Genomic DNA, 56,651 nt, shown 5'->3' on the forward strand with positions numbered 1-56,651 from the left:
GGTGAGCGCGGTCGAGCGCGGCCTCGAGCAGCTGCGGCGCGGGGACGACGTCGTTGAGCAGGCCGTACCGCAGAGCTTGGGTAGCCGGGATCCGGTCACCGTGGAGCATCAGCTCCATCGCCCAGACGTACGGGATCTGCCGCGTCAGCCTGGTGAGCGTGCCGCCGGCGGGCACGACGCCGACGCCGCTTTCGGGTAGCCCGAACTCGGCGGTGTCGGCACTGATGCGGATGTCGGTGGACAGCATGATCTCGAACCCGCCGCCGAGGCACAGGCCGTTGATGGCGGCGATCACCGGCTTGAACAGCGTGGTGTGCTTCTGGTGGGCGGCATCCCATGCCGAGATGTCGAAACGGCCTTCGGACAGGGCGGGGATGGACTCGGTGAGGTCGGCGCCGACGCAGAAGGCTCGGTCCCCGCTGCCGGTGAGGATCGCGACGGCGAGCGAGTCGTCGTCGCGAACCTCGGCGAAGGCCGCACCGAGTTCTTCGTACATCGCGAGTGTGAGTGCGTTGAGCTTGTCCGGACGGTTGAACCGGATGATCGCGACCGCGCCATCGCGCTCGAGGGCGATGCCGCTCATCAGATCACCCCCTTCTCGCGCAGCTCGGCGATGCGCTCGTCGTCGAGATCGGCGAGTGCCCGCAGGACCGTGTCGGCGTGCTCACCGATCTTCGGCGCGAGCCCACGCGGCTGGGTGGGCGTGCCGGCGAGCTTGATCGGCGAGCCGAACATGCGCAGCTGCCCGAACTCGGGGTACTCGACGTCGACGATCATGTCGCGCGCGACGATCTGCGGGTCCTCGACGACCTCACCGATGTTCTTGATCGCGCTCAACGGCACGGCGTCGCCGACGATCTCCTCCAACTCGGACTTAGTCTTGTCCGCGAACCACTTCTGCAGCAGCGTCCGGACCCGTCGTTCGTAGACCTCGGGTACGAATCGCTTGGTCATGGTGTCGATTTCGGGGTCGTCCGCAAGCTCGGGCTGTCCGAACAGGTGGCAGGACAAGCGCCAGAACTTGTCGGTATAGCCGCCGAAGAACACGAACCCGTCCTTGCACGGGTAGAGCTCGTAGGGCTTGACGAAGGGATGTTCGTTGCCCAGCGGTCCGGGGACCTTGCCGTCGACGGTGTAGGAAACGACAGCGTTCTCCGTGAGGCTGAGCACCGAGTCCTGTTGGGACACATCGACCAGCTGTCCCTCGCCTGCCTTTTCGGCGTGCCGCAGTGCGGCCAGGGTGCCGATGACGGCGTACAGCGTCGCGGACAGGTCGCCAATGATGGTGCCGACGCGGGCGGGGGGCCGGTCCTGGAATCCGTTCATCGACCACAGGCCGCCGGTGGCCTGCGCGTTGTTGTCGTAAGCGGGCCGGCGCCGGTACGGTCCGGTCTGGCCGTAGCCGGAGATCGCCGTGTACACCAGGCGCGGGTTCTCCCCGCGCAGCACGTCGTAGCCGACGCCGAGCTTGTCCATCGTGCCCGGCCGGAAGTTCTCGACCAGGACGTCGGCGCGCCGCGCCAGCTTCTTGAGCAGGTCCTTACCGTCCTCAGTGGATAGATCGATGGTGAGGCCGAACTTGTTCCGGTTGTACTGCGCGAAGAACGCGCTGAACTCCTCGTCCGGTCCGCCCGGCTCACCGGACGAGGAGGTCAGCTTCGGCGGGAAGTCCCGGGTGTAGTCCGGTTCCTTCGGGTTCTCGATCTTGATCACGGTCGCGCCGAGGTCGGCCAGCAGCATCGAGCAGAACGGGCCCGCCACCACCCGGGTGATGTCCAGGACCACGATGCCGCGCAGCGCGCCCCGAGACAGCCCGCCAGGCAGCATGCCCACGATCGTGTCGTCGTTGATGGTCATGTTCGTCCCTGTCCGTAGGTGACTAGTCAGCTCGTGGCCGCAGCCACCCGAACGCGGGCCTCCAGGAGGGTGCCGCACGAGGGACTGTAGAACTCGTCGATCAGCACGCGGCGGCCCTCGGTGCGCGGGCGGACGCGGACTCCGTACCCGGCCAGCCGCTCGGCGGCGACGTAGGTGACCTTCCGCGCCTCGCCGCGCCAGTCTTCGCCGGTGCCCAGGCGGGCGCCGCTGGCGGGCACGTACCAGCCGCCGGCGTCGCGGCGTGGCGCCGAAGACCCGGCCGGCGAGTTCGGCGGGACCTGCTGGGCGGGGGTGCTGCCGAGGCGTTCCTGGCGCATCTCGGTGCGGGCTCGCCGGGTGGCGGCCTCGTCGACGGTGCCATCGGTGACGATCACGCCGTAGGTGCGCTGCGCGGTCTCGCCGGTCACGTAGCCGTCGCGGACGTCCGCGGCGACGAGCTGCGGGGCGCGCAGCAGCGGGTCGCCGTAGCCGCCTCCGCCGGCGATCCACTGCACGAACACGTCTCCGGCGCGGACCATGACCGACTGCTGGTTGATCTCCAGCAACTCCCGGTCCGCCACGCTCAGCGTGTCCGGGGCGGGCACCAGGCCATCGGCGAGCAGCCGGGCGACATCGGTCTGGCGCCAGACCTCGTGGCCGCTGCCGCCGCCGGGCAAGCCGCCGCCGAAACCGTCGGCGACGACCTGGGCGTTCGGGGCGAACACCGTCTGCGTGACCTCCCCGGCGCCGTGCAGCGTCCACGCGAAGCGCAGGCCCAGCCCGCCGCGGTGGGCGCCGTGCCCGGCGCTTTCGGTGTTGAGCTGCTTCCACAGGTAGAGCACCGGGTACAGCATCTCGTTCATCTCGACGTCGGGCAGCATGTTGTTGACCTGCGTCATCATCCCCGCACAGTCGAGCCCGTCGCGGTCCGGCTGGGCGCCGGCCCCCATGCCACCGCCGTCCATGTTGAACAGCACGAAGTACTCGCCGTCATCGGTGGTGCCCGCGGAGATCCCGCCGGTCCACGAGTCGCCCCACACGCCCTGGGTCCGGTCGCGGATGGTGTCGTCGTCGCTGCGACGGCAGGCGTCGTTCATCAGCTTCGTGACGACGCGGCTGACCCGGGCGCCGGTGGTGAGGTGCCCGTTGCTGATCGGTGCCGGGGGCCGGGGATTCACGATCGACCCGGGTTCGGCGACGATGTCGAACGCGGTCATGACGCCTTCGTTGAACGGGACGTCCCAGGCGAGGATCGGCACGATGGCGGTCGCCACGCTGCCGACCAGCGCACCGTAGCTGCAGTTGACGAAACCGTCGGTCTGCTCGCTGGAGCCGGTGAAGTCGAAGGTGATCTGGTCGTCGCGTTTGGTCATGGTGCACGCGACGCGGTACAACTCGTCGACGTGTCCGTTGTGCTCGGTCCACTCCTCGGCGGTGTAGGTTCCGTCGGGGATGCGGGCAATCCGGTCGCGCACGACCTGCTCGGCCAGCTCGAACGACAGCCTCGTGTAGTCGCGGAACCGCTCGAGCCCGAACTCCTCGATCGTGCTCAGCAGACGCCGGATGCCGGTGTTGTTGCTCGCCACCAGGCTGCGCACGTCGTTCCAGAACAGCGCGGGCACGCGGACGTTGTTGAGCAGGATCCGGCGCACCCACTCCACGGGCTCGCCCCGCTCGAAGATCTTGACGCCGGGCGGCAGCCGCAGCGCCTCGGCGTAGCAGTCGTGGGCGCCAGGCGCGAACCCGCCAGGCGTCATGCCACCGACGTCGACCAGGTGCGCTTGCGACTGAGCCCAGCCGATCAGCTCGTCGCCGTGGAAGATCGGCGAGATCACGTTGGTGTCCGGCGGGTGGCTCGCGCCTGCGGTGTGCGGGTCGTTGCAGATGAACGCGTCGCCGGGCGCGAGCGGCTCGCCCTCGATCGCCTTGACCAGGTTCTGCACAGCGACGCTGCCAGAGCCGATGTGGAACTGGACGTAGTCCGAGTAGGCGTAGATGCGGCCGGTGGGGTCGAACAGCGCGGTGTTGAAGTCACCGGCCTCGGTGATCACCGGGGAGCCCGACGAGCGGATCATCGCGATGCCCATTTCCTCCACAATGGAGTCCAGGCGCATGCGGATCACTTCGAGGGTGACGGGGTCGAACCCGCCGGGCAGCGTGCGCGGGGTGCTGGTCATGGTCGTCTCCTTTGACGGGCGGGGGTCAGCGGTCGGCGAGGCGCAGCAGGAAGTCGCCGCTGTCGGTGAGTTCGACGGTGGCGCCAGTGGGCACGTAAACCGTGGTGTCGGGCTCCTCCAGCAGGCACGGACCGGTCGCTTGACCGAGCGCACCGAACCCGCGGTGCACGTCGATCTCGACGCGCTCGCCGGTGAGCGGCTCGATCACGTCGCGGCGAGTGAGCTCGTGGCGCTCCTCGCCGGTGCCCGCGACCTGCTCCACCGTCTGCACCTCGCTGCGGCCGATGGCCCGGACCCTCGAGTTGACCAGCAGGATCTCGGCCTCGGTCCAGGCCGTACCGGCGCCGAACTCTTCCTCGTAGTCGGCGATGAACTGGGCACGCAGCGCGTCCTTGTCCGCCTCGCCGAAGGTGCCCGCCGCCAAGCGGGTGGTGACCTCGAAGATCTGGCCCACGAACTTCATGTCCGCCTCGCGGTGCAGCTCGCGTCGGGCCTCAGGGATCCCCTCGGCCTCGAACCATGCTCGTGCGCGTTCCTCGAGGGCGGCGAACTCCTTGTCGAGCGCCGCCGCGGGCTGGTCCATCGTCCACGGGCTCGTCTGCACCGCGGAGAACACCGAGTCGGCGTGCATGAGGCCGTGCGCTGAGAACACCGCAGCGTCGCGCGGGATCACGACCTCGCGGACCCCTGCCTCGGCGGCGATGCTAGCGGCGAACAGCCCGCACGCGCCGCCGAAGCCGACGAGGGTGAACTCGCGCGGATCGTGGCCGCGGTTCACGGTGATCTTGCGCAGCGCGTTGGCCATCTGCGACGTCGCCAGCCGGTACATGCCTTCGGCCGCCGCGTCCTCGGTGATGCCCAGCGGCTCGGCCACGTGCTTGCGCAGGGCAGCCCGCGCCTGGTCCTCGTACAGCGGGACGGTGCCGCCGAGGTAGTAGTCCGGGTTGATCAGCCCGAGCACGAGCGCGGCGTCGGTGACTGCGGGCCGGGCGCCGCCTTTTCCGTAACATGCCGGGCCCGGCACGGAGCCCGCGCTGTGGGGGCCGACGCGCAGCAGGTTCCGTCCGTCCACCCAGGCGAGGCTGCCGCCGCCGGCGCCGATGGTCTCGATGTCCACGGCGGTCAGGCTGGTGGGCAGGCCGCCGATCTCGGCGCGGGGCAGCAGCCGGAACTCGTCGTCGATGATGGCGGCCGCGTCGAGGCTCGTGCCGCCCATGTCCGCGGTCAGCACCCGCCGGCGGCCGAGCTGCTTGGCCAGCAGCCGGGCGCCGGTGACGCCGCCGACCGGACCGGAGTTGAACATCGAGATCGGGGCCTTGCCGGTCTCCTCCACCGACAGGAAACCGCCGTGCACCTGCATGATCTGCACCCGAGCTCGCAGCCCCCTGCTCCACAGCTCATCGGCGAGGTGGTCGAAGTGCGACGCCACGATCGGCTTCACTGCGGCGTCCAGTGCGGTGGTGACCATGCGCTCGTACTCGCGGTAGACCGGCGTCAGCCTGCTGGAGAGCGTGTACGGGATGCCCGGGTGATGCTTGTCGAGGTACTCGCCGATCGCATTTTCGTGGGCGGCATTGCGGAACGACCACAGCAGGCAGACCGCGATGGCCTCGGCGCCGGTCGCCAGCACCGCGTCCACGGTCGTGGCGATCGTGTCCTCGGTGAGCGGGACGAGTACGTTGCCGTGCGCGTCGACCCGCTCGGCGACCTCGACGATGCGGCGACGCTCCACGATGTCTGGCGGCGGCGACATCTTGTGCGGGTCGCGCTCGTCTGTGCGGGCCGACCGGGCGATGCGCAGGGTGTCGCGGAAGCCCTGGGTGGTCAGCAGCCCTACGGCGGCGTACTTCTGCTCATCCACGGCGTTCGTGACGATGGTGTTGCCCAGGACGAATCGGTCGACCGCGGCGAAGAACTCGGCCTCGGTCATCCCTGCGCGCTCCCGCAACACGCCCAGCGCGCTGAGGATCCCTGTGGTCACATCCTTGGTCGAGAACGCCTTGCCACGTATCGCGTGCCCGTCGACGATCGCCACGGCGTCGGTGAACGTGCCACCGACGTCGATGCCCACGTGAAGCGTCATGGTCGCTGTCTCCTTTGACTGCGTCGGTGCGGATCGTTCCGGGCTGACGGATGGTATGCACGAAAGGTTCGTTTCAGGGAGACACCGTCTAACCCGCGGTGTGGACAGTACGAGCGCGAACCCGCCTAAACTATGTATCGTTGGCCCAGGATTCCCAGGACGCCCTGGGCGATCGGCACAGCGGATCGAGGTGAACCCGTGACGGAGACGCTCCCAGGCGACGTTATTGTCAGTCTGCTGCAAGCGGCCTCGGCTGAGCAGGAAGTCGATGTGGACAGCCTGCTCGCCGACGTGCCCCTGTCGGAACAGGACACCACGCGGATCCGCTACGAAATCCGCCGCCTGCGCGCCACCTCGGAGCGCTGGCGACGCCGCGGTCAGGAACTCGCGGCGCTGTTCTCCTCCGCGCGCGAGCTTGCCCAGCTTCGCGACGTCGATGAACTGCTCGGTCGGCTCGTCGAACGAGCGCACGACCTCGTCGGCACGGACGTCACCTACCTATCCGAGTTCGACGCGAAGAGCCGCGAACTCCGCGTGCGAACCACGCTCGGGACGGTCGCACCGTCGTTCCTCGGCTTGCGGGTGCCGCCCGGCGCGGGCCTGGCCAGCCAGGTGGTCGAAGGACGCCGTCCCTACTGGACGTCCAAGTACGCCGCGATGACCGAGGCCCCGCACGACTCCGCGATCGACGCCGCCGTGGCCGCGGAAGGCCTCGTGTCGCTGCTCGGCGTCCCGCTACTCGCCGGCGACGAGGTGATCGGGGTGCTGTTCGCCGCCAACCGCGTCGAGCACGCTTTCTCCCCTGAGGAGATCTCCCTGCTGTCAGCCTTTGCCGACCACGCCGCCATCGTCCTGCAGACCGCTCGCCTGCTCGCCCGTACCCAGGACTCGGCCGACGACGCCCGCCGCGCCTACGGCGAGCTCGCCCGCCACGTCGAAGCGATGGAACGGGCCAGCGACGTGCACAGCGACCTCACCAACCTCGTGCTCCAAGGCGGTCAAGCACCAGACGTCGCAACCGCGCTCGGTCGCGCCTTGCGCTGCGACGTCACGCTTCGCTCCCCCGAACACCTCGACGGCCCCGTCGCCGACGCGGTCGACCGCAGCCGCCGCAGTGGTCGGTGCACGCCCGCGAGCGACGGCACGCACGCCGTCGCAGTCCTCGCCGGGCCGACCCTTCTGGGCGCGCTGCTGCTAGAACAGGGCGAGGTCGAGTTCGGCCCCGTCGAATTGCGCACCGCCGAACGCGCCGCTCAGATCACCGCGCTGCTCAATCTCAAGCAGGACGCCATGTTCGAGGCCGAACAGCGCGTCCGCGACGACTTGCTGGCCGACATGCTCTCCGACGACCCCGACCGCCGCGCCAACATCGCCACCCGTGCCCACGCACGGGGCATCCGGCTCGACGAGCTGCGGTCAGTGGTCGTGATCTCGGTGCCGGCCGAACTGCGCCGCGAGGCCGTCCGCGCCCTGCGCCGGACCGGCGGCCCGGTCGGCGAACATGCCGACCGAGTCGTGGCCATCACCTCCTACCCCGACCCAGCCACCGCGAGCGCACTCATCCACACCGCGGTGCGCCGCGCCGTACGGGCACCCGTTCTGGCGGTCGGCGCAGGCATCGCCGACGCCACCGCCGACCTACACACCCAGGTCGACGCGGCCTCGGCGTGCGTGCGGATCCTGCCCGCACTCGGGCTGAACGACACCGCCGTCACCACCGACGAGTACCTCCCGTACACGGCCCTGTTCGGCCCAGGGGAAGCGCGCGTGACGACGTATGTGCGGCGCGTCATCGGGCCCGTGCTGGACTGGGACGCCAAACACGCGGGCAAGCTCCTGCCCACCCTCGCCGCCTACCTCGGCAACCGGATGAGCCCAGTCGCCACCGCCCGTGCACTCCACCTGCACAAGAACACCGTCCTCCAACGCCTGGAACGCACGACCGAGCTACTCGGCGAGGAATGGCAGGAGCCCGATCGGCTCTTCCGGATCACCGTCGCGGTCCGCCTCGCCACCCTAGCCAAAAGCCCATAGTCCTACCGCCATCAGTGGATGATCGGCCCATTCCCGGCCGATGCGCAGCGAACTAGCGTCCTCCTCCGTACCGCAGCCACACCGAGGTGGGAGGGGCGCCATGCCGCGCACCAGTCGTATCCAGGGTCTCAGGAACCTCTCCGTCGAGGCCCGGCGCAAGTTCGTCGCCGATGCCGCCGGCATCGACCCCGCGTCGATCGCCGCCTTCGACCCCGCGCACGGCCTCGGCACCGAGCTGGCGGACCACATGATCGAGAACGTGACCGGGATCCTCGGCATCCCGCTGGGTGTCGCGACGAACTTCGTGATCAACGGCGCCGACGTGTTGGTACCGATGGCGACCGAGGAAGCCTCCGTCGTCGCGGCGGCGAGCAACGCCGCCAAGATCGCGCGCGTGCGCGGCGGGTTCACCACGTCCTCGACCCCACCCGTCATGCAGGCCCAGGTTCAGATCGTCGGCGTCGCTGACCCCGAGGCCGGGCGAGTACGGCTACTCGAAGCCCGCGACGAGCTGATCGCGCTCGCCAACGACCAGGACCCCAAGCTCGTCGAGTTCGGGGGTGGCGTCCGGGACATCGCGGTCCGGCTGGTCCCCTCGCGCGCCGGCACCTACGTGGTCGCGCACCTTCGGGTCGACGTTCGCGACGCTATGGGCGCCAACGCGGTCAACACGATGGCTGAGGCCGTCGCCGCCCGGGCGGCCGAGATCGCGCGCGGGAGCAGCTTGCTGCGGATCCTCACCAACAAAGCCGATCTCCGGCTCTCCCGTGCCCGCGCGGTGTTCGACGCGGACGCGCTCGGCGGCCCCGAGGTCGTCGACAACATCATCCACGCCGCCGCCCTCGCCGAAGCCGACCCCTACCGGGCCGCCACCCACAACAAGGGGATCATGAACGGCATCACCGCCGTCGTGCTCGCCACCGGCAACGACACCCGCGCCGTCGAAGCCGGCGCCCACTCCCACGCCGTCTCGCCCGCCGGGCTCTACACCTCGTTGTCCCGGTTCGAAAAGGATGCCGACGGCAATGTCGCCGGCACCCTCGAGCTGCCCATGCCCGTCGGTCTCGTCGGTGGCGCCACCAAGGTCCACCCGGCCGCGCAGGCCGCGATCACCCTGCTCGGCGTCCGCACCGCCGCCGAACTCGCGGAGATCATCACGGCCGTCGGCCTCGCCCAGAACCTCGCCGCCGTCCGAGCGCTGGCCACCGAAGGGATCCAGCGTGGCCACATGTCCCTGCACGCCCGCAACATCGCATCAGCCGTCGGTGCGACCGCCGAGGAGGTCCCGGCCGTCGTCGCCCGGCTCATCGCGGACAAGAAGGTCCGGGCCGACCACGCCGCGCAGGTCCTCGCCGAGCTCCGGGCCGGACGATGACCGACTACGGGACCGAACGGCTCCCTGGCCTCCCCGAAGCCGTCACCATCTGCGAGGTCGGCCCCCGCGACGGGCTCCAGAACGAGTCCACGCCGGTGCCCGCCGACGTGAAGGTCGAGTTCATCGAACGTCTTGCCGATGCCGGGCACACCGTCATCGAGACGACGAGCATGGTCCATCCCAGGTGGGTGCCACAGCTCGCCGACGCCGAAGAGGTCCTCCGTCGCCTCGACCGCCGCCCCGCGGTCCGCTACCCCGTACTCGTGCCCAACCTGCGAGGCCTGCAACGGGCGCTCGACCTCGGCGTCACCGACATCGCCGTGTTCGCCTCGGCAACCGAAAGCTTCGCCAAGACCAACCTCAACCGCACGGTCGCCGAGTCGCTCGAGATGTTCGCCCCCGTCATCACTCAAGCCCGCGAAACCGGGCTGCAGGTGCGCGGCTACGTGTCCATGTGCTGGGGCGACCCTTGGGAAGGCGCGGTTCCTGCGCCACAAGTCGTCGACGTCGCGACCAAACTGATCTCCCTCGGCTGCACCGAACTAAGCCTCGGTGACACCATTGGCGTCGCCACCCCCGGCCGCGTCGTCGCGCTGCTCAACGCCCTCACCGCCGCCAGTGTCCCGATTGGCTCGATCGCCGTTCACTTCCACGACACTTACGGCCAGGGGCTCGCCAACGCCCTCGCCGCCCTTCAGCATGGAGTGACCACAGTGGACACTTCGGCAGGCGGCCTGGGCGGCTGCCCCTACGCCAACAGCGCCACCGGCAACCTCGCCACCGAAGACATCCTCTGGCAGCTCGAAGGTCTCGGCATCCGCACCGGCCTCAACCTCACCAAGCTGGTCGAAACGAGTAGCTGGCTGGCCGGTCACCTCGGCCGCGAAAGTCCCTCTTCGGTCGTGCGCGCGCTACGGAAAAGCTGAGACCAGCCGTCGCTCCGGCCTCGCGCATTCCGCTACCGCTACCGCCCAAGTCGGCCAACGAACGGGCAGACCAGCAAGGCATTCCGCCAGTTCTATATCTGACGTTGCCATTTTCATCTGGTGCCCGATATCGCCACCGAGATCGGCGAAGTCATCGGCGCGGCGTTCGATGGCGTACAGCGCCCTGGCGTTCCCGGACGCGACCGCATCACGACCACTGCGGAGGATTTGGGCCGCCGGGCAGGGCACCGAAGAGCCTGAAGCGGCCGCTTGACGGCATCGAAAACGCAGCCGAGAGGAGGTGAACGAAATGCAGCCACCAACCTATGACCGATCAACGTTTGAACCGCATCAGGTTTACCCACAGCGTAAACAGTGGGCAACCCGGCGAACGCCGCCGCGATGCGTGTCCGCCATCTCGTCCCGGAACCGGCCGTAGACGCGAGGTGCCGGAAACGCTCACGGGTTGTCGACCCGGACCAGCGGCAACCATTGCGAAACGTCCGAGCGGGAGCCGGACGCGGTGAGCTCGCCGCGTTCGAGGGCCTCGGCCCAGCCGAGGCGGCCGGTCGCCAGCAGCAGCCAGGTCCGGGGATTGGTCTCGACGACGTTGGGCGGGGTGCCACGGGTGTGCCGAGGGCCGGCGACGCACTGGACCGCCGCGAAGGGCGGCACCCGCACCTCGACGCTGTTGCCCGGAGCGACCTGCTCCAAGGTGCGCAGGCTCAACCGCACTGCGTCGGCGAGCTCGGCACGCGCGGGCTGCGGCGCTTCGCCGTCCAGCCAAGGCCGCACGGCTGCGACGGCCTCGCGCATCTCCCCGGGATCAACGGCACGGCGACTGGGCATGCCCGAAGCCTACGAACGCAACCCAACCCCCAACCCCCTACCCCAGTACCGGGGCAACGAGACTCGGCACCGGTACCTGGGCGTTCAGAGCCAGCCGAGCTTGACGGCTTGCATGCCCGCCTGGAAGCGGGTTTCCACTCCTAACCGGGAGATCAGCTCGCGGACCCTGCGGTGCGCGGTTCGGGCGCTGAAGCCCATCAACCGGCCGATCGTGTCGTCCGTGGCACCGGAGGCGAGCAGCGACAGGATCCACCGCTCCTCCTCGGTCGGCTGTAGCTCGATGCCCGCCAGGTCCTGGTCCGCGGTGAACGGCGCGGCGAAGCGCCACAGGTCCTCGAAGATCCTCGCGATCGCGGCCAGCATCGCCGAGCTGCGCACCACCACGGCGCTTTCAACCGAGGTCTCGCTCACGGTCAACGGCAGCAGCGCGATCTCGCTGTCGACCATGATCAACTTGGTCGGCGCCACGTGGATCACCCGCGCCTGCTCGCCCATCGCGACCAGCTTGGTGGTGATGTCCAGCTGCGGCGGTCGCGCCAGCGCGGACCGGTCGTAGAGCACCTGGTACTGGACACCTTCGGCGAGCTTGCGGGACTCCAACGAGTCCAGTGGCCCCGTCGTCACGTACGGCGGCTTCGCCACGCCCTGGACCAGCTGCGTCGCATTGCGCTGCAGCTCGTACGCGGCCCAACCGACTCGCCTCGCCCCATGCACGACCTGCAACACGCCGCCGTTGCCGAACTGCGCCCGGGCGGCGCGCGCCACCGACGCGACCTGCGCCTGCACGGCCCGCTCGGTCAGCGGCTCCGTCGCGGCGGTGTCCCTGGCCGGCTCGTCGACCACAGTCTGCGACTGCGTCAGCTCCTCGGTGTATCCGGGTAGCACGGCACACCCCCCTCCTCGACGTGCCCTGGCGGCACCGATTCGGCTGGCACCGCGATGGACACTGACACCCCCGTCGGTTGGCAACGTATCCACCGGGAACGACCGCTGGAACCGACTTTTGCACGATCCAGCGGATCGACCTTTTGATTTCCACCGTTCGGCGGCATCCCCGCTTCCCCCGAGTGCAGCAATCACAGCAAGCAAAACGGACCCTCCCCGCGATTCGGGGAGGGCCCGCGTGTCGCACTGCGCTATCGGATCAGAGGTCGCCGATCTGCAGCAGGTCGGCGATGGTGCCCTTCGGAGCGCTCTGGATCACGCCCTTGGCGGCCTGGCCCTGCAGCGCGGTGATCACATCCGCCGGCTTGGCGTCCGGGTTGGCCTGCAGGTACAGCGCACCGACGCCGGCCACGTGCGGGCTGGCCATCGAGGTGCCGCTCATCGTCTCGGTGCCGCCACCAGGGACCGTCGACACGATGTCCACGCCGGGGGCGTAGCCCTCGACCGTGGCGCCGAAGTTGGTGAACTCGGCCGAGGTGTCGGTGTTGTCCGACGCGGCGGTGGTGAACACGCCCGCCGCGCTGGCCGGGGAGACGTTCTCGGCGTCCTGGCTTTCATTACCGGCCGCCACCGCGAGGAAGACGCCGCTGTCGACCAGCTTGGTCGCGGCCTCGTCCAGCGCCGGGTCCTTCGGGCCGCCCAGCGACATGTTCGCCACCGAAGCGCCCTGGTGGTTCTCGGCCACCCACTCGATGCCCGAGACGACCTGCTCGGTCGTGCCGCTGCCCTGGTCGTTGAGGACCCGGACGCCGACCAGCTTCACGCCCTTGGCGACGCCGTAGGTGTCGCTGCCGATGGTGCCGGCGACGTGGGTGCCGTGGCCCTGCTTGTCCGTGCCGTCGCCACCGGTGGCGTCGAAGCCGATCTCGGCGCGCCCGCCGAAGTCGGGGTGGGACGGGTCGATGCCGGTGTCGATGATGTAGGCGGTGACGCCCTCACCGGCGCCCTTGGGGGCGTAGCTGTCGTCCAGCGGCAGGGCCGGCTGGTCGATCCGGTCCAGGCCCCACGAGCCAACCGCCTGCTTCTTCGAAGGCTCGACCGCGATGTGGTAGCTCTGCGAGACGTTCTCGACCTTGCCGCTGGCGCGGACCGCGTCGAGCTGCGCCGGGGTCAGCTTCGCCGAGAACCCGTTGAGCGCCTTGTCGTAGACGTTGCGGGCCTGCACGCCGAGCTCTTCGGCGACGCCCTGCGGCGCGATGCCTTCCTTCAGGTTGACGATGTAGACGTCCGAGTCCGCGTCCTGCACCGCCGCCTGCGGGTGCAGGGTAAGCGGCGCCAACTCGATGTGCGGCTGCGCGCCTGCCGGTGCCCCGGCGAACACGAGCGCCGCCGCAGCAACCCCTGCCCCGGTGCCGTAAAGCAGCTTCCTCATGCGTCCCCTCCTCCGTTCATTCGCTCGAGTGGGGCCGAGCGAAAGGTGGCTCACGCCGGAACGTAACCAGGGAAAACACACGTTCGGGTGCAGTTGGCGAAATGTCGCCACACAATCGGGCGGTGGGGTGAACGAATTCCCAGCTCTGGGTTTCTTATCGGGAATAAGCAGGCAAAACCGCGCCCGCCGGGGTTTCCCGACGGGCGTGGTGGTTCGTCCTGTTAATGCCGTTTTGCGCGTTTCAGGTCGCGGCTACCCACCGTCGCAATCGGAGCCGAACGGCTTCCACGTACTCGGGCGCGACCTCGGAAACCTCGTCGATCGACGCGGCGCCATCGGGGGCGACGCCGTAGGTCATCCCGTAGTACAGGTACAGCGCGCTCTCCTGCTCCAACGGGAGATCGCCCTGGAGCAGGCTGACCCGGGGGGCCTGCCGGACCGCGTCCTTTCCGACCGCGACGGTGAGCGTGTCGCCGTCGAAGGCCGCGCCCTCCAGCGGCACGAAGCTCTCATTCGTGCCGAACAGTCCAGTTTGGACGGTGATCCAGGCGGGCTGCTCCGTGTCGTCGTCGATGAACAGCTGGCCGACGATGCCGATCCGAGATCCTCCCGGATCGAAGACCTCGCACCCGAACATCCGCAACGCTTCCCGCTGGCCGATCATCGCCGCCTCCTCCCCCTGGCCCTTCTAGTCAGTCTGCCCCTGGACCCGTCCGACCGGCACCTCGGAACGGCTGGTTCGGGACCGTCCGTTAGCGCGTTACCCGGTGCTGGCACCCTCGGAAGCGCGCCCGGCATCCACGCCGGCGCCCAGATCAACAGGTACGGAGTTCCCGATGTCCCAGCCCGTCGACCGTCCCGCCCCGCCGATCAGCGCGGAAATGCGGGAGCACGCCAAGCAGAACCCCGACAGCTGGCTGTACATCGCCGACCCCGGCTACGCCGCCGACGGCGAGGAGGTGCCGCCGGAAGGCATCGTCGGCGCCTACCGCATCGACGCCGACGGCGAGATCGACGAGCGCTTCCAGTTCAACGACGCGTACCAGCCGTCCGAGCTCGCGGCGAACCAGCAGGAACCGACCAACGAGCTGGAGCACGTGCTGGCCCGGATCGCGGCCGGCGAGCTCCCGGAGTCCGAGCTGCCTGCGGCGGTGCTCGCCGCCGAGGTGCTGCTCTACGCGCCGAGCGCGGACGACCCGATGATCTACACCGCGGAGATGTCCGACGGCAGCCAGCTGGTCCCGGCCTGCACCTCGGCCTCCCGGGTTCCGGCGGACTGGCCGGGATTCCGCCGGGTGCCAGGGCGGGCGGTGCCGGAACTGCTCAACGGCCTCGACCTGGGCCTGAATCTGAACGACGCGATCCAAGCGGTCATCCCGCACGCAGTTCTCGCCCAAGCCGCAGCACAACACGGCTGATCGCGGATCCCAGTTTCAATTGAATCTGCGGGCACCGCGTGCTGCGGCACCTGGCGGTCCTCTTCGGCGGCATGACCCGCGACCGCAAGAGCCGCCGCAACGGCACCTGATCAAAGCCCACAAGCACTTTCCAACGTCATGGCCCCCACCCATTCACGACCCCTGATCTGCGGAAACCTCGTCCCAGGGAGGAGGTCTTCGAACGACTTCCGCACCGCAAGCGCCGAAGGCGTTAGCCCACCCTCGCAACCTGCACCGCCGCAGGTTCTCAGACGTCGCTTGGCGAGGACAGCCCCGATGCCGCGTATTGGTGCGCAAGTCGGGGATCCCGGAGCCAGGCGGCGTCTGCGGTTCCGCCACCCGCACCGCCAAGCAAGGCGAGCCTGGAACACCTCAATCCAGGTGTTCGGCGATGAAAGTTGTTATTTCTTCGGGTGATCCGGGGCGGGCGAAGAGGTAGCCCTGGCCGGTCTCGCAGCCGATGTCCGCCATCCGGCGGGCCTGCGCCTGGGTCTCCACGCCTTCTGCCGTGACGGTCAGGCCTAAGGCGTGCGCGAGGTCCACCAGCGTGCCGACGATGCGCGCGTCGACCGGGTCGGCCCGCTCCGCGTCCCGCAGGCCCTCCATGAACGAGCCCGCGATCTTGAGCTCGTGCACCGGGAGATGCCGCAGGTAGGCCAGGTTCGAGTACCCGGTGCCGAAGTCGTCGATGGCGATCCGCACGCCCATCCGGGACAGCGCGCGCAGGGCGTCCAGCGGCTCGTCGGCGGTGCCCATGATCGCGCTCTCGGTGAGCTCCAGCTGCAGCCGGGACGACCCCAGCCCGGTCTCGGCCAGGATCTCCGCGACGTCGGCCACCAGGTTCGGGTCCCGCGACTGCCGCACCGCCAGGTTGACGCTGACGAACGGCGCCGCCGCCCCGAAGTCGTCCTGCCACTGCTTCGCCTGCCGGCACGCCTCCCGCAGCACCCAGCGCCCGAGCGCCACGATCAGCCCGGTCTCCTCGGCCAGCCCGATGAACCGGTCCGGTCCCAACCGTCCCAGCTCCGGATGCGCCCAGCGGACCAGCGCCTCGACGCCGACCACTCTGAAGTCGCGCAACCCGATCAGCGGCTGGTAGTCCACGTAGAACTCTTCGCGCTCCAGCGCGGCGGGCATCTTCGCCGAGAGGTGGAACTGCGCGACCTCGGTGGCGTTGCGGTCCGGGTCGAACAGCGCCCACCGGCTCTTGCCCTCGGACTTCGCCCAGTACAGCGTCACGTCGGCGTCGCGCATCAGCTCGGCCGGGGTCTGCCCGGACACCGGACGCTCGACGATGCCGATGCTGGCCGACACGGAGAGCTCGTGGCCACCGATGCGGATCGGCTCGTCCAGCGCGTTCAGCACGGTGTCGGCGATCTCGACGGCCTGCTCGGTGCCGAGCGAGTTCTGGATCAGTATCACGAACTCGTCGCCGCCCATGCGCGCGACCAGCCGGTCGGCTCCGTGCACCACGGCGGCGAGCCGGTCGGCGACCGCCCGCAGCAGGTCGTCGCCGACGTGATGGCCGAGGCTGTCGTTGATGACCTTGAAGCCGTCGAGGTCCATGTAGCACAGCGCGACCCGCACGCCGGACTCGTGCGCGTGCAGCACCCCGGTGAGCCGTTCCAGGAAAAGCGCCCGGTTGGGCAGTCCGGTCAGCGGATCGTGCATCGCCTGGTGGCGCAGGCGTTCCTGCAGCATCCGCTGGTCGGTGACGTCTTCGATCAGCGCCACCTGGTACAGCGGCAGGCCGTCCTCGCCGCGGACCAGGGACACGATCAGCTCGGTCCACACGGTGGCACCGTCGGGGCGCTTGAACTGCTTCTCCGCCCGGAACTGGTCGCGTTCGCCGTGCACCAGCTCCTCGTACATCCGCCAGGTGCTGTCGAGGTCGTCCGGGTGCATCATGTCCTGCACCATCATCCGGCGGAGTTCCTCCGTGGTCCGCCCCATGATCCGCGTCAGCGAGTCGTTCACCTCGAGTATCCGGCCGTCCATGTCGCCGATGCCGATGCCGATCGCGGCCTCGGCGAAGATCGCGCGGAACCTGGCCTCGCTGGTGCGCAGCGCCTGCTCGACCGCGTCGCGCGCGTCCAGCACGGCCTGCCGGATCGCCTCCTGCTCGTCCAGGGTCCGCTTGCGGGCGGCCTGCAGGAAGCCGGAGCACAGCTCGCCCTGCAGCGCGGCCACACGCCTGCGCCAGCCGGGACTGCTGCCCAGCCGCAGGATGTCCAGGATCTCGTCGCCGATCAGGTCGACGGTGCGGGCCAGCGACTCCGCGCTGGTGAAGTGCACCGCGACCAGGTCCACTCCGACCGACCGCGCGGCGGACGGGTCGAACGGATCGTTGAGCAGCGCGTCGACCAGGCGGTCCGTGTAGCCGTACAGCCGACCTTCGACCTCGGCGCTGGTCATCGGCACGTAGCTGGTGCCCATCAGGGCCTGCGCCCAGACAGCCGCGAAGCGTCGTCGGTCGGCTCGGTTCACCTCGGCGACCACCTCGTGAGCGCTGGGCACCGGCGCTGTCCAGCCAGTCATGCCTGGGCGCCCTCCACTCGTCCTACTCGCCTGGGCCGTTCGTTCGGAGCATACGACCGGACCGGTCCGGCGGTCGAACATCATGTACGGCACCCGAGGTAGCTGTACACCTCGTTCGAGCAGGCCATCCGGGTGACCAAGCCCCGTTCTGCAGCTACCGTCCGCAACCAGTTGATCGCGCGCAGCGCCGCATTCCTAATACATCTGATGTTTTCGACGCACAGCCAGCCCAAGAGGTTGTGCGCGGCCCAGAACTATGCCCGGGAGGACCCGCGGTTCACACACGGTGTCCGGATTGAGCCATTCTGGTCAAAAACTAACACAGGAACTACATCCCGCGAAAACCCTTCGCCACACTTTCGGGGTACGACGCGCGGCCCCCAACGACGCACCGCAACTACACCCCCGAGAGGCATCGATGAACCTTCCGAGTGGACGTGGTCGCCGATTACACCTGATCTCCTTAATATCGGTTGTCTGCGCAGGCGTTCTTCTCCTGTGCTCGCCCGCGCAAGCCAGCACACCCTTTCCGGGAAGGGAAAGCGCGATGAGCACGCAGGTGACCGAAGAACCGCCGAGCGGAACCGAGACCAACGCCACGATGGGCTCGCAGATCCGCATACACGAGGGCGGCGGCGATGACCCGCTGCTGACCCCGGACATCGATCCGCTGGCCACAGTGGCCGGCATGGACGTCGCCAGCTACCAGGGCAACGTGAACTGGAAGTCCTGGTGGGATCAGGGCATGCGGTTCGCCTACGTCAAGGCGACCGAGGGCACGAGCTACAAGAACCCGTACTTCGCCCAGCAGTACAACGGTTCCTACAACGTGGGCATGATCCGCGGGGCGTACCACTTCGCGCTGCCGGACCGCTCCAGCGGCGCCGCGCAGGCCAACTACTTCGTGGACAACGGCGGCGGCTGGTCCAAGGACGGCAAGACCGTGCCGGGCGCGCTGGACATGGAGTACAACCCGTACGGCGCCACCTGCTACGGCAAGTCCAAGAGCGGGATGACCGCCTGGATCAAGGACTTCAGCGACACCTACCACTCGCGGACCGGGCGCTGGCCGGTCATCTACACCAGCACCAGTTGGTGGAACCATTGCGTGGGCGGGGACTTCAGCTCGACCAACCCCCTGTGGGTCGCCCGCTACGCGAGCAACGTCGGACAGCTGCCCTACAAATGGGGTATCTGGACGATCTGGCAGTACACGTCGTCGCCACTGGACAAGAACACGTTCAACGGCGCGTACGACCGCCTCCAAGCGCTGGCCAACGGCTGACGCGAGAACGGCGCGGTGCCGGGTCATCCGGCACCGCGCAGTGCCGTCCCCGCCGGACCGCCGCCGGACCCCGATCTCCTTCTCGCACCGCTTCGGCGATCGCTCCCCTAGTTCGGGACCTGCCGTTGCAGAATCCCTCGCATGGGTGACCGCAAGATCGGGTTGGTGGCGACGATCGCCGTCGCCGTCGTGGTGCTCGTCGGCGTCAGCGTCGCCTTGCTGGCCTTCGACCCGCGGACGAGCGGCGCCGACGCGCTGCGAACCGGTGGACTGGCCGCAGGCTCGGTCGTCGCGCTGTACGCGCTCTGGCTCAACGACCGGCGCCGACGCGTCGAGGAGAAGCGGCAGGAGCTCGAAACCCAGCGGCAGGAGCTGGATCGGCAGCGCTACGCGCTCGAACAGCAACGGCAGGCCCTGGAGGACCGGCGGACCGACCAGGACCGGGACCGCGCGGCCGACGAGCGCTTCGCCCGGGCGGTGGAGCTGCTCGGCAACGAAGCCGACCAGGTCCGGGTCGGTGCGCTGCACTCGCTGGCGGGGCTGGCCCGCAGTCACCCCGAGCACACGCAGACCGTGCTCGACGTGCTGTGCTCGTACCTGCGGCGCCCTTTCCGCCATCCGAAGTGGACGACCCCGGAGGAGCTGTCGCCCGACCCCGAGGAGTGGTCGGAAATCACCCCGGAGCTGGAGGGCGAGCGGCACGTCCGGCAGACCGCGCAGCGGCTGATCCGGGACCTGCTGCCGAACACCACCGACCCGGACCCCGTGATCTACGACCTGGATCTGACGCGCGCCTTGCTTGAGCGGTTCAATCTGAGCGATCGGGTGGTGGGTCGGGTCGCCGCCTACCGGTGCCGGTTCCGGCACACCACGAACCTCAACCGCGCCGTCTTTCACGGTTCGGTGCACTTCCGGGACAGCGTCTTCCTCGCCCGGATCAGAGCAGAGGACGTGCAGTTCAGGGGGAAGCTGGAGCTGCGCGGGATGCTCGCCCACGGCCCGTGCGGATTCGAACGCACCCGGTTCGACGGGGACGTGGACGTCAAGCACGTCGTCTGCCGGGACGGTGCGTACTTCGGCGGCGCGATATGCGGAGCCGCGCTGGATCTCCGCCACGCACGCTTCCTCGGGACCGCCGACCTCAACTTCGCCGATCCCGTCCCGATGCCGTTGCTGGACGACGTCGAGTTCGACGACAAGTCGCGATTGCCGTCAGCCTGGCCGGTTCCGGGAACCGCCACGCGCAATTGATCGCACCCCGGCAGAATCCCTCGAATGAGTGAGCGCAAGATCGGGTTGGTCGCGACTGTCAGCATCGCCGTCGTGGTGCTGGTCGGCGTCAGCATCGCGCTGCTGATTTTCGACTCGCGGACCACCGGCGCCGATGCATTGCGCACCGGCGGCCTCGCCGCGGGCTCCGTCGTCGCGCTTTACGCGCTCTGGCTCAACGACCGGCGCCGGCGCGTCGAAGAACAGCGCCAGGAGGTCGAACGGGCCCGGCACGAACTGGAGACCCGGCGCGCCGACCTCGACCGGGACCGGGTCGCCGACGAACGCTTCGCGCGAGCCGTGGAGCTGCTCGGGCACGAGGCGGATCAGGTCCGGGTCGGCGCGCTGCACGCCCTCGCCGGCCTCGCCCGCAGCAACCCCGGCTACATCCAGACCGTGCTGGACGTGCTGTGCTCGTACCTGCGGCGGCCGTTCCTGCATCCTCGTTACGGCAACGCCGAAGACAACGACTGGTCGCAGCGTGAAGCGCATCTCGCCGAGCGCAAGCTCGTTATCCGGCTCACGGCGCAACGCTTGATCGCCGACCTCTTACCGCGTGCGGATGACCAGGACGCACCGCAATACGACCTCGATCTCACTGGTGCCCTGCTGGAGTACTTCGACCTGAGCGACCGGAAGGTCGGCACGCTGATCCTGCGCTACGGACAACTGTTCAGCAGCAACAACTTCAGCCGCAGCGAGTTCCACGGCCCGGTGTGGTTCACCGGGACCTCCCTCGGGTCGGGCCGGATATCGGGCCGGTTCTACTGCGACGACGCGGTTTTCCACGACCGCGCCTGGTTCAGCGGCGTCAAGTTCCACGGTCGGGTAAGCGTGGAGCGAACCCGCTTCAAGGGCCCCGTGAAGTTCTCCGACAGCCGCTTCACCGACCGGACATCCCCCGCCTGGGCGGGTTCGGTCTTCGAAGGCCCGGCCGACTTCCGCACGGTCCACTTCGAGCACGACGTCGACCTCTCCGGCGCGACCTTCCACGGCGAAGTCCAGAACACCGGCATCACGACCAACGCGGACCGCGAAGCCACCCTCCCCGACGGCTGGAAAGCCGGACGCGCGTAACCCGAGAACGGTGGTCGGGGGTGCGGAGCGCCCGGCAACCATGAGGTTCGGCGAGCGGAGGGGGATGCACCGGACCAGGTCTCACGGTCAGATACGCAGGCGCGCAAGGGTCTCGGCGCTGAGATGATGCCGCCCGGTGGCCAGGACTTCCCGTTGTCGTTCGGCTTCGATCTTTCTGATCAGCTGCCACACACTGAGCGCGCCATCACCGGCCCCGGCGTGCTGCGCGCGCGGAGCGCGGACCAGCAGCATCCTCGCGATCAGCACGTTGACCAGGACCAGAGTGCCCACCTGAAGCCAGAACATGAGAGGTGCAACGATGGAATCTGGCGGACGTCCAGCTATAGCGGGCCAAACAACACCTGCGTCGAGGTGGGCTGGCGGAAGTCCACCCACTCTCAAGAACAGGGCACATGCGTCGAGGTCAGGCTCGGGGCCGACGCTGGTGGGATCCGCGACCCGAAAGACCGCGACGGCGAGCACTTAACCGTGCCGGGGCGGACCTGGCACCGGTTCATCGGCGCCGTCAAGTGCGGCGTCTTCGACTAGCCGATGCAGCGAACGGCCCGTTCGCCTCGATAGACGAGGTGAACGGGCCGTTCGCATCAGCTCAGGACAGCTCGGGATCAGCCGAACAGCGCTGGGAGGGTTCCTTCCCAGGCTTCACGGAGTTCCGCCAGGGGGATATCCGCGACGTCCTGGATGTCCAGGCTCTGGGAGCCCGCGTCCGCGACACCGACCTTGGCCCACGGGAGGCCCCGGGCCGTGCACATGTCCGTGAAGCGGAGCTCCTCGGTGCGCGGGACCGCCACCAGGATCCGGCCCGCCGACTCGGAGAACAGCCAGACGAACGGGTCCGCGCCCTCCGGCAGGACCACCCGCGCACCGCACTCGCCGACCAGCGCCGTCTCCACCAGCGCCTGCGCCAGGCCGCCCTCGGAGAGGTCATGCGCCGCCGAGATCATGCCGTCGCGGGAGCCCGCGACCACGATCTCCGCCAACAGCTTCTCGCGCGCCAAGTCGACCTTCGGCGGCACGCCGCCGAGGTGGTCGTGGGTGACGAGCGCCCACTCCGAGCCGCCGAACTCCTCGCGGGTCTCGCCGAGCAGCAGCAGCGTTTCGCCTTCCTCGCCACCGATTCCGGTGGGGATGCGGCGGGTCACGTCGTCGATCGTGCCCAGCACGCCGACCACCGGCGTCGGCAGGATCGGCTTCGCGCCGGTCTGGTTGTAGAAGCTGACGTTGCCACCGGTCACCGGGATTCCCAGCTCCTGGCAGGCGTCGGCAAGGCCGCGCACCGCCTGCTGGAACTGCCACATCACGCCCGGGTCCTCCGGCGAACCGAAGTTCAGGCAGTTGGTGACCGCCACCGGCGTCGCACCGGTGGTCGCCACGTTGCGGTAGGCCTCGGCCAGCGCCAGCTGCGCGCCCGCGTACGGGTCGAGCCGGGTGTAGCGGGCGTTGCAGTCGGTGGCGACCGCGATGCCGCGCCCGGTCTCCTCGTCGATGCGCAGCACGCCGCCGTCCGACGGCTGGGCCAGCACGGTGTTGCCGCGCACGTACCGGTCGTACTGGTCGGTGACCCACGCCCGGGAGCACAGGTTCGGCGACGCCACCATCCGCAGGATGGTCTCCCGCAGCTCGGCCGGAGTGGACGGGCGGGCCAGCGTGTTCGCGTTGTCCGCGACGACCAGGTCCTGCTCGGCGGGCCGCTCGACCGGGCGCTCGTACACCGGGCCCTGGTGCGCGACGGTGCGCGGCGGCACGTCCACCACGAGCTCGCCGTGCCAGTAGATCTCCAGGTTCTCGCCGTCGGTGACCTCGCCGATGACCGTCGCGGTGACGTCCCAGCGGCGGCAGACCGCCATGAAGGCGTCCACGTTGGCCGGCTCCACGACGGCACACATCCGCTCCTGCGACTCGCTGGAGAGGATCTCCGCGGGGTTCATCCCGGTCGCGCGCAGCGGGACCTGGTCCAGGTCCACCCGCATGCCGCCGTCACCGGCCGACGCCAGCTCCGAGGTGGCGCAGGACAGGCCCGCACCGCCGAGGTCCTGGATGCCCACGACCAGGCCCGCGTGGTACAGCTCCAGGCAGCACTCGATGAGTACCTTCTCGGCGAACGGGTCGCCGACCTGCACGCTGGGCAGCTTCTTGCGACCGGTGCCGCTCTCGTCGCCGTCAAACGTCTCCGACGCCAGCACCGACACGCCGCCGATGCCGTCCAGGCCGGTGCGCGCGCCGAACAGGATGATCTTGTTGCCCTTGCCGCTGGCGTGCGCGAGATGCAGGTCCTCGACCTTCATCACGCCGACGCACATGGCGTTGACCAGTGGGTTGCCCGCGTAGCACTCGTCGAAGACGACCTCGCCGCCGATGTTCGGCAGCCCCAGGCAGTTGCCATAGCCGCCGACCCCGGCGACCACGCCAGGCAGCACGCGCTTGGTGTCCGGGGCGTCGGCCGGGCCGAAGCGAAGCGGGTCGGCGACCGCGACCGGCCGGGCGCCCATAGCCATGATGTCGCGGACGATGCCGCCGACGCCGGTAGCCGCGCCCTGGTAGGGCTCCACGTAGGACGGGTGGTTGTGGCTTTCCAGCTTGAACGTGACCGCCCAGCCGTCGCCGATGTCGACCACGCCGGCGTTCTCGCCGATGCCCGCGAGCATCTTCTCGCGCATCTCGTCCGTGGTGGTCTCGCCGAAGTACTTGAGGTGCACCTTCGACGACTTGTAGGAGCAGTGCTCGCTCCACATCACCGAGTACATGGCCAGCTCGGCCTCGGTGGGCCGGCGGCCCAGGATCTCCCTGATCCGGGCGTACTCGTCGTCCTTCAGCCCGAGCTCGCGGAACGGCTGGGCGGTGTCCGGTGTGGACTTCGCGTGGTCGACGCTGTCCACCTTTGCCAAGTTGCTCACGCTGCCACCAGTGCATCCAGAACGGACAGGAACATGCCGAGGCCGTCGTCGGTGGGGCCGGTCAGGGCGTCGATCGCGTGCTCGGGGTGCGGCATCATGCCCGCGACCCGCCCGCGCGCGTCGGTGATACCCGCGATGTCGCGCTGCGAACCGTTCGGGTTCTCGCCTGCGTAGCGGAACAGCACCCGGCCTTCGCCTTCGAGCTCGTCGAGGACGGCCTCATCGGCCATGTAGTTGCCCTCGCCGTGCTTGATCGGGATCAGCAGCTCGGCGCCCGCGTCGTAGCGGGTGGTCCAGGCGCTGCCGTTGTTCTCCACCTTCAACCACTGGTCGCGGCAGACGTAGTGCAGGCCCGAGTTGCGGGTCAGCACTCCGGGCAGCAGCCCGGACTCGCACAGGATCTGGAAGCCGTTGCACACCCCGAGCACCGGCATGCCCTTGCGCGCGGCCTCGACGACCTCGGTCATCACCGGGGCGAACTTCGCGATCGCGCCGCAGCGCAGGTAGTCGCCGTAGGAGAAACCGCCGGGCACGACCACCGCGTCCACGCCCTTCAGGTCGTGGTCGGCGTGCCAGAGGGCGACCGATTCGGCACCGGCGCGGCGCACCGCGCGAGCGGCGTCGACGTCGTCGAGGGTGCCGGGGAAGGTGATCACGCCGATCTTCGCGCTCATGCTTCCACCCGGCGGACGGTCCAGTCCTCGATGACCGGGTTGGCCAGCAACGTCTCGGCGATCTTGGCGAGCGTGTCGTCGTCGACGTCGTCGGCGACCTCCAGCTCGAACCGCTTCCCCTGGCGGACTTCGGTGATGCCGTCGAAACCGAGACGGGGCAGCGCGTTGGCCACCGCCTGTCCCTGCGGATCGAGGATTTCCTGCTTCGGCATGACGTCGACAACGACTCGGGCCACGGGTGCTGCTCCCGGTTTCCGTGCAGATCCGCCGGGACCCCGGCGGATGGCCAGCAGTACCGCCAAAGGGTAACTGAGCTGGGAGTTCACTCTTCGCAGCAGGGGCCACGGGTGCGGCGTGGCTCACCACCGACGCATTCACGCGTGTCTTGCGTCACATTTACGTCGATTGTCTAAACCTTTGGGTCGTTCCGCCGTCTATATGTCCGGGGAAACCAAAACCCCTGCGTTGATCGCAGGTTATCTAGGGGGAACGCATACCCATGCGCACATTCAAGACGCTGCTGGCGGCCGGTCTGCTCACCGGCCTCGCGCTGACCACCACCGTTCCGGCGATGGCCGCTCCGAGCTTCGCGCCGGTGGCCGCGGCGCCGGCGGATCCGCTGCTGACCGCCGACAAGGCGCAGGTCCGGGCGGGCAACACGCTGGTCCTGCGGCTGGAGCACGGTGCCGAGGGGGTCAACTGGATCTCGTCGGCGGCGTTCGTGCGCAACGAGGCCCACCCGTTCGGCGCGGACGAGGGCCTGGCCCAGATCGTGAACGACCGCGACGGCCGGGCCGAGGCAGTGGCCACCATCGCGGACGTCCCGCCGGGCGAGTACGACGTGCACACCCGCATCGGCGGCGGCGCCGGACCGACGATGAAGATCACCGTCACCAAGTGACCCGCCCCTCCGGGGGTTGAGCGAGGGGCACCCAACACCCGGCAACCGGGCAACCGGGCACGGGTGCCCCTCACCCGTGGAAGTTCAGCTGATCGCGTAAGGCATTCACCGGTAGCGAGAACGATCGCGATGCCAGGTCCGGTGGGGGGGCGGGGTTCCGGCATGCGGATCTTGGTACTGGGCGGGACGGTCTTCCTCGGTCACGCGGTGGCGGCCGAGGCGGTTCGACGTGGGCACGACGTCATCTGCGCGGCCCGCGGCACGAGCGGCGGCATTCCCGACGGCGCGACGCTCGCGCCGGTGGATCGGGATCAGGGCCTCGGCGCGCTCGCCGGGGAGCGGTTCGACGCGGTCGTCGACGTGGCGCGGAACTACCGGTGGGTGCGGGAGGCGCTCCATGTCCTGAGCGCGAAGGCCGGGCACTGGACGTTCGTGTCCACCATCAACGCCTACGCGGACACCAGAACGACCCGCCAGAGCACCGACGCCCCGCTGCAGGAGCCGATCACCGACTCCGACGACGTGAGCACCCCCGAGTCGTACGGCGGCGTCAAGGTGGCCTGCGAGAACGCGGTGCGTGCCGAGGTCGGGGACCGGGCCTTCGTGCTGCGTCCGGGCCTGATCACCGGGCCGAACGACACCTCGGACCGGTTCGGCTACTGGCCCGCGCGGCTGGCGCGCGGCGGCCGGGTGCTCGTGCCGGACGAACGCGACCACCCGGCTCAGCACGCCGACGTCCGCGACCTGGCGAACTGGATCCTCGACGCGGCGGCGAACGGCAGCACCGGGACCTTCGACGGCTCCAGCCCGGTCATGCCGCTGGGCACGCTGCTGAAGGAGATCGCCGAGGCCGTCGCGCCGCCGGGCACCGAGCTCGTGGCCGTCCCGCCGGAAGACCTGACCGAGGCGGGCGTGCAGCCGTGGATGGGCCCGAAATCGCTGCCGCTCTGGCTGCCGCAGAGCTGGCAAGGCCTCGTCTCGCGCGACATCAGCCCGAGCCTGGACGCCGGGCTGCGCATCCGGCCGATCGCCGAGACGGCATTGGCGACACTGGAAACCGAACGCGAACTCGGCCTGGACCGGGAGCGCCGCGCCGGGCTCACCCCGGCCGAGGAGGCCGAACTCCTCGCCAACCTCCCACACCGCACCTGGTGACGCGCGGCGGTGCAAGCTGCGGGGGTCGGCTAAGCACCTTCGGCGCATGCGACGACCTGGCGTCGTGAGACTTCAAGCGTCGCGGCGGCGGATCGACCAGGATGAAAAAGATTTCAAAGGAAATCGCGGATTGTCGGCGTGTTGCACCCCGACACGCCGACGGCCGTGGACAACCTCCACAATTTCAATGGAAATCGGACCTCTGATTTCCATTGAAATCGCGGTCCCCTTGGGGGGACGTGGCCGGGTGGTCGCGGGTGACCAGTCGGAATCGTGGGGTTCGTCGGGCTTCCGCCGGGGGGCGGGTAGGTCGTGGAAGAGTGGGGTTGCTGGCACAGCTAGGAAGGAAACACCGTGCAGATCACCCACTTCGGACATGCCTGCGTGCTGATCGAGACCGACTCGGCGCGGCTGCTCATCGACCCCGGCAAGTTCGCCGCCGACTTCGAGGACCTCCGGGACCTCGACGCCGTGCTGATCACGCACCAGCACTTCGACCACCTGGACCTCGACCGGCTGCCCGCCCTGCTCTCGGCCAACCCGGACACCCGCCTGGTCGTCGACCCGGGTTCGGCGTCGGCGGTCGCCGAGAAGGGGCTGGCGGCGACCACCGCGCGGCCCGGCGAGTCGCTGGAGCTGGGTGGCGCGGCGATCAACGTCGTCGGCGGCACCCACGCCGTGATCCACCCGGACATCCCGGTCATCGACAACATCGGGTATGTCGTCGACCACGGCGCCTTCTACCACCCCGGCGACTCGTTCTTCGTGCCCGAGCAGCGGATCGACGTGCTCGGCGTGCCGACCGGGGCACCGTGGCTGAAGCTCTCCGAAGCGGTCGACTTCCTGCGCGCGGTGGCGCCGCGTGTGGCGGTGCCGATCCACGAAGCGGTGCTGGCGATGCCGCAGATGCACTACCGCATGTTCGAGCAGCTCGGCCCGAAGGACACCGCCGTCGAGGTCCTGCCCAAGGGCACCCAGACCGCGCTGTGACCCACGTGCGGCCGAACTCCCCCGCCGACTGACGGCGCACGCGGACCGCTCGCTCCAGGTGGGGCGCCTGGTCCTCGCAGGTTCGGAAGCTGCGCACCGGAGACGACCGGCCCGCTACGCCTGTGGCGGGACGGGTGGTGTCAGTCGTCGCGGTCGTCCTGGTCGTCGACGCCGTGCTGGTGATCGTCGTGCTGGTCGTCCGCCGACACCGGCGCGGCCGATCCCGCGTCGTTCGCTGGGATCGCTTCCCTGACGAGGACCAGCATCGGGGGCTCGCCATGAGGCGGCCCTGAAGGTCGGATGAAGGGCTTCTCATCCGCTTCCGAGGTGCACCGACCCGCGGGCGAACGAGGCATAGGTGACCGGTCGGGCACCGTGGTGCAGCGCCAGATCGATGGCGTCCAGCACCGCCTGCCGAGCACCCGGTTTCCGCAGTTCAGCGGCGTCCAGCGCGAGCCGGACCAACTGGCCGCGCCTGGCCGCCCGCCCCACCCCCAGCACGAGCGCGCGGCACCACCACGGCTCGACCCGCTCGCCCGGTCCCAGCATCCGGATCCGCGCCCGGTGCACCCTTCCGGTCGCGAGTTCGCGGACCGCCATCGCGTCCGCGCAGACCGAGAAGCCGCGCCGCTGCAACGCGGTGACCGTGCCGGGCGAGCTGAGCCAGCGCGGCGGGATGAAGGTGTTCGTCCGCAACCCGGATTGCTCCAGCACGGCCGACGCCGCAGCCAGCCGGAGCCCGGCTTCGTGCGCCGGAAGGCGAGCGGGCGCGAGGCGGGCGCGCAGGCCCGGCGACACCCGGGCGAAGCCGTGCAGGCTGACGGCATCGCGCCGCGCCAGGCGCTCGGCCACCCAGTGCAGCACCGGGGACTGCGGGCTACGGGCTTCGCGATGATCGGGGTGCGGCGAGATCAGCAGGGACAACGGGACCTGGCGGCTGTCCAGTGCGGCGGCGAAATCCGCGCACTGGTCCAGCACCCGGAGACCGAGGCCGGACAACGACACGACGAGCGGCGTGCTCACGGTCCCTCATTCGGCCTGGCCAGGGTGTCCGCGACCTGACCGCCAGGTGTCGCCCCGGCGCAAATCCGGCGAACCTCCACATCGCCCACTTTCGGCACGCCCCGGCATGTGGGGACGCCGACACGCCGGGGCATTCCCCTGCTGGGCGAAAGCAGCCGACCGCCGAAGGCCCGACGGCCGCGATTTCGCGAGAAGTCACGCCCGGGTCGGGTGGCTCCGGCTTACTCCGCAGGGGCGAGCCAGTCGGCGAAGGACTGGCCGGTGATCCGCTCGTAGGCCTCGACGTATCGGGCGCGGGTGGCGTCGACGACGTCGTCCGGCAGCGGAGGCGGCGGGGTGTCGGCCGCGCGGTCCCACCCGGACGCGGGCGAGGTCAGCCAGTTGCGCACGAACTGCTTGTCGAACGACGGCTGAACCTTGCCGGGCTCGTACCCGTCCGCCGGCCAGTACCTCGACGAATCGGGCGTGAGCACCTCGTCGCCGAGCACCAGCGAACCGTCGCCGGCGAGGCCGAACTCGAACTTCGTGTCCGCCAGGATCACCCCGCGCCCGCGCGCGTGCTCCGCCGCCCGGCGGTACACCCGCAGCGTCAGGTCGCGCAGCTCCGCGGCACGCTCCGCGCCCAGCTGCGCGGCGACCGCTTCGAAGCTCACGTTCTCGTCGTGCTCGCCGATCTCGGCCTTGGTCGCCGGGGTGAAGATCGGCTCAGGCAGCTCGGACGCCTCGGTGAGCCCGGCTGGCAGCTGCACCCCGCACACCGCGCCGGTGCGCTCGTAGTCGGCGAGCCCGGAGCCGGTCAGGTAGCCGCGCGCCACGCACTCCACCGGCAGCATCTCCAGCCGCTTTACCAGCAGGGCCCGGCCGCGCACCTCGGCGGGGATGCGCGGGTCGTCGGCGGCGACCAGGTGGTTCGGCGTCACGTCGGCGAGCAGCTCGAACCAGAAGACGCTCATCGCGGTCAGCACCCGGCCCTTGTCCGGGATGGGCGTGTCGAGCACGTGGTCGTACGCCGAGATGCGGTCGGAGGCGACCAGCAGCAGGTGTTCGTCGTCCACGGCGTGCAGCTGGCGAACCTTGCCTGCCGCGATCTGAGGGTAATCGGCGATTGCAACCACGTGCGGATTGTCTCGCACCGGGCCCCGGGTGCTCGCACACGGGCGGTGGTAAGAACCCGACGTGGGTCGTCCGGACCAGCCCGAGCACAGGAGGACTTCGTGACCGAGACATTCACCGACTGGCTCCGCCAGCGCAGCGAGCCCGACTGGACCGCGGTCGTCACGCACCCGTTCACCCAGGGCCTGTTCGACGGGCTGGTGCCGGTCACGTCGATGCGCTCCTACCTCGTGCAGGACTACCAGTTCGTCGACGACTTCCTGGCGCTGCTCGGTTCCGCGCTGGCGAAGGCGGACCGGTACTCGTCGCGGCTGGCGATCGCGGGCAGCATCGCCGTGGTCACCAGCGAGGAGAACACCTACTTCCAGCGCGCTTTCGACGCGTTGGGTGTCGGCGAGGCGGACCGGGTGCGTCCGAAGCTGGACGAGGCGACCGTGGCGTTCCGGGAGCTGATAAGTGACACCAACGCGCGCGGCAGCTACGCCGAGGTGTTGACGGTGCTGACTGTCGCGGAGTGGACCTACCTGGAGTGGGCGATGCGCGCGCCAGCCGCGCTGCCGGAGAACTTCGTGCACGCCGAGTGGATCACGCTGCACAACAACCCGGACTTCCAGTCCTGGGTCCGGTGGCTGTGCCGAGAACTGGACCGGGTGGGTGCGGACCTCGACGAGCGCGACCGGGCCCGCTGCCTGCGCCTGTTCCAGCACGCGACCCGCTGCGAACTCGACTTCTTCAACACCCACTCGCCGTGACGGCAGGCTTTCGGAAGCTCGTCTTGCCCAGTGGCGCATCCTCGCCGGCCGGTGTGGGGCGAACGGCCTGTTCGTCCCCTTCGCAATTTCCATTGAAATCGAAGGATCGATTTCAATGGAAATTGCGGATCTAGGGCGACGTCAGAGGATGTCGGCAGGGCGGTACGCCGCGGCCTCCGGGTGGCGGGCCGTGATCTTCTCGATCTGCCCGACGATGTCGCCGACCTGGGCGGCTGCCGCGCCGGTGAAGGCGAGGCGATCCGCCAGCAGGGCGTCCAGCTGGGCGCGGTCCAGCGGCAGCCGGTCGTCGGCCGCGAGCCGGTCCAGCAGGTCGTTGCGCTCCGCGCCTTGCTCGCGCATGGCCAGCGCGACCGCGACCGCGTTCTCCTTGATCGCCTCGTGCGCGGTCTCCCGGCCAACACCGGCCCGCACCGCCGCCATCAGCACCTTCGTGGTGGCCAGGAACGGCAGGTAGCGGTCGAGCTCGCGGGCGACCACCGCAGGGAACGCGCCGAACTCTTCGAGCACGGTCAGGAACGTCTCCAGCAAGCCGTCGAAAGCGAAGAACGCATCCTGCAGCGCCACTCGACGCACCACGGAGCAGGACACATCGCCCTCGTTCCACTGGTCGCCAGCCAGCTCGCCGACCATCGACACATAGCCGCGCAGCACCACCGCGAGGCCGTTGACCCGCTCGCAGGACCGCGTGTTCATCTTGTGGGGCATCGCGCTGGAGCCGACCTGCCCCGGCTTGAAGCCCTCGGTCACCAGCTCGTGCCCGGCCATCAACCGGATCGTGGTGGCCACGTTGGACGGTGCGGCGGCGAGCTGGGCGAGCGCGGTGAGCACCTCGAAGTCCAGCGAGCGCGGGTAGACCTGGCCGACGCTGGTCAGCGTGCTGCCGAAGCCTAGGTGGCCGGCCACGCGGCGCTCCAGCTCGGTGAGCTTCGCCGGGTCGCCGCCGAGCAGGTCGAGCATGTCCTGCGCGGTGCCGACCGGGCCCTTGATGCCGCGCAGCGGGTAGCGCGCGAGCAGCTCGTCCACGCGGTGGAAGGCGACGAGCAGCTCGTCGGCGGCGGTGGCGAAGCGCTTGCCGAGCGTGGTCGCCTGCGCGGCGACGTTGTGCGAGCGACCGGCCATGACGAGCTCGCCGTACTCGCCGGCGAGCTTGCCCAGCCGCGCCAGGACGGCGACCGTGCGGTCGCGGACGAGCTCCAGGCTGCGGCGGACCTGCAGCTGCTCGACGTTCTCGGTCAGGTCCCGGGAGGTCATGCCCTTGTGGATCTGCTCGTGGCCAGCGAGGGCGTTGAACTCTTCGATGCGGGCCTTGACGTCGTGGCGGGTGACGCGCTCGCGGGCGGCGATGGAGTCGAGGTCGACCTGCTCCAGGACCCGCTCGTAGTCGGCGACCGCCTGCGCGGGGACGTCGATGCCGAGGTCGGCTTGGGCGCGTAGTACTGCGAGCCAGAGCTTGCGCTCCAGGACGATCTTGTGCTGCGGGGACCACAGCTCGACCAGTTCGGGCGAGGCGTAGCGGGCGGCGAGGACGTTCGGGATGCTGGGCTTGACCGTCACGAACAGCCAGGATACCGGCGTGGTGTGGCCGTTCGACTCCCCCGGTCACGCCATGCCGGAAGCCGCAACCGACGCGACGGGTGGGACGCGCGGGAGACGCGCGGGCCAGGTGAACGGCACCTCGGCAGACGGCAGTTTCAATTGAAACTGCGGTCCCCCGGTCCACCAGCACCGGTTTCAATTGAAACTGCGGGACACCTGGTGCCCATCGCCCTTCACCTCGTCCGGGTCAGTGCGGGCGTGAGCTCAGGGTTGGCAGGGTGGCCGCCAAAGTGGTAACCACGATTGGCCGAGGTGCGCATTTCTGCTTTTCCTTCGACCCGCATGCAGTTGGTGCCCTTTGCGCGCTACCTCCGCTATTTACGGGGCGGGCCGGACGGGGTTGCATCGCTTCAAGGGCTGTTTCCGAACTCGTCCCGAGTGGCGGTGCGGGTAGCGGATCCCCAGACGCCGCCGGGAATCCGGGATCCCCGACTTGTGCATGACCAGGTATCGGGCCTGTCCTCGCCGGGCGACGTCTGAGAACCCGCAGCGGCGCAAGTTACGAGGGCGGGCTGAACGGCTGCGCCGCTGCAAAAGCGCCCTAACGCATCCCGGACCATCGCCTCCGAAACGGCCGCCTAGAGGCCGGATTCCCAGAGCGGGGAGTCGGCGGCGATGCGGGGCAGGTCGACGGGAACGAAGTCCGGGTACTTCTGCCCCGCGCCGGTGTTGAACAGCACGACGCGGTCCGCCTCCCGCACCGCTCCGCTGCTGCGCAGCCGTCGCAGCGCGGCCAGCGTCGCGGCGCCCTCCGGCGCCGGGTAGACGCCTTCGGCTGCCGCCATCTCGCGCGTCGCCGCGCGCATCTCCTCCTCGGACACCGCCACCGCGGTGCCGCCGGAGCCGCGCACCGCGTCGAGGATCAGGTAGTCGCCCACCGCCACCGGAACCCGAAGGCCGCTGGCGTCGGTCGCCGCGCCCGTCCACCGTGGAGCATGCCGGTCCCCGGCGTCGTGGGCGCGGACGATCGGCGCGCAACCTTCGGCCTGGACGACGACCATGCGGGGCCGGTTCCCGCCGATCCAGCCGAGTTCTTCCAGCTCCGCGAACGCCTTCCACATGCCGACCAGGCCGGTGCCGCCGCCGGTCGGGTAGATCACCACGTCCGGCAGTTCCCAGCCGAACTGCTCGGCGAGCTCGTAGCCGAGCGTCTTCTTTCCCTCGACGCGGTAGGGCTCCTTCAGGGTGGACACGTCGAACCAGCCGCGGGCCGGGGCGCTGGCCTTGACCAGCCGGCCGGCGTCGTCGATCAGCCCCTCGACCAGCCAGGTGTCGGCGCCGGAGACCCGGGCCTCGACCTGGTTGATGCGTGGGCAGTCGAACGGCATCACGACCGCGGCGCCCAGCCCGGCGCGGGCCGCGTAGGCGGCGAGCGCGCCACCGGCGTTGCCCGCGGACGGCGCGGCGACGACCTTCGCGCCGAGTTCCCGCGCGCGCGACACCGCGGCCGCCATGCCGCGCGCTTTGAAACTGCCGGTCGGGTTCTGGGCTTCGTCCTTGATGCGCAGGTCGGTGATGCCGAGCTCGGCGGCGAGCCGCGGCGCGGCCAGCAGCGGGGTGAAGCCTTCGCCGAGGCTGACGATGTTCTCCTCGTGGCGGATCGGCAGGACCTCTCGATACCGCCACATGGTGGGTTCGCGCCCCTGGAGGTCGTCCGGATGGAGGGGCACCTTCGCCAGGTCGTAGCGCGCGTAGAGCACTTTCCCGCATTTCGCGCACAACCCGCGCAGTACGTCCGGGTCGCAGGTCTGTCCGCAGTCGGTGCATTCGAGGTGGGTGAGCGTGCTACCGGTGGGAGTCACCATGACCGCATCCTTCTCGGCACCCACCCATTCGGTCCAGCCCTGCACGCGCAGCTGGCCGCCGCTTCTGCACGTGGGCCGAACATTTCGGCAGGTAATCCCCGGAGCGAGTCCGGAAATACCCGAACGACGGCGGGCGGTACATTAATCCAGAGCTAAATAATTCGGCCCGCGCTGGACGGCGAGAAATTCCGACCATATCGTTGGGCCACCGAGTTGGCGCGAAAAAAGGACTCGAACGGATGGTCATCGACGTGTTCGGCGACGAACGGCAGGATGTCTTCTGGATCGTCGGCATGGGCCTGACCGTGCGGCATGCCACCACCCTTCGCCCCGGCGCGGTGTACGCCGGGCAATCGATACCGTCCCTCTGCGGGGTTTCGATGAAGGTTCCGCAGCCCACCCCGAGCGGCCGCGTGCCGAGCTCGAAACCGGTCACCGACAAATGCCCGGAATGCTCGGGGGAAGCGACCGAGGCGAATTTCGTGGAAACGACCTGGGACTTCTGACCCCGGCGGGCGGAAAATCGATCGCCACGGAGCCGCGCGCGCACTAGCGTTGAACGCGCCATGACTCCGAACAGTGCCAGTTCGCTCCGATTCCTTTGGTCTCTGCTGGTGCAGCGGCCGGGCTTGCTGACGCTCGCGACAATTTCCGGCGCGTCGTGGATGCTGCCGACCGCCCTGATGCCGCTGGTCGTCGGCCAGGCGATCGACACCGGGATCCGCGGCGCCGACGGCGGCGCGCTGCTGCGCTGGGTGCTGGTCGTGCTGGCGCTCGGCGTCACGCTGATGGTCGCGGCCGGCGTGCTGACCTGGGCGGCGCACACGCTCTGGCTGCACGGCACGGCGGGCGCCCAGCGGATCGCGCTCGGCCATGTGGTGGGCCTCGGCGGCACGCTGACCCGCAAGGTCCGGGCCGGTGAGGTGGTCACGGTCGGTGCGTCGGACGTCTTCCGCGTCGGCGGGCTGTTCGAGGTGATCGGTCGGGCGACCGGGTCGCTGGTTTCCTTCGCGGTCGCCGCGATCATGGTGCTGTGGATCTCGCCCGTAATGGGCGTCGTCGTGTTGATCGGCGTGCCGCTGGCGACCGTGGGCATCGGGCCGCTGCTGAACCCGCTGCGCCGCCGCAACGAGGCGCAACGGGAACAGTTGGCGCAGGTCAGCGCCCAGGCGTCGGACATCGTGTCGGGCCTGCGGATCCTGCGCGGCGTCGGCGGCGAGTCCCGATTCCACGTGCGGTTCGTCGACGCCTCCCGGCGGGTCCGGGACGCCGGGATCGCCGCCGGGCGGCTCGAGGCGCTGCTGGCCGGTGCGGAGATCCTGCTGCCCGGCCTGGTCACGGTGCTGGTGACTTGGCTCGGCGCGCGGCTGGCGCTGGACGGCACCATCAGCGTCGGCGAACTGGTCGCGTTCTACGGCGTGTCGGCGTTCCTGGTGATCCCGGTCCGCACCGCCACCGAGGCGGCCTACGCGTTTTCGGCCGGGCACGTCGCGGCTGGTCGCATTCGTGCGCTGTTGCGGCTGGAGCCCGAACTGCCGTCGCCGAAGCACCCGAAGTCGCTGCCGCCGGGCCCGCTGGACCTGTTCGACGAAGCGACCGGGCTGCGGATCCCGGCGGGCGAGCTGACCGTGATCGACGCTGGCGAGCAGGCGGAAGCCCTCGCCGAGCGCCTGGCCGACGAGGCGATCGCCGGTAGCGTGCCGCTGCGCGAGGTCGATCGGGACGAGGCGCGTCACCGAATCGTGTTGGCGCACAACCAAGACCTGCTGTTCGCCGGACCGGCGCGGGCCGAACTTGACCTCGAGTCCGATGTGGATGTCGACAGCGCGTTGCACGCGGCCGATGCGCACGACGTGATGTCCGCGCTGCCGGCCGACGGGCTGCTGGACGAGCGCGCCCGCTCGCTGTCCGGCGGCCAGCGCCAGCGCTTGCTGCTCGCCCGCGCGTTGTGCACGGACGCCGACGTGCTGATCCTCGACGAGCCGACCTCGGCGGTCGACGCGCACACCGAGGCGCGGATCGCCGAGCGGGTCAGCGAATTCCGCCGGGGCCGCACCACGGTCGTGCTCAGCCAAAGTCCACTATGGACAGCGGTGGCGGATCAGGTGAGGCGCACGGGGGTCGGCGCATGACGACGAAGCTCCCGCTGGCGGACGGGACGGCGGTTCGCCGCTGGGTCTGGCGAACCCTCCTGGTGCACCGCCGCCGGTTCGCCGCGATGATGCTGCTGTTCGGCCTGGCGACGCTGGTCGGGCTGATCGGCCCGCAGGTCCTCGGCAACCTCGTCGACTCGGTGATCACCGGCACCACCACCGGGCACGTCGACCTGCTCGCCGCGGGCTGCTGGCGCGCTCGGCTCGGCTGCGCGCGACGATGCTCGGCGAGCACCTGCTGGCGGAATCGCGCGAGAGCATGGTCGGCCACGCGCTGCGGCTGCCGCTGGGCACCGTCGAGGCGGCCGGCACCGGCGACCTGCTCAGCCGTGCCACCACGGACGTCGACCGGCTCGACTACACGATCCGCAACGCCGCGCCCGAGATCACCACCGCGCTGATCACGATCCTGCTGACCGGTGCCGCGATGATCGTCACCTCGCCGCTGCTCGCCTGCGGGATGCTGGTCGCCGTGCCGCTGATGGTCCTCAGCACGCGGTGGTACCTGCCGCGATCGCTGCCGAACATCCAGCAGATCGCGGAGTCCTGGTCGGAAGTCCAGTCGAGCACGCACGAATCTGTCGAGGGCGCGCGGACCATCGCGGCCCTGCGGCTGGCCGGGCGCCGCACCGCGCGCAACGAGCAGGTGCTGGGCCGGGCCCTGGACGCCGAGAAGCGGCACCGGTTCCTGCTCACCGCGTGGCTGCCGTGCCTGGAGCTGTCGTACGTGCTGCCGATCGGCGCGATCCTGCTGATCGGCGGCTGGGCCTACCAATCCGGGTTCGCCGAGCTCGGCACCATCATCACTGTCGTGCTCTACGCCCAGGCGATGTCGAACCCGTTCGACGAGCTGTTCATGTGGCTCGAAGAGCTGCAGACCGGGCACACGGCGCTGCAGCGCATCCTCGGTGTCCGCGAGGTCCCGGCGGCCGACGATGGCGACGCCCCGCGCCGCAACGGCGAGACGACGGGCCGCGACCTGTTGATCCGCGACGCGCGCTTCTCCTACCGGCAGGACCGGGAGGTGCTGCACGGCGTCGACCTCACGGTGCCTGCCGGGCAGCGGTTGGTCATCGTCGGCCCGTCCGGGGCCGGGAAGTCCACGCTCGGCCGGTTGATCGCCGGGATCAGCCGCCCGGACTCCGGGTCGGTCGCGTTCGGCAGCACCGAGATCACCGAGCTGCCCGCCGAGCAGCTGCGCCGCGAAGTGGTGCTGCTGACCCAGGAACAGCACGTGTTCGCCTGCACGCTGCGGGACAACCTCACCCTGCCGGACGGCGAGGCGTCCGAGGACCAGCTGACCGACGCGCTCAAGTCGGTCGGGCTGCTGGAATGGGTGGAAGCGCTGCCGGACGGGCTCGACACGGTCCTGGGCGCCGGCGGTCACGCGGTTCCGGCAGCCCGCGCGCAGCAGCTCGCGCTGGCCCGGGTGTTGCTGGCCGACCCGCACACCGTGGTCCTCGACGAAGCGACGTCCCTGCTGGACAACGCCACTTCGCGGGAACTGGAGCGGGCGCTTTCGACGCTGCTGGCCGGGCGCACGGTGATCGCGATCGCGCACCGCCTGCACACCGCGCGCAACGCCGACCAGGTGGCCGTGATGGCAGACGGCCGCATCGTCGAGCTCGGTAGCCACGCGGAACTGCTCGCCGCCGACGGTTCGTACGCGCGGCTGTACCGGGTGGCTCAAAGAAGGTTTTGAAAGTGGTTTTCGCAGCGCTGCGGGGCGCGTCGGTCCTGCAGGAGTTACGTCGCCGTCTCCGCTGAGGAATACCCGACATGTTGTATGTCCACCACGCGCGTCGAGGCTGTCCTCGCGAGCGACGTTCGGAGAACCCGCGGTGGTGAAAGCTGAGCCTCGCGCCGCAAGCGGCAGCCGCCGCTTGCGGGAGAGCATCTCAGCCCAGCTGAGAACGCAGCATCCGGCGCGCCGCCGCGCGTGGATCGGGGTCGCTCTCGATCAGCGCATTCACCACCGCGCCGTCCACCAGCGCGATCAGTTCGAGCAGCCGCTCGCGGCTGACCTCCATGCCGCTGCGGCCGAAGATCTCCGCCAGCAGCTGGTGCAATTCGGCGCTGAGCTCGCGCATCAGCGGAGCGAGGTAGGGGCGGCGCGGCGAGCCGACCAGCCGCTCGTACCGCAGCAGCACCGGTTCCGCGCCACCGTCGCGCGACCCGGTGCCCAGCAGCAGGTCCAGCAGCAGCTCGATCACGGCTTCGGTGCTGCGGGGGCCTTCGGCGAGTTCGTCGAGCTGGGCCCGGCCGGTGGCCAGTTCCTGCCGCGACTCGTACTCGACGGCGGCGCTGATCAGGTCGTCCAGTGACGAGAAATAGTAGGTGGTGGATGCCAGCGGGAGGCCGGCGCGTTCGGCGACCGCGCGGTGCCGCACCGCGTCGAAGCCGCCCTCGGCCAGCAGCTGCGCGGCAGCCACCACCAAGGCCTGCCGCCGCCGCTCGCCCTTCGGAGTACTGGCCGATGTCATGTCTGCCGATCCTATGCGCCGCCGGGCATGGCCCGGACATTTCGGAGAGCCGGTCCCGGCCTCACTCTCGTGGCGAGCAGTTTGCCCGAGACTGCCCGCGAAACCTCGGGTACCCGGCCCTGAAATCGGTTTCGGTCCTCGTTCGTGGCGGATCTCGAGGCTGTCGCCTCGGAGCCCACCCGGGCCGGGTCGCGTTTTAGCGCGAAATCGCCGCCCGTTCCCGGGTGGGCGCTTGGTTGGCGTCCACGAGCCCGGTCAGTGGCCGACGCCGGCGAGGTTCAGGCCGATCACACCCGCGACGATCAGCACGATCGAGACCAGCTTCATCACCGAGAAGCCGTCGCCCAGCCAGACCATGCCCACGATGGCCGTCAGCGCGGCGCCGATGCCGGTCCACACCGCGTAGGCGGGGCCCGCGGGCAGCTCGCGCATCGCATACGCCAGGCCCGCGAGGCTGACGGCGGCCAGCACGAAGAAGGACACGGTCGGGATCAGGCGGCTGAAGCCGTGCGAGAGCTTCAGCGAGATCGCCCAACCCGCTTCGAACACTCCCGACACCATCAGAATGATCCAGGCCATCATCGCTGGTCGCCCTTCCCTCGGTCCTGCAGCGGAACCACCCGCCGAATTTCTGGCACCAACGTACCGATAATCTGGTACGAACGTACCGTTCTGGTGATGGAAGACACCACAACCCGAACACACCACCCTCGGGGAGAACCGTTTCCACAGGTCATCGCGCTTTTGAAACGGAGCGCCGCACCTGCGCAGCTTGCACCGCGGCGGGTTCTCAGACTGTGCCCACCCCGTCAGGGTTCATGGCGAGGCCGATCCCCAGCGCCGCGTATTGGTCATACACAAGTCGGGGATCCCGGAGCCCAGACGGCGTCTGAGGTTCTGCCACCCGCGCCCCTACGCAAACCACGCTGACAAGAACCTCAATCCGAAACCCCTCACGGGCGGTGAGCAGGCGGAACAAGTCAGTACTGGGCGGCGAGGTCTCCCGCGATCGACGCGATCCGAGCGCCGTACGGCGCAGCAGGGGAACCGGCGTCCGGGTCGCTGAGCACGACGACCAACTTGCCGCTGCGCGCCTGGCGCACCGACAGCTCGGTGCCGTCCGGGCGCCGCACGTCACCGGGCGTGGTCTGGTCCGGCGGTATCGTGCCCACCGGGCCGACGATCACCGTGACGCTGCCCGTCGCAGCCCCGTCGCGCAGCACGAACAAAGCCGTCTTCGACCCGGACGGGCAGGGCTTGGCGGCGACCGGAGCCGTCTCGGCCGCCTCGGGCAGCTGCCTGGTCACCGCGGCCGCGAGCTGCGCGTCCGGCCCGCACCCCGAGCGGTCGCCCAGGACGCCGGGCCCATCGAAGCGCGGGGAGCTCGACGCTGTCTCCGGCACCGATTTGCTCGCGACGTGGCTGGTCTCCGACTGCCCGAACAGGCCGGTCCCCAGGCCCACGCCGCCCACCAGCACCGCTGCCGCGACGACCGTGCCCCCCACCGCCGCCATCCGGCGCCGCGCCGTGATCCGCCGCGAGGCCCGCGCCACGTCGTGCTCGTCGAACGACGACGGAGGAACGGACTGCACCGAATCGCGAAACAGCTCTTCAAGCTTGCGCTCGTCCACCTACCCGCACCTCCTCACGCCGACCGCAGGTCGCCGAGCTCGTCGCCCAGCGCTTCCCGCAACGCCGCCAGCCCCCGGGCGCACTGGCTCTTCACAGTTCCCTCGCTGCACCGCATGACGGCCGCCACCCCCGCGACGTCCAACCCCTCCAGGAATCGCAGCACCAGCACCGCGCGCTGCTTCGGCGGCACCTTCTGCAGGCCCACGAGCAGCGTCTGCCTGGTCGCCACCGCGTTGTCCACGTCCGGCGAATCCACCGGGCGGTCCGGCAGCACCTCCGCAGCGCGCTCCCGCCGCCACGGCCGCCGGGACTCGTCGATCACCGCGCGGGTCAAGGTGCGGCGCACATACGCGTCCAACGCGCCCTTGTCGCGAACCTTGCGCCAATGCCGGTGCAACGCGATGAAGGCGGTCTGGGCGAGATCGTCCGCGCGGTGCCAGTCACCGCACATCATGTACGCCATTCGACGCACCGCCTCCCGCCGAGCCACGAAGTACTCCGCGAACTCCTGCTCTTCGCGCTGGTCCACGCGGAACTCTCCGCTCGTTTCGTGCCTGCACCTGTAGGACGGGATCGCCGACCCCAACCGTTGCACGCCCCGGTGCCGTCGATCCACCCCGTGATTGATACCGCAGTCGCCGCATCCGTGTCCGCAGGATTCTTGCCCTAACCCGGTGTGGATGTGATGTGATCTGCTTGTGACCAACACGGCACCGATCGACCTCCGCTCCGACACGGTCACGCGTCCCGACGAGCAGATGTCTGCGGCGATGGCCGCCGCGGAAGTCGGCGACGACGTGCTCGACCACGACCCGACGATGCGCGCGCTGGAAGAACGTGCCGCGCAGCTGCTCGGCACCACCGCAGCGCTGTGGGTGCCGAGCGGCACGATGGGCAACCTGATCGCGCTGATGCTGCACCTGAAACGCGGCGATCGGTTCCTCGCGCCGCGCGGCTCGCACGTGCTGCACCACGAGCTCGGCTCCGCCGCCTGGCTGGCCGGCGGCATGCCGGACCCGCTGGAGTGGAGCGCCGGTCCGACGCTGTTGTGCCTGGAGAACACGCACAACAGCGCGGGCGGCACGGTGATCCCGCTGCACGAGCACGCCCAGCTGGCGGCGGCTGCGCGTGACAGCGGGCTGCGGGTCCACCTCGACGGGGCCAGGGTCTGGAACGCCTCGGTGGCGCTTGGTGTGCCGCCAGCCGCGCTGACCGTCGGCGTCGACACCGTGCAGGCTTGCCTGAGCAAAGGGCTCGGCGCCCCGGTTGGTTCCGTCGTCGCAGGTAGCGACGACTTCGTCAGGGAAGCCCGCCGGGTGCGCAAGATGCTCGGCGGCGGGGTCCGGCAAGGCGGCGTGCTGGCGGCGGCCGGACTCGTCGCGCTGGACCGGATCGACGCGCTCGCCGAGGACCACGAGAACGCCCGCGCGCTCGCCGCAGGACTGGCCGAGATCGGCTGGGAAGTCACCCGTCCGCAGACCAACATCGTTCTTGCGGCCGTTCCCGATGTGCGGCTGACCCTGGAACGCTTGGACGTGGCCGGAGTGCGAGCGGTGCCGATGAGCGGGCAGGTCCGGTTCGTGACGCACCGCGACGTGTCGACGGCCGACATCAAGGAAGCGCTGCACAGGATCAGCGAAGCGCGCATTTGATATGACTTATGCCACATCAAGGACTGGCGTCGTCGGACGAGTCTGAGAACCCGCGACGGTGCAAGCCGCGTAGGTGGACCAAACGACTGCGCTTCAAAGATCAAGAACGGGTACTGAGCTCCAGTCTGGAGGACACATGGTGCGCTGGGTCGTGTTCGACTACGGCGAGGTGATCAGCCGACGCACGACGGCGCTGCCCGCGATCGCGGCGCTGCTCGACGCAGATCCGCCGGAGTTCGAGAAGGCCTACTTCGCCGAGCGCGTCGCCTACGACTGGGGTCTCCCCGACCTGGAGTACTGGCAAGCGGTGGCGGCGAGGCTGGGCAAGAGCGTCGATGCCGAGCTGTCCGAGCGGCTGACCCGCGCCGACGTCGCTGGCTGGTCGGAAACCGAGCCGGAATCCGTGCAACTGCTGGAAGACCTGCACCGGCAGGGCGTCACGATGGCGGTGCTGTCCAACGCGTCGTCGACGTTCGGGCGAGCGGCGGAGCAGACGAACTGGGCGCGGCTGTTCAAGCACCTGATCTTCTCGGGCGACCTGCGACTGGCGAAGCCGGACGCGGGGATCTACCGGGTCCTGCTCGAAACGCTCGACGCCCCGGCGGATGAGTGCCTGTTCTTCGACGACCGCCAGGAGAACGTGGACGGAGCTCGCGAAGCGGGCCTCCACGCGGAGCGCTGGCAGACCGCGGAAGAGGCCCGAGCCACCCTCCGAACCCACGGCGTCCTCCCCTAACCAGCCCCCTTTCCCCAGCCAAGGGCGCTTCGCCCCCTTGATACCGCAGCGCGAAGCGCCTGCTTGGGGGGTGGCGGTCCGGCGACGGGTAGGTGCCCCTCACTCATCACTTGATTGGGTGGAACGGGTGAGGTGAGGGGCACCCTTGAGCGGCTGTGCCGCTCAAGGGTGCCCCTCACCTCGTTCCAATCGAGGGTCAGGGTTTGATCTGCTTGCGGTCCCGGGCCCAGCCGATCGCGGCGGTGGCGACGAAGAGCACGCCGCCGATCACGGCGAGCCAGAACAGCCCCTTGATGACGAAGCCCGCCACCGAGATCACCAGCCACAACAGCAACAGGCCGCCGATCACCTTCCACAACATCGCAAGCACCTCAGCTCGACCGCGCCGGATCCCGTCCTGCCTCCAGCGTGCCAGACAACCAGCCCGCAGCGGCCTCCCGAAAGCCCATACCAGGGAAAACTCAGGGAACCCCGAGAACAGCCGCCACCGGTCAGAACCCGTGAGCATTTCTGCGCGCCACAGCGTCTAGCGCGAAGCGAACGGCTCGTTCACCTCGGTAGACGGCGCAAACGGTCCGTTCGCTTCAACCACCAGCCCGCCAACCCCACGAGACACATGCGAAGCGAACGGCTCGTTCACCTCGGTAGACGGCGCAAACGGTCCGTTCGCTTCAACCAACGTCTTCCGGAACTGTCGTTGACAGCCCCCGGAGCATTCATGGGTCAGGAGGCGCCTGGGAGCCAGCGGGACAGGCGGTCCAGGGCTTCGGCGATGTCTTCGGTGCTCCCGGCGAAGGACATCCTCAGGAAGCGGTTGCCCAGCACCGGGTCGAAGTCGACACCCGGCACCACCGCGACACCGGTTTCGTCCAGCAGCCGCCGGCAGAATCCCGTCGCGTCGTCGGTGAGGTGCCCGATGTCCGCCCAGGCGTAGAACGCCCCGTCGGCCGGGGCGACCCGGGTGATGCCGAGGTCCGCGAGGCGCTTCAGCAGCAGCTCCCGATTCGTCCGGTAGCGCTCGACGTGCGCGCCGACCTCGGCGTAGGCGTCCTCGGAGAACGCCGCGACCGCCCCGTGTTGCGACAGCGCGGGCGGGCAGAGCGTGAAGTTCCCGGTCAGCGAGTCCACCGCGCGGCGCAGCCGCGGCGGCACCAGCATCCAGCCCAGCCGCCAGCCCGTCATGGACCAGAACTTGGAGAACGAGTTCACCACGACCGCTTCGCGGGCGAACTCCCACGCCGAGTGCAGTGAATCTCCGTAGCTGAGCCCGTGGTAGATCTCGTCGCTGATCAGCTGCACGCCGTTGGTCTCGCACCACCGCGCGAGCCCGGCTAGCTCATCGCGGGAGAGCACCGTGCCGGTCGGGTTCGCGGGGCTCGCCACGATGAGCCCGCGCACCGGCTCGTCGAGCGCGTCCAGCATCGCCACGGTCGGCTGGAAGCGGGTCGTCTCGTCGCACGGCAGCTCCACGACTTCGCAGCCCAGTGCCGCCAGGATGTTCCGGTAGGCCGGGTAGCCGGGGCGAGCCAGGGCGACCCGGTCCCCGGCGTCGAAAGCGCTGAGGAACGCGAGCAGGAAGGCGCCGGAGGCGCCGGTCGTCACCACGACGTCGTCGGCCTGGACCGCCAGTCCGTAAGACCGGTCGTAGTGCCCGGCGATCGATTCGCGCAGTTCAGGAAGGCCGAGCTGCTCGGTGTAGCCGAGCGCGTGGTGGTTCAACGCCCGCGCGGCGGCTTCGCGGACGGCGTTCGGCGCGGGCGTGGCGGGCTGGCCGGCGGCCAGCGAGACCACGTCGCCCTTCGACCGCTGCCGCGCTGCGGCCGCGGACAGAACCTCCATCACCTGGAACGGCTCGACGGCCGCCCGCTCGGCGACCCGTAATGCAGTGGCGCTGTCGAACATGCCCCCAGCCTGCCAGGTGCCTGGTCAACCCCGGACACCTGGCCGCCTCCCGCTGGCACCTCTCCTTCGAATGCAAGCTCAGACACGGCCTTTGAACGCGGGCTTTGTCCTTGAAGCGGCGAAGCCGCCTAGCTGTGGTGTCCGGGGAGATTGTCCTGGGTTGAGGGTGAGGAAGACCTCCGGTTGTGAAGTGGAGATGTCGAGTAACCACGTTCACGACCAGGATGCCTGCGGGGACACCCCGCACCCCGGGCTATCTCGCGAGGACAGCCCCGACACGACGTATTGGACGTAACGCGCGCGGGGATCCGGGAGTCGAGAAGTCCTCTGAGGTTCCGCCGTCGGCACCGCCATGCAAAACGGGCCTGGAAACAGGTGCCCGTCAGTAGCCCTGGTAGCCGCCGCCCTGGGACATGGACTTCAGGCCCGGGTGCCCTCCGAAGCCGCCGTAGCGGTCGAAGGTGTAGCGGACCCCGGCGATGATGTTGTCCACCGGATTCCAGATGTCGCCGTGCCCGGGGAGCTTGTGCGCCTGGAACGTCGGGTCGATGCACTGCATCAGGCCCTTCGACGGCGTTCCCTTCGCTGCGTTGGAGTCCCAGTCGTTGATCGCGTGCGGGTTGCCGCCCGACTCCTTCTGGATGATCGTCCAGATCTCGTCGATGTTGTCCTCGGTGACCGGGATGCCGTTGGCTTGCAAGATCTTGATGGCCTCCCGGATCCACTGCTCGACGTTGCCGGGCGGCGGACCGCTGCTGGGCGGGCCACCGCTGGGCCCGAGGCCACCGCCGCCACCGCCGCCTCCGCCACCGGAGCCGCCGGAGCCGCCGGATTCACCGCCCCCGCCACCACCGGCACCACCAGAACCGCCAGAACCGCCGGACCCGCCGGATGAGCTCGACTCGGCGCCGGGCGTGGCGGACTGCTGGTTGGTCTGCGAGGGCGGGGTCACGTCCCAGTCGACCTGCCGCCCCGGGGTCGGCGTGAACGGTTGCTCGCCGGCCTTCGGCAGTGAGGACAACGCTCCGGTGAGCCCTGCCGCGGCGCCGCGCAACTCGCCCAGCGCGGCGTCGAGCTTCGAGTTCGCCTCGTCGATCTTCCCCTTGGCCTCCTGGGCGTGGTCCTGCATGGCCTTCCTGATGGCCTCGTCGCGCCGTCCCGCCGCCTCCTCCTTGGCGGCCTGGTCGGTCGTTCCGGCGATCTCCTTCTGGTAGGCGTCCTCGGCGCGCCGCGCATCGGCCAGCGCCCGCTCGCCGATCGCGTTGGCCTGGTCTTTGGCGGCCTGCACCGCCTCCGCCGCTCGGTCCAGCACGTCGGCCGAGCTCTGCAACGCCTCGCGGGCCTTGTCGAACCCGCCGGTCATCTTGCCCATGTAGGCGACGAAGGCGTCCGCGGAGGCACCCTCCCACGCCCCGTCGAGACTGCGCACGGACTGGTCTAGATCGTGCCCGTGGTCGCCGGTCGTACCGGCCGCCTCGCGCCAGCGGTTGCCGATCGCGCGGATGTCCTCCGGTTTGCTGTCCTCGATCTTGCGCAGCTGCTCGGCGAGCTCGCCCCCACCGGGCTTGCTCGCCACCTCTCCTGAAATCCCCATCTGGTCCCCAGTTCAGCGGAACGATTCGACGTTCGCCTGGTCGATGTCCTCGACGGTGGTCCGCACCGCGTCGAGCGCGCTGCTCGCGCTGCGCAGCAACTGCTCCCCGGCGTCCAGCTCCCGCTTGCCCGTGGCGTCGAGCTCGGTGATCGCGGACGCGAACGATCCCGCCGCCTCCAGCTCGCCGAAGATCGCGCCGTCGACGTGCTGGCCTTCGAAGCCGTCTCCGACCGCCCCGACCGGCCCGGCCTTGCCGTCCAACACCGCTCGGCAGTCCTCCAGGGCTTGTATGTTGTAGCCCGCCTGGGTCACGGCTCCTCCTCGCGCTCAACCCCGCACATTCGACGGCGGGCACTGCGGCCCGGTTCCGCGGGCCAGAGCAAGAACATCAGAAAAACCCGCCCGGTGTCGGGGAATTCCCAATCATCGGGCGGGTTTCAGCGAAGTTTCGAGCCAGTCAGGCGGTCGGAAGCGATATTTCGCCCTGCACCGCACGGAGTGCGATGTCGGTGCGGTAGTGCGAGCCAGGCAGGTGCACGCCCTCGACCCGGCGGTACGCCTCCTCGCGGGCCGTCGCCAGGTCCGCGCCGGTGGCCACCACCGACAGCACGCGGCCGCCAGCGGAAAGTACCGCGCCGTCCTCCCGGCGACGGGTGCCGGAGTGCAGGACGCCCTGGACGTCGCCGCCCTGGATCACGTCGTCGACGCGCGGCCGCCCGGGGTAGCCCTCCGCGGCAACCACGACGGTCACCGCGGCACCCGACTCCCACTCAAGCGGCGGCTGCTCGGCCAGCTCGCCGCGCGCGACGGCGTTGAACAGCGACGCCAGCGGCGTGTGCAGCAGCGCCAGCACGGCCTGGGTCTCGGGGTCGCCGAAGCGGCAGTTGAACTCGATCACCTGCGGGCCGCTAGAGGTCAACGCGAGACCGGCGTACAGCAGTCCGGAGAACGGCGTGCCGCGTCGCGCCAGCTCGTCGACCGTCGGCTGCACGATGGTGCGCACCACTGTCTCGACCAGGTCGTCCGGTGCCCACGGCAGCGGCGCGTAGGCACCCATGCCGCCGGTGTTCGGGCCCGCGTCGCCGTCGCCGACCCGCTTGAAGTCCTGCGCGGGCAGCAGCGGGACCACCGTGGTGCCGTCGACCAGGCAGAACAGCGACGCCTCGGGGCCGTCCAGGAACGACTCCAGCAGCACCGGGTGCCCGCCGTCGAGCAGCTTGAGCGCGTGCACCCGAGCCGCGTCGAAGTCGCCGGTCACCAGCACGCCCTTGCCTGCCGCCAGTCCGTCGTCCTTGACCACCCAGGTGGGGCCGAAGTGCGTCAGCGCGGCGTCCAGCTTCGCCGGGTTGTCCACCACTTCGCTGTGCGCCGTCGGCACACCAGCCGCGAGCATGACGTCCTTGGCGAACGCCTTGGAGCCTTCGATGCGCGCGGCGTCCTTCGACGGGCCGAAGCAGGGGATGCCAGCCGCCCGGACCGCGTCGGAGGCGCCCGCGACCAGCGGGGTCTCTGGGCCGAACACGACGAGGTCCGCCTGCCACTTGGTGGCCAGCCCGGCCACCTCGTCCGGCTTCGCGACGTCGACGCCGTAGGTCTCGGCGAGGGCAGCGGTGCCCGCGTTGCCCGGCGCGCAGGCCAGCGCGGTCACGGACGGGTCGTGGGACAGCGCCAGGACGATCGCGTGTTCCCGGCCACCGCCACCGATCACGAGGATTCGCACAAACCGTGAGGGTAGAGCGTGCGGCACGCCACGTCCGCAATGCCCCCGCCAATCCTCGCGCGGATGCCTCACGTGGCTAGATCATCCGGCCGGTCCCGGTAGTTCACCTGGCCGTTGTCGCCGGGTCTCCGCGCCTTGCGCGAATGGTCGATTACGGCGGTCAGTGTTTTGCCCGAATGTGCAGCGTTGATCGACATGCTGCGCGAGACACAGGAGGGCAAATGACGATCCGGGTACGCATGACGGCTCTGTCCGTCGCGGGCGCAGCGGCGTTGGGGCTCATCACCGCGCCCGCCATCGCCGCACCGAACGGGCCGCAGGACAACGACCAGGTGGCGGTCTTCGGGCACCGAGGTGCCTCCGGGTACCGGCCGGAGCACACGCTGGCCTCGTATGAGCTGGCGGCCCGGATGGGTGCCGACTACATCGAGCCGGACCTGGTGCCCACCAAGGACGGCGTGCTGGTCGCGCGGCACGAGAACGAGATCGGCGGCACCACCGACGTCGCCGCGCATCCCGAGTTCACCGCCCGCAAGACCACCAAGGTCATCGACGGCACCTCGATCACCGGGTGGTTCACCGAGGACTTCACCCTCGCCGAGCTCAAGACGCTGCGCGCCAAGGAGCGCATCCCGGCAATCCGGCCGAACAACACGATCTACAACGGCCGCTACGAGGTGCCGACGTTCCAGGAGGTCCTGGACCTGCGCGAGCGGCTGTCCCGGGAGCTGCACCGCGAGATCGGCGTCGCCCCGGAGACCAAACACCCCAGCTACTTCGCCAAGCTCGGCCTGCCGCTGGAGCCCGGCGTGGTCAAGGCGCTGACCCGCAGCGGCCTGAACCGGCCGAAGGCCAAGGTCGCCGTGCAGTCGTTCGAGGTGGGCAACCTCAAGGAGCTCGACCGGGTGCTGCGGGTGCAGCTCGTGCAGCTGATCAGCAACTCCGGCGCGCCGCAGGACTTCATCGAGTCCGGTGACCCGCGCACCTACGCCGACCTGGTCAAGCCGGAGGGCCTGCGGGAGATCGCCGGGTATGCGGACGTGATCGGCCCGGACACGAAGGTGATCCTGCCGGTGAACGCCGACGGCTTCCTCACCAAGCCGACCAACGTCGTCGCCGACGCGCACGCGGCCGGGCTCGACGTGGTGCCGTACACGGTCCGCGCGGAGAACAACTTCCTGCCGGCCGACTTCCGGTCCTCGGCCGACCCGGCCGCTTTCGGCGACGTCTTCGGGTTCTTCCGGGCGCTGTTCGACCAGGGCATCGACGGAATCTTCAGCGACCAGCCGGACATCGCCGTCACCGCCCGCGACGACTTCGCTGCGACGCACCGCTGAGCCAGCTCCTAGCGGTCCCCGGGAACCGCAGTTTCAATTGAAACTGTGGTTCCCGGTGTTTCGTGCACAGTTTCAATTGAAACTGTGGTCGACATCTGGGCGCGAGTCACCGGCCGCGCCGAGTCACCGGCCGCGCCGAGCAATTGGGCCATCGGGCCGCCTAACCTGCCCATGATGGACGGAGGTGCTCGGTGGCCCAACTGCTGCTCGTCCTGATCGGTGCGCTGCTGGTCACCGCTGTCGCGCGGAGCCGCGAGATCGCCTCCCCGCTGCTGCTGGTCCTCGTCGGCCTCGTCGCGTCGCTGATCCCCGGCACGGCGCAGCTGGAGATCGATCCCGAGCTGCTGCTGACCGTCGTGCTCCCGCCGCTGCTCTACGCCGCCGCGCTGGAGAGCTCCTACACCAACTTCCGGGCGCGGATCGCGCCGATCGTGCACCACGGCGTGCTGCAGGTCGTGGCCACGTCGTTCCTGATCGGCTGGCTGGCCTACACGCTCATCCCGGAACTGCCGCTGGACTCGGCGATCGTGCTCGGCGCGGTCATCGCGCCGCCGGACGCGGTCACCGCCGCCGCGATCGGCCGCCAGCTGAAGCTGCCGCGCGGCGTGATGACGGTCCTCGGCGGGGAAAGCCTGATCAACGACGCCGCGGCGCTGACCATCTACCGGGTGGCGATCGCCGCGGTCGTCGGCACCACGCCGACCCTGGCCCAGGGGGCGCTGGTGTTCGTGCTGGCCGTGGTGGACGGCATCGTCGTCGGGCTGGTGTTCGGGATACTCGCGCAGATCGCCCGGACCCGCGTGCCGGACGTGCAGGTGGCGACCGTGCTGGGGGTGCTCGTGCCGTTCATCGCCTACCTCACCGCCGAGCAGCTGCACGGTTCCGGCGTGCTCGCGGTGGTGACCGCCGGGCTGTACGTCGGCCACAACCAGCCGCGTGCCCGGGCCGCGGGGCGGCTCCAGGAGCACACCGTCTGGGCGTCGATCAACCTCCTGCTGGAAAGCCTGGTGTTCGCTTACATCGGGCTGCAGCTGCACTCCGTCGTCGCAGCGCTCGTCGCTTCCGGGCGCAACATCGGCGCGGTGCTGGTGCACGCGCTGATCATCCTGGCCGCGACGATCGGCATCCGGATCGTGTGGATGTTCTGCTCCAACTACCTGCCAGGTCTGTCGCAGCTGCTGGCCACCACCATGAAGCTCGGCAGCCGGTGGCGGCGCACCGCCGTGCTCTCGTGGGCCGGGATGCGCGGCGTGGTCACCCTCGCGGCCGCGGGCGCGATCCCGCACACCACCGGCACCGGTGAGCCGTTCCCGGCGCGGGAACTGATCCAGTTCATGGCGTTCGTGATCGCGGTCGGCACGATCCTGGTGCAGGGGACGACGCTGCCGTGGCTGATCCGCAAGCTCGGCGTCACCGACCCGGACGAGGCCGCGCGCGACGACCAGGCCGAGTCGGAGGCCCGCGTGACCGCGACCAACGCCGCCCTGCACTACCTGGACGGGCTCACGCCCGACGACCTGCACACCAGCCCGGAGCACTTCGACCGGATCATCGGCCGGATGCGGGACCTGGTGGAGCACCAGGGGATGGCGGCGGCGGAGCAGGTCGGGCGCACGCCCGACGAGCGGGCGGACACCGCGAGCAAGGTGTTCTCCGACCTGCGCCGCGACCTGATCGAGGTACAGCGCTCGGCGATGGCCGACGAACGGGACGCGGGCAACGTCGACGACGAGGTGCTGCGCCGCGTCCTGCGCGAACTGGACCTACAGGAAGCCGCCCTGGACAGCTCCTGGCGAAACCGCTGACCGCAGTTGCCGAACGGCCGGGGACGATCTGATTGCGCCTTTTTCATCCTGGCCGATCCGCGGCCGCCTTGCCCCACCCTCGCAACCGGCACCGCCGCGGGTTCTCAGTGGCCCTCTCGCGAGGACAGCCCCGGACACGACGTACGGACATACGTGTCCGGGATCCCACCGCCGAGAAGGCCGCTGAGGTTCCGCCACCTGGAAACGCTCGTTGAAATTGCGGTTCAACTCACGCCATGCTGTGGCGGACGATGGTCTGGTCGCGGCCGGGGCCGACGCCGATCGCCGAGATCCGCGCCCCGGCGAGCTCCTCGATCCGCTCGATGTAGGCCTGGGCGTTGGCCGGCAGGTCCTCGAAGGTGCGCGCCCCGCTGAGGTCCTCCCACCAGCCCGGCATCTCCTCGTACACCGGCACCGCGTGGTGCACGCCGGTCTGCGTCATCGGCATCTGGTCGACCCGCTCGCCGTCCACGTCGTAGGCGACGCAGATCGGGATCGTCTCCAGCCCGGACAGCACGTCCAGCTTGGTGAGGAAGTAGTCGGTGATCCCGTTGACGCGGGTCGCGTAGCGCGCGATCACCGCGTCGAACCAGCCGGTGCGCCGCGACCGGCCGGTGGTCACGCCGAACTCGCCGCCCTGCTTGCGCAGGTTCTCGCCGGCCTCGTCGGTCAGCTCGGTCGGGAACGGACCGGAGCCGACGCGGGTGGTGTAGGCCTTCAGGATGCCGATCACCGCGTTGACCTTCGTCGGGCCGATGCCGGAACCGGCGCAGGCACCACCGGAGGTCGGGTTCGACGAGGTCACGAACGGGTAGGTGCCGTGGTCGACGTCCAGCAGGGTGCCCTGCGAGCCCTCCAGCAGCACGGTCTCGCCGCGCTCCAGCGCCTCGTTGATCAGCAGCTTGGTGTCGGCGATACGGCTGGCGAACTGCTCGCCCTGGGACAGCACGGTGTCCACGACCTCATCGACGTCCAGCCCGCGGCGGTTGTAGACCTTGACCAGGATCTGGTTCTTTATGTCCAGCGCGGCTTCGACCTTCTGCCGCAGGATCTTCTCGTCCAGCAGGTCCTGCACCCGCACGCCGACCCGGGCGATCTTGTCCTGGTAGCAGGGCCCGATGCCGCGCCCGGTGGTGCCGATCTGCTTCTTGCCGAGGTACCGCTCGGTGACCCGGTCGATGGCCACGTGGTACGGCATGATCAGGTGCGCGTCGGCCGACACCAGCAGCCGCGAGGTGTCCACGCCGCGGCCTTCCAGCCCGGCCAGCTCCTCCAGCAGCACGCCGGGGTCGACGACGACACCGTTGCCGATCACGTTGGTCACGCCAGGGGTGAGGATCCCCGACGGGATGAGGTGCAGCGCGAAGTCCTGCCCGTCCGGCAGCACCACGGTGTGACCCGCGTTGTTGCCGCCCTGGTAGCGGACGACCCACTGCGCCTGCTCACCGAGCAGGTCGGTCGCCTTACCCTTGCCCTCGTCGCCCCACTGGGCGCCGATCAGCACGATCGCCGGCATGTGAAACTCCAACCTGGATTGGGTGGTCGCCAGCGTGACCGCACGCTTCGCCCGCTCCCACCACGGGGTATGCCGGTCGATCAGGGTAAACCAGGAGCGAAACGTGAGTACCACCGCATTGTCCTGCGGAAACGTCGAGCGCGCAGCGCGCCCGTCCGGTGACGGAGTGCAATGGTTCGACGTCCCGGCCACGCCGGGCCGCGACGACGTGGACCCGCTGGTCGCCGGCACCGAGGAGCGGCTGGTGGTGCACGGCACCGACGCCGACCTCGCGGCGGTGGTGCTGCGCCTGCTCCGCAAGAGCCGGCTGACCGACCTGGTCGTCGGCTACGTCCCGGTCGCCGACTCGCCGGCCGCGCGGCTGTGGGGCCTCCGGGTCGGCGACTTCGACCGCGCGCTCATCGCGGCGCCGCGTCCGGCGGCGTTGATCAGGGACGATTCGGGCGGCGTGCTGCTCGGCGAGGGGACGATCGAGCCGATCACCGGCCAGGTGTACTGCGACGACGAGCAGGTGCTCAACGGCGCCGCGGTCAGCATCACCATCTCGCCGGACCCGGCCGCCACACCGTTGCCGGAGCCCACCGCGGATCCGCTGAGCGCCATGCTCGAGCCGGCCGCCGACGGCCTGCTGGTCACCACCGTCCGCCGCGGCCTGCTGCGCCGCCGGCGCGACGTCACGCGCGGTCGCGCGGTGCAGGCGTCGTTCCGCTCGGCGACGGTGCGTCGCGACGGCGTGGCCCATCCGCGCCCGATGGAGAAATGGGTCTGGTACCGGCACACCGAGGACCTCCAACTGGCCTACTGAAAGCAGAACTCCGCATTTCGACCAAATAGGATCCGATTCCACCCGAATTGGGATCCCCGACGCGCAACGCCCTGACCTGCGCCAATCCGGGCCGGATTGGTCCGAAATCACCCATTCCAAAACGGGACGAGTGCCGGCGGAACCAACTCGGCGGGCCGCAATTCCGATGACTTCCGGAACAGGTGTGCCGGATGGTGCGAAATTAACCAAGAGGTGGCACGATCGTGGCGGTTTCACGCCAAGTCATCCATTGGTCACGCTCCGGCATTGTCTCGGCCACCCGCGTGGGCAATGGTCAACACGGACACCGGCGAGACGCCCATGCGGAGGGAAGCCATGAGAGGCCACCGATCGTTGCGCGCCACCCTGACCGCCCTGCCCCTGGCGGGTGCCCTCGGCCTCGCGCTGGCCGTTCCGGCCAGCGCCGAGCCGCCCGGCATTCCCAGCCCGGAGACGGCGAAGACCGAACTCACTGAGCTGACCGTCGCGCCGGAGGGCCCGATGGACGGCTACAGCCGGGAGAAGTTCCCGCACTGGATCGAAGGCCCGGACGGCTGCAACACCCGCGAGGCGGTGCTCAAGCGCGACGGGAAGGACGTGGCGGTCGGCTCGGACTGCTACCCGACTTCCGGCAGCTGGTTCAGCCCCTACGACGGTGCGACCTGGACCAAACCGTCCGATTTGGACATCGACCACGTCGTGCCGCTGGCCGCCGCGTGGCGCTCCGGCGCCGCGAAGTGGACCCAGGACCAGCGCCAGGCGTTCGCCAACGACCTGGAAGGCCCGCAGCTGATCGCGGTCACCGACAACGTCAACCAGTCCAAGGGCGACCAAACTCCGGACGAGTGGATGCCGCCGGAGGCCGGCTACCACTGCAAGTACGCGTCGATGTGGGTCGGCACCAAGCACAAGTACCAGCTGACCGTCACCGACGCGGAGAAGTCCGCGCTGCAGAAGGCCCTCAACGGCTGCTGATCACCGGTGCCCCGCCTGACCGGCGGGGCACCACCCCGCCAGGACCTGGCCGACGCGGCGGTTTCGCGCGAAATCGCCGTCCGGACGCGCCAGGTCCTGACAGGACATACTGGGGGCATCCGAGGCGTCGTGAAGAGGACGGTTCGATGTCAGACCACGCAGAGCACGCAGCGATGCTGCGTTCCGAGGTGACCGCGCCGCCGGGTGGGGTGATGACCGACGAGGTCGGGGTGATCACCGGCGACCTGGAGCTGGCCACCGAATGCACCGACGGCGACGTGACGGTGTGGGTGCGCTACGCGGGCGCCGCCGAGTGGTACCGGCTCTCGGCCGCCGACTGCCACCTCCACGACCCGCGCGATCACGGCGCGCTGCACACCGCCCTGGTAGCGGTCCTGCACCGCCCCAATGCCGACCTACGTGGTTGACCGAGGGGCCATCACCCGGACTTCTCCTCGGGGTGCAGGGGCGGTAGGGCGGCAATCGCTTCGATTCGGCTGAGGCCCGTGGCTTGCAGGAGGTCCACCGCGATCGAGCGGACCTGCATAACCACCACCTGCATCGAGAAGTCCCCCTCGCCGAGGAGCTCCACTGTGGACTTCTTGGCAACCGACCGGGCCCCCTCGCGGGTCTGCAGCGGATCCACACCGCTGGCCAGCTCGTCACGCAGCAGCACCACGGCGCCCGCCAACTCCTCCAGGAGGCCCGGCAGCGGGCGGGGCACCGGCTCGCCGTCCCGCAGCGCGGCGAGCGCCCGTCGCGCCAGCACACGGGTGTTGCGCAGCGCGCGGTCGATCGGCGTCGCCGCCGTCTCGTAGCGCTCCAAGTCGCCGCGCCGCCGCCACCGGATGGGCGCGAACCGCGCGATCTCCTGCCCAGCCTCCAGCGCGGTGCGGAGTTCTTCCACGTGCTTCTGGCTCTTGCGCGCCTTCGCGAGCACATCAGTGGCGAGATCGAGATCCTGCCGCGCCACCGCGTTCCCGACACCGCGCAGCGCGTCGGCGAGGGCACCGAGCACGAGGCGCCCGTTGCGGTGCGCCACGGCGAGCGGGTTCGCCGGCAGCAGTGCGGCGACGATGAAGCCGACCAGGCCGCCGATCGCCGCGTCGATCATGCGGGTCAGCCCGCCCGCGCTGGCCGGTGGCAGCAGCGTCGCGACCAGCACCGACGACGACGCGGCCTGCAGCACGATCACGCCTCCGCTGTCCAGCAGCACCGCGGTGCTCATGGCCAACGCGACGACCAGCGCGATCTGCCAGGCGCCGGTGCCGATGAACGAGATCAGGATGTCGCCGACGCCGATCCCGATGCTGACGCCGACCACCAGCTCCAGGGCCCGCCGCATCCGCTGGCCCAGCGTGACGCCGAGCGAGATGACGGCGGCGATCGGCGCGAAGAACGGGGCCGGGTGCCCGAACAAGTGGCGCGCCAGGAACCACGCGAGGCCGGCCGCGATCGCGCACTGGGCGATCGGAACGCCGGTGCGCATGAGGCGACGCAAGCGGCGGACGAGCTCCTCGCGCAATCGATGCACGGTGGACATTGTCCGACAGATCCCGGCGCAATCCGAGCGTCACCGAAGTGATCCTCGCTTGATCTTCGGGTGCGCGACCGGACCGGTCGCGCACCCGAGGACTCCGCTCAGGCCAGGCCGGTCGCGTCCAGGGACGCCGGGTCGCTGTCGGCGAGCAGCTGGCGGCAGCGGCCGAACTCGTCGGCTTCGCCGATCGCTCTCGCGGCCTTCGCCAGCGCCGCGATCGAGCGGAGCACGCCCTGGTTCGGGGCGTGCCGCCACGGCACCGGCCCGAAGCCCTTCCAGCCCGCCTTGCGCAGGGCGTCCAGGCCGCGGTGGTAGCCCGTGCGGGCGTAGGCGTATGCGGCGATGTTCTCGCCCGCGTCCAGCGCCGACTCCGCGAGCGTGGCCCAAGCGGCGCTGAACGTGGGGTGGTGCGCGGCGACCTCGGCCGGGTCGGTACCCGCGGCCAGTTCGCCTTGCGCGGCCTCGTTCTCCGGCAGCAGGGTTTCCGGCGGTTCCAACAGGTTCCTCGTCATGGCCCAATCCTCCCAGGCGCGAAGACGGCCCGTCCGCCACCAGGCGAACGGGCCGTCCTTTCGAGCTTCGGTTCAATCGCGATCGCGACGTGCCAAGCTCCGCGTCAGCCGGCGAGCA

At 69.7% G+C, this 56,651-nt stretch carries 53 protein-coding genes and 1 pseudogene (2 of these 54 only partly in view); 23 read left to right on the forward strand and 31 right to left on the reverse strand.

Features of this window, described 5'->3' with window-relative positions:
* The 4 genes in view from SSPN_RS0130855 to SSPN_RS0130870 are tightly spaced (at most 26 nt apart) and all read right to left on the reverse strand, a layout consistent with a single transcriptional unit that may run on beyond the window.
* Positions 1-583 carry the 5' portion of an enoyl-CoA hydratase/isomerase family protein gene (locus tag SSPN_RS0130855; protein WP_010312661.1) on the reverse strand. It extends 215 nt beyond the left edge of the window, so 583 of the gene's 798 nt are visible here — the first part of the coding sequence; it begins with the start codon at positions 581-583; its stop codon lies beyond the left edge, outside the window.
* Complete coding sequence (locus SSPN_RS0130860; protein ID WP_010312667.1) at positions 583-1,857, reverse strand: CaiB/BaiF CoA transferase family protein; 1,275 nt, start codon at positions 1,855-1,857, stop codon at positions 583-585. Before SSPN_RS0130860 ends, SSPN_RS0130855 begins: the two co-directional genes overlap by 1 nt.
* A 26-nt stretch (positions 1,858-1,883) precedes the next feature.
* The gene (locus SSPN_RS0130865) at positions 1,884-4,034 is read right to left on the reverse strand and encodes a hydantoinase B/oxoprolinase family protein (RefSeq protein ID WP_010312669.1); all 2,151 of its coding nucleotides are present in this window, start codon (positions 4,032-4,034) and stop codon (positions 1,884-1,886) included.
* A gap of 25 nt (positions 4,035-4,059) precedes the next feature.
* The gene (locus SSPN_RS0130870) at positions 4,060-6,117 is read right to left on the reverse strand and encodes a hydantoinase/oxoprolinase family protein (protein ID WP_010312671.1); all 2,058 of its coding nucleotides are present in this window, start codon (positions 6,115-6,117) and stop codon (positions 4,060-4,062) included.
* A 198-nt stretch (positions 6,118-6,315) separates the two neighbouring features.
* Here SSPN_RS0130870 and SSPN_RS0130875 point away from each other — a divergent pair, with 198 nt between their 5' ends.
* The 3 genes from SSPN_RS0130875 (at position 6,316) to SSPN_RS0130885 (ending at position 10,452) form a co-directional block, all read left to right on the forward strand.
* Positions 6,316-8,151, forward strand: a complete 1,836-nt coding sequence (locus SSPN_RS0130875; RefSeq protein WP_029535893.1) for a helix-turn-helix domain-containing protein — start codon at positions 6,316-6,318, stop codon at positions 8,149-8,151.
* 100 nt (positions 8,152-8,251) lie between these two features.
* A complete protein-coding gene (locus tag SSPN_RS0130880) occupies positions 8,252-9,526 on the forward strand; it encodes a hydroxymethylglutaryl-CoA reductase, degradative (protein WP_010312676.1) in 1,275 nt (424 codons plus the stop codon).
* Positions 9,523-10,452, forward strand: a complete 930-nt coding sequence (locus tag SSPN_RS0130885) for a hydroxymethylglutaryl-CoA lyase (protein ID WP_010312678.1) — start codon at positions 9,523-9,525, stop codon at positions 10,450-10,452. The genes SSPN_RS0130880 and SSPN_RS0130885 overlap by 4 nt, the downstream gene beginning before the upstream one ends.
* Positions 10,453-10,911: 459 nt before the next feature.
* Here SSPN_RS0130885 and SSPN_RS0130890 read toward each other — a convergent pair whose 3' ends face one another.
* From SSPN_RS0130890 to SSPN_RS0130905, 4 genes are all read right to left on the reverse strand, one after another.
* Positions 10,912-11,301: a sterol carrier family protein gene (locus SSPN_RS0130890; protein WP_029535894.1), complete on the reverse strand. Its 390-nt coding sequence runs from the start codon at positions 11,299-11,301 to the stop codon at positions 10,912-10,914.
* Positions 11,302-11,385: 84 nt separating this feature from the next.
* Positions 11,386-12,186, reverse strand: coding sequence for a helix-turn-helix domain-containing protein (locus tag SSPN_RS0130895; RefSeq protein ID WP_010312682.1), 801 nt, complete (start codon positions 12,184-12,186; stop codon positions 11,386-11,388).
* A 259-nt stretch (positions 12,187-12,445) separates the two neighbouring features.
* The gene (locus tag SSPN_RS0130900) at positions 12,446-13,618 is read right to left on the reverse strand and encodes a S8 family peptidase (RefSeq protein WP_010312685.1); all 1,173 of its coding nucleotides are present in this window, start codon (positions 13,616-13,618) and stop codon (positions 12,446-12,448) included.
* A 241-nt stretch (positions 13,619-13,859) separates the two neighbouring features.
* Positions 13,860-14,282, reverse strand: coding sequence for a PRC-barrel domain-containing protein (locus SSPN_RS0130905; RefSeq protein WP_010312687.1), 423 nt, complete (start codon positions 14,280-14,282; stop codon positions 13,860-13,862).
* 172 nt (positions 14,283-14,454) lie between these two features.
* Here SSPN_RS0130905 and SSPN_RS0130910 point away from each other — a divergent pair, with 172 nt between their 5' ends.
* Positions 14,455-15,036: a type VII secretion system-associated protein gene (locus SSPN_RS0130910; protein WP_010312689.1), complete on the forward strand. Its 582-nt coding sequence runs from the start codon at positions 14,455-14,457 to the stop codon at positions 15,034-15,036.
* 393 nt (positions 15,037-15,429) lie between these two features.
* On the opposite strand, the gene SSPN_RS0130915 is transcribed toward SSPN_RS0130910, so the two are convergent.
* Complete coding sequence (locus tag SSPN_RS0130915) at positions 15,430-17,595, reverse strand: putative bifunctional diguanylate cyclase/phosphodiesterase (protein ID WP_010312692.1); 2,166 nt, start codon at positions 17,593-17,595, stop codon at positions 15,430-15,432.
* Between the two features lie 547 nt (positions 17,596-18,142).
* On the opposite strand from SSPN_RS0130915, the gene SSPN_RS0130920 reads away from it, so the two are divergent.
* From SSPN_RS0130920 to SSPN_RS0130930, 3 genes are all read left to right on the forward strand, one after another.
* Positions 18,143-18,880, forward strand: a complete 738-nt coding sequence (locus SSPN_RS0130920) for a lysozyme (protein WP_010312694.1) — start codon at positions 18,143-18,145, stop codon at positions 18,878-18,880.
* A gap of 141 nt (positions 18,881-19,021) precedes the next feature.
* On the forward strand, positions 19,022-20,131 hold the full coding sequence (locus SSPN_RS0130925) for a hypothetical protein (protein ID WP_010312696.1): 1,110 nt from the start codon (positions 19,022-19,024) through the stop codon (positions 20,129-20,131).
* A 24-nt stretch (positions 20,132-20,155) separates the two neighbouring features.
* Positions 20,156-21,226 carry a pentapeptide repeat-containing protein gene (locus tag SSPN_RS0130930; protein WP_010312698.1) on the forward strand — a complete coding sequence of 357 codons (1,071 nt, stop codon included), beginning with the start codon at positions 20,156-20,158 and terminating at the stop codon, positions 21,224-21,226.
* 87 nt (positions 21,227-21,313) lie between these two features.
* Here SSPN_RS0130930 and SSPN_RS0130935 read toward each other — a convergent pair whose 3' ends face one another.
* A complete protein-coding gene (locus tag SSPN_RS0130935; protein ID WP_010312700.1) occupies positions 21,314-21,532 on the reverse strand; it encodes a hypothetical protein in 219 nt (72 codons plus the stop codon).
* Between the two features lie 66 nt (positions 21,533-21,598).
* Between SSPN_RS0130935 and SSPN_RS62315 the strand changes: the two genes are divergently transcribed.
* A complete protein-coding gene (locus SSPN_RS62315; RefSeq protein ID WP_010312703.1) occupies positions 21,599-21,775 on the forward strand; it encodes a DUF397 domain-containing protein in 177 nt (58 codons plus the stop codon).
* A gap of 77 nt (positions 21,776-21,852) precedes the next feature.
* Here the strand turns inward: SSPN_RS62315 and purL are convergent, their stop codons facing one another.
* The 3 genes from purL to purS are packed head-to-tail and all read right to left on the reverse strand — an operon-like array spanning position 21,853 to position 25,051.
* Entirely contained in the window at positions 21,853-24,141 is a 2,289-nt protein-coding gene (purL, locus tag SSPN_RS46710) for a phosphoribosylformylglycinamidine synthase subunit PurL (RefSeq protein ID WP_010312705.1), read from the reverse strand.
* Positions 24,138-24,815: a phosphoribosylformylglycinamidine synthase subunit PurQ gene (gene purQ, locus SSPN_RS0130950; RefSeq protein ID WP_010312707.1), complete on the reverse strand. Its 678-nt coding sequence runs from the start codon at positions 24,813-24,815 to the stop codon at positions 24,138-24,140. Before purQ ends, purL begins: the two co-directional genes overlap by 4 nt.
* A complete protein-coding gene (purS, locus tag SSPN_RS0130955; protein ID WP_010312709.1) occupies positions 24,812-25,051 on the reverse strand; it encodes a phosphoribosylformylglycinamidine synthase subunit PurS in 240 nt (79 codons plus the stop codon). The genes purQ and purS overlap by 4 nt, the downstream gene beginning before the upstream one ends.
* Positions 25,052-25,314: 263 nt before the next feature.
* Between purS and SSPN_RS0130960 the strand changes: the two genes are divergently transcribed.
* The 3 genes from SSPN_RS0130960 (at position 25,315) to SSPN_RS0130970 (ending at position 27,861) form a co-directional block, all read left to right on the forward strand.
* Positions 25,315-25,716: a hypothetical protein gene (locus tag SSPN_RS0130960; protein ID WP_010312711.1), complete on the forward strand. Its 402-nt coding sequence runs from the start codon at positions 25,315-25,317 to the stop codon at positions 25,714-25,716.
* A gap of 162 nt (positions 25,717-25,878) precedes the next feature.
* Complete coding sequence (locus SSPN_RS0130965) at positions 25,879-26,871, forward strand: NAD-dependent epimerase/dehydratase family protein (RefSeq protein WP_044576051.1); 993 nt, start codon at positions 25,879-25,881, stop codon at positions 26,869-26,871.
* Between the two features lie 354 nt (positions 26,872-27,225).
* Positions 27,226-27,861, forward strand: coding sequence for an MBL fold metallo-hydrolase (locus SSPN_RS0130970; protein ID WP_010312716.1), 636 nt, complete (start codon positions 27,226-27,228; stop codon positions 27,859-27,861).
* A 140-nt stretch (positions 27,862-28,001) separates the two neighbouring features.
* On the opposite strand, the gene SSPN_RS61865 is transcribed toward SSPN_RS0130970, so the two are convergent.
* The 3 genes from SSPN_RS61865 to SSPN_RS0130985 form a co-directional block, all read right to left on the reverse strand.
* Positions 28,002-28,127, reverse strand: a complete 126-nt coding sequence (locus SSPN_RS61865; protein ID WP_010312718.1) for a hypothetical protein — start codon at positions 28,125-28,127, stop codon at positions 28,002-28,004.
* Positions 28,128-28,173: 46 nt separating this feature from the next.
* The gene (locus SSPN_RS0130980) at positions 28,174-28,884 is read right to left on the reverse strand and encodes a DUF2334 domain-containing protein (protein ID WP_010312720.1); all 711 of its coding nucleotides are present in this window, start codon (positions 28,882-28,884) and stop codon (positions 28,174-28,176) included.
* Between the two features lie 221 nt (positions 28,885-29,105).
* Complete coding sequence (locus tag SSPN_RS0130985) at positions 29,106-29,999, reverse strand: phosphoribosylaminoimidazolesuccinocarboxamide synthase (protein WP_010312722.1); 894 nt, start codon at positions 29,997-29,999, stop codon at positions 29,106-29,108.
* Between the two features lie 99 nt (positions 30,000-30,098).
* Between SSPN_RS0130985 and SSPN_RS0130990 the strand changes: the two genes are divergently transcribed.
* On the forward strand, positions 30,099-30,749 hold the full coding sequence (locus SSPN_RS0130990; protein ID WP_010312724.1) for a TenA family protein: 651 nt from the start codon (positions 30,099-30,101) through the stop codon (positions 30,747-30,749).
* 141 nt (positions 30,750-30,890) lie between these two features.
* Here the strand turns inward: SSPN_RS0130990 and purB are convergent, their stop codons facing one another.
* Positions 30,891-32,324 carry an adenylosuccinate lyase gene (gene purB / locus SSPN_RS0130995; protein ID WP_010312726.1) on the reverse strand — a complete coding sequence of 478 codons (1,434 nt, stop codon included), beginning with the start codon at positions 32,322-32,324 and terminating at the stop codon, positions 30,891-30,893.
* Here purB and SSPN_RS57180 point away from each other — a divergent pair.
* Positions 32,314-32,469: a hypothetical protein gene (locus SSPN_RS57180; protein ID WP_158309675.1), complete on the forward strand. Its 156-nt coding sequence runs from the start codon at positions 32,314-32,316 to the stop codon at positions 32,467-32,469. The genes purB and SSPN_RS57180 overlap by 11 nt on opposite strands.
* A 475-nt stretch (positions 32,470-32,944) precedes the next feature.
* Here SSPN_RS57180 and SSPN_RS0131005 read toward each other — a convergent pair whose 3' ends face one another.
* On the reverse strand, positions 32,945-34,171 hold the full coding sequence (locus SSPN_RS0131005; protein ID WP_044576195.1) for a threonine synthase: 1,227 nt from the start codon (positions 34,169-34,171) through the stop codon (positions 32,945-32,947).
* A 239-nt stretch (positions 34,172-34,410) separates the two neighbouring features.
* On the opposite strand from SSPN_RS0131005, the gene SSPN_RS0131010 reads away from it, so the two are divergent.
* From SSPN_RS0131010 to SSPN_RS46715, 3 genes and pseudogenes are all read left to right on the forward strand, one after another.
* Positions 34,411-34,677, forward strand: coding sequence for a hypothetical protein (locus SSPN_RS0131010; protein WP_010312732.1), 267 nt, complete (start codon positions 34,411-34,413; stop codon positions 34,675-34,677).
* A 60-nt stretch (positions 34,678-34,737) separates the two neighbouring features.
* Positions 34,738-36,303: an ABC transporter ATP-binding protein gene (locus SSPN_RS0131015; protein ID WP_010312734.1), complete on the forward strand. Its 1,566-nt coding sequence runs from the start codon at positions 34,738-34,740 to the stop codon at positions 36,301-36,303.
* Positions 36,300-38,026 (forward strand): annotated as a pseudogene (locus SSPN_RS46715) (ABC transporter ATP-binding protein). The gene SSPN_RS0131015 and the pseudogene SSPN_RS46715 overlap by 4 nt, the downstream one beginning before the upstream one ends.
* Before the next feature lie 196 nt (positions 38,027-38,222).
* On the opposite strand, the gene SSPN_RS0131025 reads toward SSPN_RS46715, so the two are convergent.
* The 4 genes from SSPN_RS0131025 to SSPN_RS0131040 form a co-directional block, all read right to left on the reverse strand.
* Positions 38,223-38,807: a TetR/AcrR family transcriptional regulator gene (locus SSPN_RS0131025; RefSeq protein WP_010312738.1), complete on the reverse strand. Its 585-nt coding sequence runs from the start codon at positions 38,805-38,807 to the stop codon at positions 38,223-38,225.
* A gap of 255 nt (positions 38,808-39,062) precedes the next feature.
* Entirely contained in the window at positions 39,063-39,386 is a 324-nt protein-coding gene (locus tag SSPN_RS0131030) for a DMT family transporter (RefSeq protein WP_010312740.1), read from the reverse strand.
* A 401-nt stretch (positions 39,387-39,787) separates the two neighbouring features.
* On the reverse strand, positions 39,788-40,438 hold the full coding sequence (locus tag SSPN_RS0131035) for a hypothetical protein (protein ID WP_010312742.1): 651 nt from the start codon (positions 40,436-40,438) through the stop codon (positions 39,788-39,790).
* 14 nt (positions 40,439-40,452) lie between these two features.
* Entirely contained in the window at positions 40,453-40,968 is a 516-nt protein-coding gene (locus SSPN_RS0131040; protein ID WP_010312744.1) for a SigE family RNA polymerase sigma factor, read from the reverse strand.
* Positions 40,969-41,137: 169 nt separating this feature from the next.
* Between SSPN_RS0131040 and SSPN_RS0131045 the strand changes: the two genes are divergently transcribed.
* Together SSPN_RS0131045 and SSPN_RS0131050 are read left to right on the forward strand one after the other, a co-directional pair.
* The gene (locus tag SSPN_RS0131045) at positions 41,138-42,091 is read left to right on the forward strand and encodes a threonine aldolase family protein (protein ID WP_010312747.1); all 954 of its coding nucleotides are present in this window, start codon (positions 41,138-41,140) and stop codon (positions 42,089-42,091) included.
* Positions 42,092-42,227: 136 nt separating this feature from the next.
* Entirely contained in the window at positions 42,228-42,827 is a 600-nt protein-coding gene (locus SSPN_RS0131050) for an HAD family hydrolase (protein WP_010312748.1), read from the forward strand.
* Between the two features lie 196 nt (positions 42,828-43,023).
* On the opposite strand, the gene SSPN_RS57925 is transcribed toward SSPN_RS0131050, so the two are convergent.
* The 5 genes from SSPN_RS57925 to purD form a co-directional block, all read right to left on the reverse strand.
* Entirely contained in the window at positions 43,024-43,188 is a 165-nt protein-coding gene (locus tag SSPN_RS57925) for a hypothetical protein (protein ID WP_010312751.1), read from the reverse strand.
* 362 nt (positions 43,189-43,550) lie between these two features.
* Positions 43,551-44,729, reverse strand: coding sequence for a pyridoxal phosphate-dependent aminotransferase (locus tag SSPN_RS0131060; RefSeq protein WP_010312753.1), 1,179 nt, complete (start codon positions 44,727-44,729; stop codon positions 43,551-43,553).
* 382 nt (positions 44,730-45,111) lie between these two features.
* The gene (locus tag SSPN_RS0131070; protein WP_010312756.1) at positions 45,112-46,305 is read right to left on the reverse strand and encodes a WXG100 family type VII secretion target; all 1,194 of its coding nucleotides are present in this window, start codon (positions 46,303-46,305) and stop codon (positions 45,112-45,114) included.
* 30 nt (positions 46,306-46,335) lie between these two features.
* Positions 46,336-46,635 (reverse strand): hypothetical protein, encoded by a 300-nt coding sequence (locus SSPN_RS0131075; RefSeq protein WP_010312758.1) that lies wholly within the window; start codon positions 46,633-46,635, stop codon positions 46,336-46,338.
* A 145-nt stretch (positions 46,636-46,780) separates the two neighbouring features.
* On the reverse strand, positions 46,781-48,043 hold the full coding sequence (gene purD / locus SSPN_RS0131080) for a phosphoribosylamine--glycine ligase (protein WP_010312761.1): 1,263 nt from the start codon (positions 48,041-48,043) through the stop codon (positions 46,781-46,783).
* 221 nt (positions 48,044-48,264) lie between these two features.
* Between purD and SSPN_RS0131090 the strand changes: the two genes are divergently transcribed.
* Together SSPN_RS0131090 and SSPN_RS0131095 are read left to right on the forward strand one after the other, a co-directional pair.
* On the forward strand, positions 48,265-49,380 hold the full coding sequence (locus tag SSPN_RS0131090) for a glycerophosphodiester phosphodiesterase (RefSeq protein ID WP_010312762.1): 1,116 nt from the start codon (positions 48,265-48,267) through the stop codon (positions 49,378-49,380).
* Between the two features lie 191 nt (positions 49,381-49,571).
* On the forward strand, positions 49,572-51,185 hold the full coding sequence (locus SSPN_RS0131095; RefSeq protein ID WP_010312764.1) for a Na+/H+ antiporter: 1,614 nt from the start codon (positions 49,572-49,574) through the stop codon (positions 51,183-51,185).
* Between the two features lie 229 nt (positions 51,186-51,414).
* On the opposite strand, the gene SSPN_RS0131100 is transcribed toward SSPN_RS0131095, so the two are convergent.
* Complete coding sequence (locus SSPN_RS0131100; RefSeq protein WP_010312766.1) at positions 51,415-52,701, reverse strand: adenylosuccinate synthase; 1,287 nt, start codon at positions 52,699-52,701, stop codon at positions 51,415-51,417.
* Positions 52,702-52,804: 103 nt separating this feature from the next.
* On the opposite strand from SSPN_RS0131100, the gene SSPN_RS0131105 reads away from it, so the two are divergent.
* The 3 genes from SSPN_RS0131105 (at position 52,805) to SSPN_RS0131115 (ending at position 54,909) form a co-directional block, all read left to right on the forward strand.
* Positions 52,805-53,506 carry a hypothetical protein gene (locus tag SSPN_RS0131105; protein WP_029535901.1) on the forward strand — a complete coding sequence of 234 codons (702 nt, stop codon included), beginning with the start codon at positions 52,805-52,807 and terminating at the stop codon, positions 53,504-53,506.
* Positions 53,507-53,842: 336 nt separating this feature from the next.
* Entirely contained in the window at positions 53,843-54,481 is a 639-nt protein-coding gene (locus SSPN_RS0131110; protein WP_010312770.1) for an HNH endonuclease family protein, read from the forward strand.
* Positions 54,482-54,627: 146 nt separating this feature from the next.
* Entirely contained in the window at positions 54,628-54,909 is a 282-nt protein-coding gene (locus SSPN_RS0131115; protein ID WP_010312772.1) for a hypothetical protein, read from the forward strand.
* Between the two features lie 11 nt (positions 54,910-54,920).
* Here the strand turns inward: SSPN_RS0131115 and SSPN_RS0131120 are convergent, their stop codons facing one another.
* The 3 genes from SSPN_RS0131120 to fbaA all read right to left on the reverse strand — a co-directional run.
* Positions 54,921-56,024 carry an FUSC family protein gene (locus SSPN_RS0131120; protein ID WP_010312775.1) on the reverse strand — a complete coding sequence of 368 codons (1,104 nt, stop codon included), beginning with the start codon at positions 56,022-56,024 and terminating at the stop codon, positions 54,921-54,923.
* A gap of 98 nt (positions 56,025-56,122) precedes the next feature.
* Positions 56,123-56,533, reverse strand: a complete 411-nt coding sequence (locus tag SSPN_RS0131125) for a DUF3151 domain-containing protein (RefSeq protein ID WP_010312777.1) — start codon at positions 56,531-56,533, stop codon at positions 56,123-56,125.
* 104 nt (positions 56,534-56,637) lie between these two features.
* Positions 56,638-56,651 carry the final stretch of a class II fructose-bisphosphate aldolase gene (fbaA, locus tag SSPN_RS0131130; RefSeq protein ID WP_010312779.1) on the reverse strand. 1,021 nt of this gene lie beyond the right edge of the window, so 14 of the gene's 1,035 nt are visible here — the last part of the coding sequence; the start codon falls outside the window, past its right edge; the stop codon is at positions 56,638-56,640.

It is taken from the genome of Saccharopolyspora spinosa NRRL 18395, from assembly GCF_000194155.1.
GTDB lineage: Bacteria > Actinomycetota > Actinomycetes > Mycobacteriales > Pseudonocardiaceae > Saccharopolyspora > Saccharopolyspora spinosa.

What these genes read in the sequence shown, in the direction of transcription:
- SSPN_RS0130860 (WP_010312667.1), bottom strand. Translation starts at nt 1,857, where the DNA reads ATGACCATCAACGACGACACGATCGTGGGCATGCTGCCTGGCGGGCTG.
- SSPN_RS0130865 (WP_010312669.1), bottom strand. Translation starts at nt 4,034, where the DNA reads ATGACCAGCACCCCGCGCACGCTGCCCGGCGGGTTCGACCCCGTCACC.
- SSPN_RS0130870 (WP_010312671.1), bottom strand. Translation starts at nt 6,117, where the DNA reads ATGACGCTTCACGTGGGCATCGACGTCGGTGGCACGTTCACCGACGCC.
- SSPN_RS0130880 (WP_010312676.1), top strand. Translation starts at nt 8,252, where the DNA reads ATGCCGCGCACCAGTCGTATCCAGGGTCTCAGGAACCTCTCCGTCGAG.
- SSPN_RS0130885 (WP_010312678.1), top strand. Translation starts at nt 9,523, where the DNA reads ATGACCGACTACGGGACCGAACGGCTCCCTGGCCTCCCCGAAGCCGTC.
- SSPN_RS0130890 (WP_029535894.1), bottom strand. Translation starts at nt 11,301, where the DNA reads ATGCCCAGTCGCCGTGCCGTTGATCCCGGGGAGATGCGCGAGGCCGTC.
- SSPN_RS0130900 (WP_010312685.1), bottom strand. Translation starts at nt 13,618, where the DNA reads ATGAGGAAGCTGCTTTACGGCACCGGGGCAGGGGTTGCTGCGGCGGCG.
- SSPN_RS0130905 (WP_010312687.1), bottom strand. Translation starts at nt 14,282, where the DNA reads ATGATCGGCCAGCGGGAAGCGTTGCGGATGTTCGGGTGCGAGGTCTTC.
- SSPN_RS0130910 (WP_010312689.1), top strand. Translation starts at nt 14,455, where the DNA reads ATGTCCCAGCCCGTCGACCGTCCCGCCCCGCCGATCAGCGCGGAAATG.
- SSPN_RS0130915 (WP_010312692.1), bottom strand. Translation starts at nt 17,595, where the DNA reads ATGACTGGCTGGACAGCGCCGGTGCCCAGCGCTCACGAGGTGGTCGCC.
- SSPN_RS0130920 (WP_010312694.1), top strand. Translation starts at nt 18,143, where the DNA reads ATGAGCACGCAGGTGACCGAAGAACCGCCGAGCGGAACCGAGACCAAC.
- SSPN_RS0130925 (WP_010312696.1), top strand. Translation starts at nt 19,022, where the DNA reads ATGGGTGACCGCAAGATCGGGTTGGTGGCGACGATCGCCGTCGCCGTC.
- SSPN_RS0130930 (WP_010312698.1), top strand. Translation starts at nt 20,156, where the DNA reads ATGAGTGAGCGCAAGATCGGGTTGGTCGCGACTGTCAGCATCGCCGTC.
- SSPN_RS0130935 (WP_010312700.1), bottom strand. Translation starts at nt 21,532, where the DNA reads ATGTTCTGGCTTCAGGTGGGCACTCTGGTCCTGGTCAACGTGCTGATC.
- purQ (WP_010312707.1), bottom strand. Translation starts at nt 24,815, where the DNA reads ATGAGCGCGAAGATCGGCGTGATCACCTTCCCCGGCACCCTCGACGAC.
- SSPN_RS0130960 (WP_010312711.1), top strand. Translation starts at nt 25,315, where the DNA reads ATGCGCACATTCAAGACGCTGCTGGCGGCCGGTCTGCTCACCGGCCTC.
- SSPN_RS0130965 (WP_044576051.1), top strand. Translation starts at nt 25,879, where the DNA reads ATGCGGATCTTGGTACTGGGCGGGACGGTCTTCCTCGGTCACGCGGTG.
- SSPN_RS61865 (WP_010312718.1), bottom strand. Translation starts at nt 28,127, where the DNA reads ATGCTGGTCCTCGTCAGGGAAGCGATCCCAGCGAACGACGCGGGATCG.
- SSPN_RS0131005 (WP_044576195.1), bottom strand. Translation starts at nt 34,171, where the DNA reads ATGGTGACTCCCACCGGTAGCACGCTCACCCACCTCGAATGCACCGAC.
- SSPN_RS0131010 (WP_010312732.1), top strand. Translation starts at nt 34,411, where the DNA reads ATGGTCATCGACGTGTTCGGCGACGAACGGCAGGATGTCTTCTGGATC.
- SSPN_RS0131015 (WP_010312734.1), top strand. Translation starts at nt 34,738, where the DNA reads ATGACTCCGAACAGTGCCAGTTCGCTCCGATTCCTTTGGTCTCTGCTG.
- SSPN_RS0131025 (WP_010312738.1), bottom strand. Translation starts at nt 38,807, where the DNA reads ATGACATCGGCCAGTACTCCGAAGGGCGAGCGGCGGCGGCAGGCCTTG.
- SSPN_RS0131030 (WP_010312740.1), bottom strand. Translation starts at nt 39,386, where the DNA reads ATGGCCTGGATCATTCTGATGGTGTCGGGAGTGTTCGAAGCGGGTTGG.
- SSPN_RS0131050 (WP_010312748.1), top strand. Translation starts at nt 42,228, where the DNA reads ATGGTGCGCTGGGTCGTGTTCGACTACGGCGAGGTGATCAGCCGACGC.
- SSPN_RS57925 (WP_010312751.1), bottom strand. Translation starts at nt 43,188, where the DNA reads ATGTTGTGGAAGGTGATCGGCGGCCTGTTGCTGTTGTGGCTGGTGATC.
- SSPN_RS0131060 (WP_010312753.1), bottom strand. Translation starts at nt 44,729, where the DNA reads ATGTTCGACAGCGCCACTGCATTACGGGTCGCCGAGCGGGCGGCCGTC.
- SSPN_RS0131090 (WP_010312762.1), top strand. Translation starts at nt 48,265, where the DNA reads ATGACGATCCGGGTACGCATGACGGCTCTGTCCGTCGCGGGCGCAGCG.
- SSPN_RS0131100 (WP_010312766.1), bottom strand. Translation starts at nt 52,701, where the DNA reads ATGCCGGCGATCGTGCTGATCGGCGCCCAGTGGGGCGACGAGGGCAAG.
- SSPN_RS0131110 (WP_010312770.1), top strand. Translation starts at nt 53,843, where the DNA reads ATGAGAGGCCACCGATCGTTGCGCGCCACCCTGACCGCCCTGCCCCTG.
- SSPN_RS0131115 (WP_010312772.1), top strand. Translation starts at nt 54,628, where the DNA reads ATGTCAGACCACGCAGAGCACGCAGCGATGCTGCGTTCCGAGGTGACC.
- SSPN_RS0131120 (WP_010312775.1), bottom strand. Translation starts at nt 56,024, where the DNA reads ATGTCCACCGTGCATCGATTGCGCGAGGAGCTCGTCCGCCGCTTGCGT.
- SSPN_RS0131125 (WP_010312777.1), bottom strand. Translation starts at nt 56,533, where the DNA reads ATGACGAGGAACCTGTTGGAACCGCCGGAAACCCTGCTGCCGGAGAAC.